General features: G+C 65.6%; 33 protein-coding genes, 2 tRNA genes, 3 rRNA genes and 1 pseudogene (1 of these 39 cut by a window edge). 10 read left to right on the forward strand and 29 right to left on the reverse strand.

Annotation, left to right across the window (positions count from 1 at the left end; all coding sequences use genetic code 11):
- The 8 genes from AB3K92_RS05605 to AB3K92_RS05640 all read right to left on the reverse strand — a co-directional run.
- On the reverse strand, nucleotides 1-670 hold the 5' end (the start) of the coding sequence (locus AB3K92_RS05605; protein ID WP_021157755.1) for a bifunctional 3-(3-hydroxy-phenyl)propionate/3-hydroxycinnamic acid hydroxylase. The gene continues 959 nt to the left of window position 1, outside the view; the window shows 670 of its 1,629 coding nt (coding positions 1-670); it begins with the start codon at nucleotides 668-670; the stop codon falls past the left edge of the window.
- Nucleotides 667-1,548, reverse strand: a complete 882-nt coding sequence (locus tag AB3K92_RS05610; protein WP_042973696.1) for an alpha/beta fold hydrolase — start codon at nucleotides 1,546-1,548, stop codon at nucleotides 667-669. The genes AB3K92_RS05605 and AB3K92_RS05610 overlap by 4 nt, the downstream gene beginning before the upstream one ends.
- A 26-nt stretch (nucleotides 1,549-1,574) precedes the next feature.
- A complete protein-coding gene (locus AB3K92_RS05615; protein ID WP_021157757.1) occupies nucleotides 1,575-2,180 on the reverse strand; it encodes an amino acid synthesis family protein in 606 nt (201 codons plus the stop codon).
- Nucleotides 2,181-2,230: 50 nt separating this feature from the next.
- The gene (locus AB3K92_RS05620) at nucleotides 2,231-2,746 is read right to left on the reverse strand and encodes a VOC family protein (protein ID WP_021157758.1); all 516 of its coding nucleotides are present in this window, start codon (nucleotides 2,744-2,746) and stop codon (nucleotides 2,231-2,233) included.
- 12 nt (nucleotides 2,747-2,758) lie between these two features.
- The gene (locus tag AB3K92_RS05625) at nucleotides 2,759-3,796 is read right to left on the reverse strand and encodes a sialidase family protein (protein ID WP_021157759.1); all 1,038 of its coding nucleotides are present in this window, start codon (nucleotides 3,794-3,796) and stop codon (nucleotides 2,759-2,761) included.
- A 15-nt stretch (nucleotides 3,797-3,811) separates the two neighbouring features.
- Nucleotides 3,812-4,624 (reverse strand): SDR family NAD(P)-dependent oxidoreductase, encoded by an 813-nt coding sequence (locus AB3K92_RS05630; protein ID WP_021157760.1) that lies wholly within the window; start codon nucleotides 4,622-4,624, stop codon nucleotides 3,812-3,814.
- A 49-nt stretch (nucleotides 4,625-4,673) separates the two neighbouring features.
- Nucleotides 4,674-6,254 carry an acetolactate synthase large subunit gene (locus tag AB3K92_RS05635; protein WP_060089436.1) on the reverse strand — a complete coding sequence of 527 codons (1,581 nt, stop codon included), beginning with the start codon at nucleotides 6,252-6,254 and terminating at the stop codon, nucleotides 4,674-4,676.
- A 454-nt stretch (nucleotides 6,255-6,708) separates the two neighbouring features.
- Nucleotides 6,709-6,984, reverse strand: a complete 276-nt coding sequence (locus AB3K92_RS05640) for a DUF1016 N-terminal domain-containing protein (RefSeq protein WP_306415649.1) — start codon at nucleotides 6,982-6,984, stop codon at nucleotides 6,709-6,711.
- An 852-nt stretch (nucleotides 6,985-7,836) separates the two neighbouring features.
- Here AB3K92_RS05640 and msrB point away from each other — a divergent pair.
- The 4 genes from msrB to AB3K92_RS05660 all read left to right on the forward strand — a co-directional run bounded on the left by msrB (nucleotide 7,837) and on the right by AB3K92_RS05660 (nucleotide 12,509).
- Nucleotides 7,837-8,367, forward strand: a complete 531-nt coding sequence (gene msrB / locus AB3K92_RS05645) for a peptide-methionine (R)-S-oxide reductase MsrB (RefSeq protein ID WP_021156789.1) — start codon at nucleotides 7,837-7,839, stop codon at nucleotides 8,365-8,367.
- Between the two features lie 35 nt (nucleotides 8,368-8,402).
- Nucleotides 8,403-10,298 carry a cytochrome c biogenesis protein DipZ gene (locus AB3K92_RS05650; RefSeq protein WP_369464611.1) on the forward strand — a complete coding sequence of 632 codons (1,896 nt, stop codon included), beginning with the start codon at nucleotides 8,403-8,405 and terminating at the stop codon, nucleotides 10,296-10,298.
- Between the two features lie 120 nt (nucleotides 10,299-10,418).
- A complete protein-coding gene (msrA, locus tag AB3K92_RS05655; RefSeq protein WP_051392132.1) occupies nucleotides 10,419-11,114 on the forward strand; it encodes a peptide-methionine (S)-S-oxide reductase MsrA in 696 nt (231 codons plus the stop codon).
- Nucleotides 11,115-11,393: 279 nt separating this feature from the next.
- The gene (locus tag AB3K92_RS05660) at nucleotides 11,394-12,509 is read left to right on the forward strand and encodes an aromatic ring-hydroxylating dioxygenase subunit alpha (protein WP_059623613.1); all 1,116 of its coding nucleotides are present in this window, start codon (nucleotides 11,394-11,396) and stop codon (nucleotides 12,507-12,509) included.
- 32 nt (nucleotides 12,510-12,541) lie between these two features.
- Here the strand turns inward: AB3K92_RS05660 and AB3K92_RS05665 are convergent, their stop codons facing one another.
- The 8 genes from AB3K92_RS05665 to AB3K92_RS05700 form a co-directional block, all read right to left on the reverse strand.
- Nucleotides 12,542-12,931, reverse strand: coding sequence for a cytidine deaminase (locus tag AB3K92_RS05665; RefSeq protein ID WP_048029016.1), 390 nt, complete (start codon nucleotides 12,929-12,931; stop codon nucleotides 12,542-12,544).
- A 111-nt stretch (nucleotides 12,932-13,042) separates the two neighbouring features.
- On the reverse strand, nucleotides 13,043-14,359 hold the full coding sequence (gene deoA, locus AB3K92_RS05670) for a thymidine phosphorylase (protein WP_059706274.1): 1,317 nt from the start codon (nucleotides 14,357-14,359) through the stop codon (nucleotides 13,043-13,045).
- 38 nt (nucleotides 14,360-14,397) lie between these two features.
- A complete protein-coding gene (locus AB3K92_RS05675) occupies nucleotides 14,398-15,672 on the reverse strand; it encodes a NupC/NupG family nucleoside CNT transporter (RefSeq protein WP_369464612.1) in 1,275 nt (424 codons plus the stop codon).
- 349 nt (nucleotides 15,673-16,021) lie between these two features.
- Entirely contained in the window at nucleotides 16,022-17,479 is a 1,458-nt protein-coding gene (gene hydA / locus AB3K92_RS05680; protein WP_369464613.1) for a dihydropyrimidinase, read from the reverse strand.
- Between the two features lie 70 nt (nucleotides 17,480-17,549).
- On the reverse strand, nucleotides 17,550-19,058 hold the full coding sequence (locus tag AB3K92_RS05685; protein WP_369464614.1) for an NCS1 family nucleobase:cation symporter-1: 1,509 nt from the start codon (nucleotides 19,056-19,058) through the stop codon (nucleotides 17,550-17,552).
- A 102-nt stretch (nucleotides 19,059-19,160) separates the two neighbouring features.
- A complete protein-coding gene (gene preA / locus AB3K92_RS05690; protein WP_060322436.1) occupies nucleotides 19,161-20,480 on the reverse strand; it encodes an NAD-dependent dihydropyrimidine dehydrogenase subunit PreA in 1,320 nt (439 codons plus the stop codon).
- A 70-nt stretch (nucleotides 20,481-20,550) separates the two neighbouring features.
- Complete coding sequence (locus AB3K92_RS05695) at nucleotides 20,551-21,888, reverse strand: NAD(P)-dependent oxidoreductase (protein ID WP_369464615.1); 1,338 nt, start codon at nucleotides 21,886-21,888, stop codon at nucleotides 20,551-20,553.
- A gap of 130 nt (nucleotides 21,889-22,018) precedes the next feature.
- Complete coding sequence (locus AB3K92_RS05700; protein WP_321899305.1) at nucleotides 22,019-23,299, reverse strand: Zn-dependent hydrolase; 1,281 nt, start codon at nucleotides 23,297-23,299, stop codon at nucleotides 22,019-22,021.
- A 356-nt stretch (nucleotides 23,300-23,655) separates the two neighbouring features.
- Here AB3K92_RS05700 and AB3K92_RS05705 point away from each other — a divergent pair, with 356 nt between their 5' ends.
- A complete protein-coding gene (locus AB3K92_RS05705; RefSeq protein WP_059484387.1) occupies nucleotides 23,656-24,348 on the forward strand; it encodes a TetR/AcrR family transcriptional regulator in 693 nt (230 codons plus the stop codon).
- Between the two features lie 142 nt (nucleotides 24,349-24,490).
- On the opposite strand, the gene AB3K92_RS05710 is transcribed toward AB3K92_RS05705, so the two are convergent.
- Genes AB3K92_RS05710 through AB3K92_RS05720 form a run of 3 tightly spaced genes read right to left on the reverse strand, consistent with a single transcriptional unit; the run spans nucleotide 24,491 to nucleotide 28,157 of the window.
- Complete coding sequence (locus AB3K92_RS05710; RefSeq protein WP_021156774.1) at nucleotides 24,491-25,681, reverse strand: acetyl-CoA C-acetyltransferase; 1,191 nt, start codon at nucleotides 25,679-25,681, stop codon at nucleotides 24,491-24,493.
- A gap of 18 nt (nucleotides 25,682-25,699) precedes the next feature.
- Nucleotides 25,700-26,467: a 3-hydroxyacyl-CoA dehydrogenase gene (locus AB3K92_RS05715; protein WP_048029023.1), complete on the reverse strand. Its 768-nt coding sequence runs from the start codon at nucleotides 26,465-26,467 to the stop codon at nucleotides 25,700-25,702.
- Nucleotides 26,468-26,489: 22 nt separating this feature from the next.
- Nucleotides 26,490-28,157, reverse strand: a complete 1,668-nt coding sequence (locus AB3K92_RS05720) for an acyl-CoA synthetase (RefSeq protein ID WP_369464616.1) — start codon at nucleotides 28,155-28,157, stop codon at nucleotides 26,490-26,492.
- A 144-nt stretch (nucleotides 28,158-28,301) separates the two neighbouring features.
- Here AB3K92_RS05720 and AB3K92_RS05725 point away from each other — a divergent pair, with 144 nt between their 5' ends.
- Both AB3K92_RS05725 and AB3K92_RS05730 read left to right on the forward strand, forming a co-directional pair.
- Nucleotides 28,302-29,321 carry an AraC family transcriptional regulator gene (locus tag AB3K92_RS05725; protein WP_042972887.1) on the forward strand — a complete coding sequence of 340 codons (1,020 nt, stop codon included), beginning with the start codon at nucleotides 28,302-28,304 and terminating at the stop codon, nucleotides 29,319-29,321.
- A 151-nt stretch (nucleotides 29,322-29,472) separates the two neighbouring features.
- On the forward strand, nucleotides 29,473-30,726 hold the full coding sequence (locus AB3K92_RS05730) for an SMI1/KNR4 family protein (RefSeq protein WP_369464617.1): 1,254 nt from the start codon (nucleotides 29,473-29,475) through the stop codon (nucleotides 30,724-30,726).
- 12 nt (nucleotides 30,727-30,738) lie between these two features.
- Here the strand turns inward: AB3K92_RS05730 and AB3K92_RS05735 are convergent, their stop codons facing one another.
- The 5 genes and pseudogenes from AB3K92_RS05735 to AB3K92_RS05755 form a co-directional block, all read right to left on the reverse strand.
- Nucleotides 30,739-31,494 carry a cytosine permease gene (locus AB3K92_RS05735; protein ID WP_369464619.1) on the reverse strand — a complete coding sequence of 252 codons (756 nt, stop codon included), beginning with the start codon at nucleotides 31,492-31,494 and terminating at the stop codon, nucleotides 30,739-30,741.
- Between the two features lie 166 nt (nucleotides 31,495-31,660).
- A pseudogene (locus AB3K92_RS05740) lies at nucleotides 31,661-32,143 on the reverse strand (cytosine permease); the annotation flags it as partial.
- 299 nt (nucleotides 32,144-32,442) lie between these two features.
- Nucleotides 32,443-33,834, reverse strand: coding sequence for an aspartate aminotransferase family protein (locus AB3K92_RS05745; protein ID WP_369464620.1), 1,392 nt, complete (start codon nucleotides 33,832-33,834; stop codon nucleotides 32,443-32,445).
- An 80-nt stretch (nucleotides 33,835-33,914) separates the two neighbouring features.
- Nucleotides 33,915-35,420, reverse strand: a complete 1,506-nt coding sequence (locus AB3K92_RS05750) for an aldehyde dehydrogenase (protein ID WP_369464621.1) — start codon at nucleotides 35,418-35,420, stop codon at nucleotides 33,915-33,917.
- The gene (locus tag AB3K92_RS05755) at nucleotides 35,417-35,794 is read right to left on the reverse strand and encodes a hypothetical protein (protein WP_369464623.1); all 378 of its coding nucleotides are present in this window, start codon (nucleotides 35,792-35,794) and stop codon (nucleotides 35,417-35,419) included. The genes AB3K92_RS05750 and AB3K92_RS05755 overlap by 4 nt, the downstream gene beginning before the upstream one ends.
- A gap of 11 nt (nucleotides 35,795-35,805) precedes the next feature.
- On the opposite strand from AB3K92_RS05755, the gene AB3K92_RS05760 reads away from it, so the two are divergent.
- The 3 genes from AB3K92_RS05760 (at nucleotide 35,806) to AB3K92_RS05770 (ending at nucleotide 37,443) form a co-directional block, all read left to right on the forward strand.
- A complete protein-coding gene (locus AB3K92_RS05760; RefSeq protein WP_059623754.1) occupies nucleotides 35,806-36,405 on the forward strand; it encodes a hypothetical protein in 600 nt (199 codons plus the stop codon).
- An 89-nt stretch (nucleotides 36,406-36,494) separates the two neighbouring features.
- On the forward strand, nucleotides 36,495-36,866 hold the full coding sequence (locus AB3K92_RS05765; RefSeq protein ID WP_059484378.1) for a nuclear transport factor 2 family protein: 372 nt from the start codon (nucleotides 36,495-36,497) through the stop codon (nucleotides 36,864-36,866).
- A 112-nt stretch (nucleotides 36,867-36,978) separates the two neighbouring features.
- The gene (locus tag AB3K92_RS05770) at nucleotides 36,979-37,443 is read left to right on the forward strand and encodes a GNAT family N-acetyltransferase (protein WP_369464624.1); all 465 of its coding nucleotides are present in this window, start codon (nucleotides 36,979-36,981) and stop codon (nucleotides 37,441-37,443) included.
- 255 nt (nucleotides 37,444-37,698) lie between these two features.
- On the opposite strand, the gene rrf is transcribed toward AB3K92_RS05770, so the two are convergent.
- From rrf to AB3K92_RS05795, 5 genes are all read right to left on the reverse strand, one after another.
- Nucleotides 37,699-37,811 (reverse strand): 5S ribosomal RNA (rrf, locus tag AB3K92_RS05775).
- Nucleotides 37,812-37,964: 153 nt separating this feature from the next.
- Nucleotides 37,965-40,845 (reverse strand): 23S ribosomal RNA (locus tag AB3K92_RS05780).
- Nucleotides 40,846-41,123: 278 nt separating this feature from the next.
- Nucleotides 41,124-41,199, reverse strand: a tRNA-Ala gene (locus AB3K92_RS05785).
- 40 nt (nucleotides 41,200-41,239) lie between these two features.
- Nucleotides 41,240-41,316, reverse strand: a tRNA-Ile gene (locus AB3K92_RS05790).
- Between the two features lie 63 nt (nucleotides 41,317-41,379).
- Nucleotides 41,380-42,912: ribosomal RNA gene (locus AB3K92_RS05795) — 16S ribosomal RNA — on the reverse strand.
- Together the 16S, 23S and 5S rRNA genes with 2 tRNA genes alongside form the textbook arrangement of a ribosomal RNA operon.
- Between the last annotated feature and the right edge of the window lie 418 nt (nucleotides 42,913-43,330).

The following is a 43,330-nucleotide window of genomic DNA, read 5'->3' on the forward strand; positions in this document are numbered from 1 at the left end:
AATCGAACGGCAGATAGATGCAGACGTTCGGGCGGCGCGGGTCGCAGTTCAGGGCCGTGCAAGGCTGGTCGAGGCCGGCGTTCTTCACATCGACCACGACCCACTTGATCGGATGCGTCGTGCCGGCGAGCGTGACGCCGAGCAGCTCGCGCATCGGGCTGCGTCCGCCGTCGGCCGCGACCACGTAGTCGGCCTGGAGCGCATACTGCCGGCCGTCCGCGCGGCGCACCTGCAACGTGACGCCTCCATCGTCCTGTTCCACATCCACCACTTCCTCGCTGGTTCGCAGCGACACGTGCGGATAGCGGGCCAGCCCGGCACGCAGCGTTCGTTCGGCCAGTTGCTGCATGAAGATGTTGCGCCGCCACCAGCCGAATTCGCGGATCGACGGGCGGATATCGGCAAAGCATTCACCGTTCGCCTTGAACATGCGCAGCGGCACGTTCTGGATGATGTCGCGGCTCAGTTCGTCGGCGAGCCCCGCTGTCTGAAACATCCGCAACGCTTCGTCGTCGATGCCGACCGCGCGCGGAAATTCGACGACGTCCGCCGCCTTCTCGACGATCACCGTCGCGATGCCGTAGAGGCCGAGCAGATTCGCCATCGCCACGCCGTTCGGCCCGGCGCCGACGATCGCGACCGATGTCCGCTCCGGATTGTTCGCCTTCATGCGTCGGCTCCCGTCCGCCATGCCGGATCGTCGAGACGATCGAGCCAGGTGCGCAATGCGTGGTTGAACGCGGCGGGCTGATCGTCATGCACGTAGTGCGTCGCGCCCGGAATATCGAGCCAGTCGATGCCGGCGCTGGCCGCCATTTCGGCCGCCACTTCCGCGGCCAGGAAATCCGAATCGCCGCCGCGCAACAGCAGCGTCGGCACCTGCAGGTTGAGAACCAGCGGCCACAGATGGACGAGCTGCTCCGGCGTCGCGGCCAGCCGGGCCGCCGCGATCCCGGCGGCGTCGTGCCGCCACACGATCCGTCCGTGTGCGTCCTCCTTCAGCGAGTGCGCGACGCGCGAATCGAGCGCGGATTCCGCGATGTTCGGCCGCTGATGCCGCCAGAATGCGCGCGCGTCGTCCCACGACGCGAACGCGTCCGGCGTTTCCTTCAGCTCGCGCTTGATGCGCTCGGAACCTTGCGAGCCGGCCGACGCGCCCGGGCCCATGTCCTCGATCACGAGACCGGCAAGCCGGTCCGGATTCGATGCCGCGTAGACGAACGCATTGGCGCCGCCCATCGAATGCCCGGCCAGCACGAATCGTCGCAGGTCGAGCGCGCGTACCAGCGCATCGAGATCGCGAACGTAGGCCGCCGCGTAATAGTCCCGCCGCGGATCCCAGTCGCTCAGCCCGCGCCCGCGCTGATCGAGCGCGACGACCCGGTAGCGGTCGGCCAGCGCGTCGGCAACGGGCTCCCACGTCCGCGCGTAGCTGCGCAAGCCGTGCAGCATCACCACGGCCGGCGCATCGTCGCGACCCCAGCTCACGTAGTGCAGCCGCAACCCGTCGCTCTCGACCCATCCATCCTTGACGGACACCGTATTCATCATTCGCTCTCCGGCAGCCCCTGCTTTCACACCAGGCCGTCGCGGCCGACGATCTCGCTCGCCTTCAGCCCGCCGAGCCGCGCATGCAGGCGGCCGCGCGTCGCGAACGCGAAGATCACCAGCACTTCGTCGTCGTTGGGCGCGTCGGGAAACAGGCACGTCACCGTGTCGTAGTGCGAGCGCACGTAGAGCGCATCCTTGTGCGCGAGCGGCACGTCGATCACCGTGTTGATCGGGCCGCGCTTGCCGCTCGACGGCACCCACGATTTGCCGCCGCCCAATGCCGCACGGATCGGCTCCGCGAAGATCGACGTGAGGAACGCGTTGCCGTGTTCGTATTCGCCGGCCGAGCCGACCAGGCACGCCTTGCCGTAGCTCTCGATCGCGCGGCCCGCCGCGAGCGACTCGATGCGTCGCGCGAATTCCTGCCCGAGCGCCGGCGACGGGCGTACGAGATCGTCAAGATTTTCGCTGTACCGCCCCGCATACGGGTTGTGCACGGCCGCGGCGATCACGATCTTGCGCAGCGGCTCGCCGTCCGCGAGCTGGCCGGTCTCGTTCGCGAGCGAATCCTCGATCTGCGTATACCACTTGCGGATATGAAAGCCCTCGAAATTGGCGATCTTGCTCATCAGTAATCCTCTATAAAGTATCGATGGTGTCGGAATGGATGGCGGGCACGTCAGTCGAACAGCGGCTCGAGCTGAAAGGGATCGCTGGGCGCGTTGTACCGGTGCAGCACGCGCTTGCCTTCCTCGTCGTCCGTGACGGTTTCGCAAAAGAATTCGAGCCGGTTGCCGTCCGGGTCCGAAAAATACACGCCGATTCCGACCTTGTGATCGGTGATCTTCACGATCGGCACGTCGCGACGGATCAGCATCCCGTACAGCCGGCGCAGCTCGGTCAGGCCGCCCGCGATTTCGAGGCCGTAGTGCTGCAGGCCGATCGTGCCGAGTTCCGCATCGGACGCCGCGCGAATCAGCGCGATGTCATGGTGTTTCTGGCCGAACGACATGAACACCCACTGCTCGCCGCGAGCGGTTTCCGTCATGCCGAGCACGTCGGCATACCAGATGCTCGAGCGCACCGGATCGCGCACGAACAGCGACAGGTGCGTGCGCTGCACACGCGGTACCGGCAGCGGCAGCCCGCTTTCGTTCGCGTGCGCCGCCCGTTGCAGGAGGTCAGGCTGGGTCATCGCTCGCTCCGCTCAATGCGTCGACTGCGCGTGGGCGACGAGCGGCGCTTCGAACGGCGTCCACGCCACGGCCGTGATCTCGCTGAATTCGCGCCATTCCTTGGTCCAGCTCCGGCCGCCGTCGTGCGAACGGAACAGGTGCCCGTACTTGGTCCCCGCATAGACGAGCCCGGGCCGCGCCGCATGGACGCCGAATGCCCAGAACGTCGAATTCGGCGGCGTGTGCAGATCCGTCTCGTGCCATGCACGGCCGCGATCGGGCGAGCGGTAGATACGGCTGCGCGTGCCCGGCGTGCCGTCGCCGATCGCCATCAGCAGGTCGCCGCCGGGTGCCGCCAGCGGGACGACCGTGCGCGTGTAGTACAGCCCGTCGAAGCGGTCGCGCGACAGCTTGCCGTCCCAGGTCAGGCCGTCGTCGTCGCTCACGTGCACCGCGTTCACCGTCAGCAACACCGTCGTCTTCGGCTGGTGCGGCCCGGCAGGCAGCACGGCGATCGCATGAATGTCGCTGTTGCGGATCGCCGTGCCGGGGCCGTCCACGCGCGTCCAGGTCGCACCGGCGTCGCGGCTGCGCCATGCGCCGCCTTCCTCCACGCCGTACCACACGTTGCGGCTGTCTTCCGGGTCCACGCAGATCGTCAGCAGCCGCGGACGATTGACGCCTGAACAGAACTCCGGAAACTCGGGAGCCGTTCGCGCCCAGGTCAGCCCCGCGTCGCTCGACTTGTAAAGCGCGGCACGCGACGGCGCGCCGGTGCCCGCATACAGCACGGCCGGATTCGCCGGATCGATCGCGATGGACCAGACTGCCTGCCCGTTCAGCAGGTTCTCGGGGCGAAACCAGTGCGCGCCGCCATCCTCGCTGATGCACAGCCCCGAATCGGCGCCGGCATACACGCGCGACGGCGTAGCGGGATCCACCGCGAGCGCGCGCACGATGCCGTCGAACTCGATGGGCTCGTCCAGCCCGAGGCGATGCCAGGTCTTGCCGTCGTCGTTCGAGCGCAGGATGCCTTGTCCCGCGGTGGCGACCAGTACGGTTGCGGTCATGCGATGCTCCTTGTGTCAGAGAAAAATGCCGCGCGTGAGCCCACCGTCGCAGCCGATCGACTCGCCGGTGATCGAGCCGGACTTCGGTGACGCGAGAAACGCCACGATCCATCCCATTTCTTCCGGCTGCAGCACGCGCCGGATCGGCGTGACCTTCACGTAGTTGGCCTCGACCTCCGCGGCCGTCAGCCCCTGCTTCTGCGCTTCCTTCTCGTAGAGCTCGTGAATGTGCGGCGTCTCGACGACGCCCGGGTGAATCGTGTTGACCGTGATGCCGAACGGGCCGAGCTGGTCGGACAGCGTCTTGGTCAGGTGCACGATCGCGACGTTGCGCATGCCGGACAACTGCTTGCTGCCGCGGCCGGTGAGCCCGCCGATATTGACGATCCGGCCGAAACCATGGCGCCGCATGTAGGGCGCGGCCGCCTTCGCGCAACGCAGGTAGCCGACGACCTTGATGTCGATGTCCTGGAGCAGCCCCTGCGGATCCGCGTGCTCCAGCTCCGCGCGCACGAGGCCGCCCGGATGCGCAGCGCCGTTCAGCAGGATGTCGAGCCGGCCGAAACGTTCGACGCTCGCCGCCATCGCTGCTTCGATGGACGCCATGTCGGTCGTGTCGAGCGTGACGGGCAGGATCGCGCCGGCCGCGTCGCCCAGCGGCGCGAGCGTCGCGCGAATCTCGGCGGCGGCGGCCTCGAGGTGTTCGAGGCGTCGCGCGGCAATGGCGACGTTGACGCCTTCGCGGGCCAGTTCGAGCGCGACCGCCTTGCCGATGCCCATGCTGCCGCCGGTGATGAATGCGGCTTTTCCGTGGAGTTGCAGGTCCATAACGATGAAAGATCAGAGTCGGGATTGAAGAAGTCAGCGGGTAGCGCGATCAGGGCAGGCACATTTCGATGAGCCGCGGCCCGTCGGAGTGCGCGAGCGCGACGTCGAGCGCCTGGGACAGCGCCTGCACGGTATTCGCGCGCTCGGCCGGTACGCCGTAGCCGCGCGACAGCGCGAGCCAGTCGATCGGCGGATCGTCGAGCAGGGTCAGGCGGCTCGCGTGCGGCGTGTCGGCCGGCAGGCCGCCGCGTGCGAGCTCGGTCTGCAGGATGCCGTAGCGCCGGTTCGAGGCGATCAGCATGACGATCGGCAGACGCTCGCGCGCCATCGTCCACAATGACTGGATCGTGTACTGCGCGCTGCCGTCGGACTGCAGCGCGAACACGCGGCGCTCAGGGCACGCGACGGCGGCGCCGAGCGCCACCGGCAAGCCCTGGCCGATCGCGCCGCCCGTGTTCGTGAGGATCGTGTGACGGCGCGCGCGCGCCGACGCGGTCACGAACGGATAACCGCACGTGCCGCCCTCGATCGACACGATCGCGTCGTCGGGCAGCGCATTCGCCAGCACGCGGCCGACGGTCTGCGGCGTCAGCGGCCCGTCCTCCACGCGCCAGCGTTCGATAGGCACCCCATCGTCGTTCGTTGCCGCGCCGATGCGATCGGCCAGCGCCTCCAGCGCGTCGTCCGCCGCATCGCCTGGTGTTGCCAGCGTCACGATGTCCTCGGGCCGCGCGAGTTCGCCCGGAATGCCCTCGTAGCCGAAGTAAGTGACGGGCGCGAGCGCGCCGGCGAGCACCACGCGCCGACCGGCCAGCGCGGCGAGCGCCGGTTCGGGGAAATAAGGCAGGCGGTCGATGTCCGGCAGACCGCCGCCGCGCTCCGCCCGCGCAGGAAAAGTCTCGCTGAAGCAGGTCGCACCGGTGGCCGCCGCGATGCGCGCCGCCGCACGCTGCCCACGCGCCGACAGCGCGCGGGCGCCCATCAGCAGGACAGCGCGATGACCGCTGAGCAGCAGGTCGGCCACCTGTTCGACCCGAGCGGCATCGAACGTCACCGCAGCCGGGCGCACGATGGCGGGCCACGCCGCACTGCGCACCCGGGCCGATTGGAGATCGACTGGAAGCACGAGCGTCGCGACGCCACGCCGCGTGCCCATCGCGGCGGAAATCGCGTCGGCCGTATCCGTCGCGAGATCGGCGTCGCGCGCCACGCTGCGATACCACACCGACACCGGACGGGCGAGCGATTCGATGTCCGACGTCAGCGGTGCGTCGTACTTCAGATGCTCGCGCGTGTGATCGCCGACGATGTTCAGGATCGGCGTGCGGGCGCGGCGCGCATTGTGCAGGTTCGCAATGCCGTTCGCGTGGCCGGGGCCGAGATGCAGCAGCGTCATCGCGGGCTTGCCGGTCATGCGGCCATAGCCGTCCGCGGCGCCCGTGCACACGCCCTCGAACAGCCCAAGGATCGAGCGCAAGCCCGCCACGGTGTCGAGCGCACCGACGAACGGCATCTCGGTCGTGCCTGGATTGGCAAAACAGACGTCGACACCGGCGTCGCGCGCCGTGGTGAGCACGACGCTCGCCCCGCTTCTTGCTTCGGTATCGCTGCCCAACTGTGGGATGTTCATGCGGCTGCTCGACGGGTTTGGCTAAGGTGTTTTTACTGTAATCCCTAATTACGGGATTTGTCAAACACAACCGCACCCTTCCTCGTCAGAAGAAGAACGGGAAATTCCCGAAAATTTCCGGATTTCGTGGGGATACGCCCTACTGAAAAGACAACGCAGTATTTTGCATTTACCACAATTCGGGATTTGACCAAAAATGGAGGGGGATATGCAGCAAGTCGGCGCCCGTGCCGCGCACCGCGACAAACCTGCTCGAGAGCGCCGACGGTCATGGCCAGTACGCGCTGGACTCGCTCGGGTTCGGCACGAATTCGAAAGCGCTCGGGGGCTGTCCAGGGATCGCTTTTGTCAGCCGGTCAAGAATCGCCTGAAGGGCGTGACGACGAGCCGGCTGCAGGCGGCGCTGAGCCCGCGACTCTGGATCGTGTACCGCGTGAACCGCGGCGCACTCGATTCAGACAATGGACCCGGCTGCGAAGCCGGTGTGAAATGGACCGGCACGCGGTAGATCGCGACCGTGGCGACAGATGCCACCGACCGTCGTGCCGACCAGCCGGTTGGTGCGCAGGCCGGCCGCATAACGGGAGTTCATCCGCTCCTGCAACTGCCGCGACGACCAGCGCTCCAGGCGACAGAGTTCGATGTAGAAGTCGCGCTTGAGCGGGTCGTCGACGTACATCAACATCCTCAGATGGGTCCAGCTCAATTCTCTCCGCAGGGCGGAGAGAATTCAGCCACCGGCCCGCCGAGGCCCTCGCCTGTCACCGCGCCAAATGTGCGCGCGCAATTGAGCTTCGGCACCGCCAGAGACAAAGCCGCCCCTCCAGTCGCCCCGCCCAGATCGAAGAACCTCCAGGCCCGCGTGCGACGCAATGCCCAATGAACCCGCCCACCGACACGTCGTCGTCCGCGCCAGAATTACAGGGGCGCCGAGACGGTGGCGGCAGCGTTTTTCGATCGCCACGGCGGGGGCGCTCAATGCCCTTCGGACACGATGCCTCGCACGCGGAGGCTCCGCCTAAGTCCCGAAATGAAGGAGAACCTGGCCCTTACTATGTTCCCCTTCATTCCGCCGGATCCTGCCTCGAAATGGACCACTTCGGCGGAGCGCATCGCGCCCGTCTTTCACTGCACAACCGCGCACGTCCTAGCTCGCCCCCTGAAGTTTCTACGAAAAAAACTGTCAAACTTCCGCGTCCACACGCGCACCACACGTCGGTCGCGCTGGCTTGCAAACTCAGCCGTCTATCAACGCGCATCACACGCTCGGCGTGATGCATGACCGCAGTCAAACAACGCTCGTGTCCCTGTCCGATTCGACCGGCAAGCCAAACTCCGGATTCGCCGCACCTCTCGACGAACACTAAAAAGACACTAAAAATCGCGGCGCGAACAGACGCCCGGTAAACATTGGCTGCTCCCCCGCTCGAAGGCCCTTGCCAGCCGGGGCTTCGACAGATTCCAGCCCCCCCAACCCAACACCCCAGACTTCACGATTCATTTAACTTTCCGTGAGGACTTCGACACCGACCGCTGACTACGATGGGCGCATGTTTTCAGGACCTGCTGCCAGGAGCCCATCATGCCCACCCGCAGACATCTGCTGTTCGCCGGCGCCACCGGCCTCGCCGCGCTCGCGACCCTGTCGTCCGTCGGCCGCCGCGCGCTGGTCGGCCGCGCGTTCGCCGCGCCGCCGGCCACCCCGCAGACGGCCGCGCCTTTCGAAGTCACCCTCAGCGACGCCGAATGGCATCGCCGGCTCACGCCCGCCCAGTACACGGTCCTGCGCGAAGCCGGCACCGAGCGCCCGTACACCAGCCCGCTGAACGACGAGCACCGGCACGGCACGTTCGCGTGCGCCGGCTGCGACCTCGCGCTGTTCTCGTCGGCCGCCAAGTTCGACAGCCATACAGGCTGGCCGAGCTTCTGGAAGCCGCTCGACCACGCGGTCGCCACCCACACCGACGCGTCGTTCGGGATGATCCGCACCGAAGTGCACTGCCGCCGCTGCGGCGGCCATCTCGGCCACGTGTTCGACGACGGCCCGCCGCCGACCGGCCTGCGCTACTGCATGAACGGCCTCGCCCTCGCCTTCCACCCCGCCACCGCCTGATCCGGCCCCACGCCCGATCGACTGGAGAACGCACCATGCTGCTCATCGTCCTTGCCTATCTCGGCGGCGTGCTCACGATCCTGAGCCCGTGCATCCTGCCCGTGCTGCCGTTCGTGTTCGCGCGCGCCGACCAGCCGTTCGTGCGCACCGGCCTGCCGCTGCTGGCCGGCATGGCCCTCACGTTCGCCGTCGTCGCGACGCTCGCGGCCGTCGGCGGCGGCTGGGTCGCGCAAGCCAACCAGGCCGGCCGCTGGGTCGCCATCGTGCTGCTCGCGGTGTTCGGCCTGACGCTGCTGATGCCGCGTCTCGCGGAGCACCTGACGCGACCGCTCGTCGCCGCCGGCAACCGCCTCACCGGCTTCGCGCAACGCGACGGCCGCCCGGCCGGCCCCGCGTCGTCGCTGCTGCTCGGCGTCGCGACCGGCCTGCTGTGGGCGCCGTGCGCGGGCCCGATCCTCGGGCTCGTGCTGACCGGCGCCGCGCTGCGCGGCGCCAGCGTCGGCACGACGCTGCTGCTGGTCGCGTATGCGGCCGGCGCGGCGACGTCGCTCGGCGTCGCGCTGGTGATCGGCGGCAAGGTGTTCGCCGCGATGAAGCGCTCGCTCGGCGCCGGCGAATGGATCAAGCGCGGAATCGGCGCGGCGCTGCTGGCCGGCGTCGGCGCGATCGCGCTCGGCCTCGATACGGGCGCGCTCGCACAACTGTCGACCGTCACGACGGGTGGGCTCGAAACGAAGCTCGTCGACCGGCTCGGCGGGCGTGCCAACGGCACGCCGGCGGCAATGGCACCGGCCGGCGGTTCGGCGGAAAACGTGGCAGAACACGCGGCGGACGGCTCGGCCAACGGTGTCGCGAACGGTGCCGGCGGCGCGATGATGGCCGCGACGGCCGATGCCGCACAGGCCGGCGGCGCGATGATGCGCGTGGTGGACGCGACGCATGCGCCGGCCGCGCTGCCCGTCGAAGGCACACTGCCGTCGCTCGACGGCGCGGTGCAGTGGCTGAACTCGCCGCCGCTGACGGCGGCCGGCCTGCGCGGCAAGGTGGTGCTGGTCGATTTCTGGACGTATTCGTGCATCAACTGCCTGCGCACGCTGCCTTACACGACCGCGTGGGCGCGCAAGTACGCGCCGTACGGGCTCGTCGTGATCGGTGTGCACGCACCCGAATTCGCGTTCGAACGCGACATCGGCAACGTGAAGAAGGCCGTGCACGACCTCGGCATCGACTTCCCGGTCGCGATCGACAACCACTTCGCGATCTGGCGCGCATTCAACAACGAATACTGGCCCGCGCACTACTTCGTCGACGCGCAGGGTCGCGTGCGCCGGCACCACTTCGGCGAAGGCGAGTACGCGGAGTCGGAGCGCGCGATCCAGTCGCTGCTCGCCGAGGCAGGCCATCCGGAAGCGCTGAACGTGCCGCTCGGGCTCGCCGGCGCGCCCGCGAAGGGCGCGCTCGCGGCGGCCGACAGCGCGGACGTCCGCTCGCCCGAGACCTACGTCGGCTACGCACGCGCCGAGGATTTCGTGTCGCCCGGCGGCGTGGTGCGGGATGCGGCGTATCACTATGCCGAGCCGGCCCGTCCCGATCTGAACGACTGGGGCCTCGCCGGCATGTGGCGGGTCGGCGCCGAACGCGCGACGCTCGCGGCACCCGCCGGCCGCATCGTCTACCGCTTCCATGCGCGCGACTTGCACCTGGTGCTCGGCCCCGGCGAGGACGGCAAGCCGGTGCGCTTTCGCGTGACGCTTGACGGCGCGGCCCCCGGCGCCGCGCACGGCAGCGACGTCGATGCGCAAGGCTACGGCACCGTGACCGGGCAACGCCTGTACCAGTTGGTCCGGCAACCCGGCGCGATCGCCGATCGCACGTTCTCGATCGAGTTTCTCGATCCCGGCGTGAATGCCTATGCGTTCACGTTCGGCTGATCCCGGCCGGGGCGGCGCACCGGCGCCGCGTCCGGGCCACGCTTTCCATTCCGCCTTCCGAAGGAGCACACCGTGAACACCATCTCCCCCCGCGGTTCCGCGCCGCAACGGCGCACGGCGATGCTGCGCCGCATCGGCGCCATCGCCGTCGCGGCGCTCGCCGTGTTCGGCTACCAGCGCATCGTCAACTCCGCCGAGCCGATGCGCACCGTCCCCGCGCCCACGCTCGACGAAACGCCCGGCGCATCGCACGACGAGACGGCCGTGCTCGCCGGCGGCTGCTTCTGGGGCGTGCAAGGCGTATTCGAGCACGTGAAGGGCGTGAAGCAGGTCACGGCCGGCTATGCGGGCGGTGCGTCCGAAACCGCGCACTATGCGCTCGTCGGCTCGGGGCTGACCGGGCATGCGGAATCGGTTCGCATCGTCTACGACCCGACCCAGATCACGTACGGCCGGCTTCTGCAGGTGTTCTTCTCGGTCGCGCACGATCCGACCGAGCTCAACCGGCAGGGCCCCGACGAAGGGTCGCAATACCGGTCGGCGATCTTCCCGACCACCGCGCAGCAACGCGCGGTCGCGAGCGCGTACATCGCGCAGCTCGGCACCGCGCACGTGTTTCCGGCGCCGGTCGTCACGCGTGTCGAGGACTACAAGGGGTTCTACCCGGCCGAGGCCTACCACCAGAACTACCTCGAGCTGCACCCGGACGCGCCGTACATCGCGTACAACGACATGCCGAAGATCGCCGGGTTGAAGCAGTACTTCCCGGCGCTGTACCGCACCGACGCGGTGCTGTGGCGCGATGCACGCTCGTGACCGCCGCTCGGTCACGCGGTCACGTGGTCACGCCGCCGCATGACGGGGTGACGGGTTGACCGGGTAACACCTGCCGCGCAGCCGAAGCCCGTGCGGCCACGCACAGCCGGCGCGAGCCGCCCGCGATCCGGTTTGCGCTGCATCAACGAAACGGCGGCCGCCGTGCCGGGGCAAACCCGCATCGCGTCCGCCGCGACCGGCAACTTCGCGTAGACTTCTCCAGATCCCCGCCGCAACTTGCGGCGCCCGGAATTCCAGTCCAGCCCGGAGGCGTCACGCATGCGAGCAGTGCCCTTCCCTGACAGCGGCACCCTTGGAGAACCCTCTTCCGGCGCGGCCGTGCGCGACTTGCGCCGCGTGCCGATTCATCCCGATCACTGGTACCCGCTCGCGTGGTCGCGCGAGCTGAAACGCGGCAAGACGCTCGGCGTGCGCTTCGCCGGCGATCCGATCGTGCTCGTGCGCACCGAATCCGGCGCCGTGTACGCGCTCGAGGATCGTTGCGCGCACCGCCAGGTGCCGCTGCACGCGGGCGTCGTGAGCGGCGAGACGCTGCGCTGCTGCTATCACGGCTGGACCTACGCGTGCGACAGCGGCCGCTGCGTCGACGTGCCGTACCTCGGCCGCGAGCGCCTGCCCAACGGCGTGCGCGCGTATCCGTGCCGCGAAGCGCACGGGCTGATCTTCGTGTTCCCGGGCGACGCGACGCTCGCCGACTCGCGGCCGTTCCCCGCGCTCGAATCGGCGGACGACCGCGCGTTCAAGACGCGTCGCTTCGGCCGCGAGGTCAAGTGCCACTACTCGTTCATGCACGAGAACCTGATGGACATGAACCATCAGTTCCTGCATCGCAAGCAGATGGGGCAGATGCGTGCGCGCTCGGTCGGCCGGCGCCGCGGCGACGACTGGGTCGAGGTGGACTACACGTTCGCGCGGATGGAAGGCAAGCAGCCGGTGGGCGAGGCGCTCGTGTTCGGCGCGAGCAAGAAGCCGGGCGAGCAGGCGAACAAGAGCGTGATGACGGTGCGCACCGGTTATCCGTACCAGACACTGCAGATCCGCTCGAGCGAAGGCACGCTCGTGATGGACCTGTGGATCGTCTACGTCCCGCTCGACGCGGAGCAGCGGACCAACCGCACGTTCGGACTGCTGTCGATCCACAAGCCCGGCATACCGTTCGCGCTCGATCTCGCGTGGCCGCTGCTCGTCTGGTTCACCGAGCGCATCTTCCGCGAGGATCGCTGGATCGTCGAGCGCGAGCAGGAAGCGCATGACCGGCAGGGCGCCGACTGGAACCACGAGGTGTTTCCGGTCATCAACGAGCTGCGCGACCTGCTGCGCCAGTGCGGCGCGCGCACGGTGATCCCGATCCGCGAAGCGCGCGACGGCGCGTGACGTGAGCGGCGCGCCGTCGCGCGCGCCGTTCGTTACAAGCGGAACGCGCCGGGCAGCAATGCGTCGGCCGTCGTGACGCTGACGGCCCCGTGCAGGTTGGCCAGGATCACTTCGATGTCCGGCGTGCCGATCTCGATGATCACCTGGCGGCAGGCGCCGCACGGCGCGATCGGGCCGTCCGTGTCGCCCACGACCGCGAGCCGCGTGAAATCCCCCGGACGATAACCGGCGGCGATGGCCGCAAACATCGCCGTGCGTTCCGCGCAGTTGCAGAGTCCGTAAGACGCGTTCTCGACATTGCAGCCGTGAAAAACCGTCCCGTCGCGCGCCAGCAGCGCGGCGCCAACCTTGAAGCGGGAATACGGCGCATACGCGCGTTCGCGCGCCGCCTTCGCCGCTTCGATCAGTTCGTGTCGTTCCATCTCGTCGTGCCTCCGATTGTGTGCCGGGGGCGCATCGGCGCGGCCGCAACCCGGCCGCCACGATACGCCCGTGGCGTGCAGCGATCGCCGGTATCCGCACCGTGCGACCGGTCAGCCGATCCGCTGATAGAGGGTCGGCGGCGCGTCGCCCGTGTCGCCCAGCACGTAGCTGCGCTGGATCGCCTCCACCGCGTGCGCCGCGGCGGCTGCGTCGCGGGCATGCACATGGCCGAGCGGCTGGCCGGCTTCGACATGCTGCCCGATCTCCGCGAGCGCCGTCAGGCCGACACGGTAGTCGATCGCGTCCGCCGCGCGCGTACGGCCGCCGCCGAGCGCGACGACCGCGAGCCCGAGCGCGCGGCAATCGATCCGCTGCACGACGCCGCTCACGCGCGACGGAACCGGTACGATCACCTCCGCCCGCGCGAGATGACGCGCGGGGGCGTCGATCAGGTCCGCGGGGCCGCCGAGCGCCGTGACCATCTTCGCGAAGCGTTCCGCCGCCGCCCCCGAATCGAGCGCGTGCTGCAACTTCACGCGCGCCGCCTCGACGTCGCGCGCCAGCCCGCCGGTGACGAGCAACTCCGCCGACAGCGCCATCGTGACGTCATGCAGGCGCGCCGGGCGCGACTTGCCCGTCAGGTAGTCGATCGCGCACGCCACTTCGAGCGCATTGCCCGCGCACGGCGCGAGCGACTGGTTCATGTCGGTGAGGATCGCGGTCGTCTTCATGCCGGCGCCGTTGCCGACGTCGACGATGCTGCGCGCCAGCTCCGCCGATTTCTCCGCCGTCGGCATGAACGCGCCGGAGCCGACCTTCACGTCCATCACGAGCCCGTCGAGCCCGGCCGCGAGTTTCTTCGACAGGATCGACGCGGTGATCATCGCGATCGACTCGACGGTCGCCGTCACGTCGCGAATCGCATAGATGCGCTTGTCGGCCGGCGCGAGCCGCGCCGTCTGCCCGATGATCGCGACGCCGACCTCGCGCACCGTGCGACGAAACACGTCCGTATCGGGCGTCACGTCGTAGCCGGGAATCGCGCTCAGCTTGTCGAGCGTGCCGCCGGTATGGCCGAGCCCGCGCCCCGAGATCATCGGCACGTAGCCGCCGCACGCGGCGACCATCGGCCCGAGCATCAGCGACACGACATCGCCGACGCCGCCGGTCGAATGCTTGTCGATCACCGGCCCGCCGAGATCGAGCGCGCGCCAGTCGAGCACGTCGCCCGAGTCGCGCTGCGCGAGCGTCAGCGCGACGCGCTCGTCGGTGCTCAGGTCGTTGAAAAACACGGCCATCGCGAACGCGGCCACCTGGCCCTCGGTCACGCTGCCGTCGGTCACGCCGCGCACGAACGCGGCAATCGCGTCACGGTCGAGCGGCTGCCCGTCGCGCTTCCGGCGAATGAATTCCTGCGGTAAAAACATCGTTGCCTCTCCTCGATCGTTCAGGTTCAGGCGCAAGTTCAATGAAGCGAAAAGAACAGGCCCGCAATCGCCGCGCTCATCAGGTTCGACAGCGTCGCGGCCGTCAGTGCGCGCAGGCCGTGTCGCGCGACTTCCGAGCGGCGCTCGGGCGCGACCGCGCTGAAGCCGCCCGCGAGGATCGCGATCGACGAGAAGTTCGCGAAGCCGCACAGCGCGAACGACACGATCGCGAGCGTCTTCGGGTCGAGCACCTGCAGGCCGGCCGCCGCGACGTGCTCGCCGCTCTTCAGGTACGGCGACAGGTCGCCATACGCGACGAACTCGTTGAAGATCAGCTTCTCGCCGATGAAGTTGCCGGCCAGTGCCGCGTCGTGCCACGGCACGCCGATGATCCACGCGAGCGGCGCGAACAGGTGGCCGATGATACCCACGAGCGTGATCTGCGGAAAGCCCGCGAACGCCGCCACGCCGCTGACGATGAGGTTCATCAGCGCGATGAGCCCGACGAACGCGATCAGCATCGCGCCGACGTTGATCGCGATCCGCAGCCCGACCGACGCGCCCGACGCCGCCGCCTCGATCACGTTGGCGGCGCGCTTGTCGTCGAAATCGAGCCCGTCGACCACGACGCGGCTCGGCTCGACCGTCGGAAACAGCAGCTTGCCGAACAGCAGGCCGCCGGGCACCGCCATGAACGACGCGGCGAGCAGGTATTCCATCTTCACGCCGAGGCCCGCATAGCCGACCAGCACCGAGCCGGCGACCGACGCCATGCCGCTCGCCATCACCGTGAAGATCTCGGCGCTCGTCATGTTCCGCACGAACGGCTTCACGAGCGCGGGCATCTCGCTCTGCCCGAGAAAGATCGTCGCGACGGCCGAGCACGCCTCGATGCGGCTCACGCCGAGCACTTTCGCCAGTGCGGCGCCGAGGATCGCGACGACCCATTTCATCACGCCGATGTAGTACAGCACCGCGATCAGTGCGGTCACGAAGATGATCATCGGCAGCACGCGCAGGCCGAACACGAACCCGCCGTCGCCGAACAGCTGGAACATCTTGCTGTCGACGAGCCCGCCGAACACGAACGCGATGCCGTGATTGCCCATGTCGAGCACGCGATTGACGCCGTTCGCGGCCGCCGCCAGCGCCGTGCGGCCGGACGGCACGAACAGCACCAGCGCGCCGATCGCCAGTTGCGTGCACAGCGCGGCGATCATGGTCCGGCCGCTCACCGCGCGCCGGTTGTTCGACAGCAGGTAGGCCACCAGCAGCAGGAACAGCATACCCAGGAGACTGCGCAGAATATCCACCTCGTACTCCTTGCTCTCAATGTTGTTGGACTGTTCGGCGGGCAGGCCCGGCATACCTGCGAAAACGCCGTCGGTGGATATTACTCGCCGGCATGCAAGCCGACAACGCAAACAAAATGGCCGCGTTCGAGCAACGTCGCGTGCTTCGTCGACTTGCTCAGTTCTTCTACATACCGGGAGATCGGCAAGACGGGATCACGCCACGATCCGTCCCAAATACTGAGAGAACTGGCGGGATGGTGTGCAGCGGGCAGAAGCAGTGCCGGCATGCACGGGAAGACAAGAGGAAGCATGCGGGGCGTGCCGCTCGACCCGACACGCCCCGCACGTTACACACGTTACGCACCGTTCAGCCGGCGCGCTCGACCGGATGCGGTTCGCGCAGCCGGTTCGCGATCCGCGCGGCCTCGTAGTAGCCAGCGGCCGGCGGGCGCTTCAGGTAGCGGCCCGCGCCTCGCACCGCGCGCAATTCGCCGTCGGCCCACGCGAGTGCGCCGCGCGTGAGCGTATGCGTCGCGACGCCCTGCACCGTCATCCCTTCGAACACGTTGAAGTCGACCTGCTGGTGATGGGTCTTCACCGAGATCGTCTTCGTCGCGGCAGGGTCCCACACGACGAGATCGGCATCGGCGCCCACCTGCACGGCGCCCTTGCGCGGATACAGGTTGAAGATCTGCGCGGCATTCGTCGACGTGATCCGCACGAACTCGTTCGGCGTGATACGGCCGTGATTCACGCCGTGATGCCACAGCACCGACATGCGATCCTCGACCCCGCCGCAGCCGTTCGGGATCTTCGTGAAATCGTCGCGGCCCATCGCCTTCTGCGACGCGCAGAACACGCAGTGGTCGGTCGCCGTCGTATGCAGTTGCCCCGCCTGCAGCCCGCGCCACAGCGCCTCGCGATGCTCGGCCGAGCGGAACGGCGGGCTCATCACGTGCGCGGCCGCGCGCGTCCAGTCCGGATCGCGATAAACGGCCTCGTCGATCACCAGATGGCCCGGCAGCACCTCGCCGAACACGCGCAGCCCCTCGCTGCGTGCGCGCGTGATCGCATCCACCGCGTCCTTCGCGGAGACGTGCACGATGTACACGGGCACGCCGAGCACCTGCGCGATGCGGATCGCGCGGTTCGCGGCCTCGCCCTCGACCTCCGGCGGCCGCGACAGCGGATGCGCCTCCGGCCCCGTCATCCCGCGCGCGAGCAGCGCCTTCTGCAGCTGGAACACGAGCTCGCCGTTCTCGGCGTGCACGGTCGGCAGCGCGCCGAGTTCGAGCGAACGCGAGAAGCTGTTCACGAGCACCTCGTCGTCGGCCATGATCGCGTTCTTGTACGCCATGAAGTGCTTGAAGCTCGACACGCCGTGCTCGCGCACGAGCGTACCCATGTCGCGATGCACGCTCTCGTCCCACCACGTCACGGCCACGTGGAAGCCGTAGTCGGCTGCCGCCTTCTCGGCCCAGCCGCGCCATTCGCGGAACGCGTCCATCAGCGGCTGCTCCGGGCTCGGGATCACGAAGTCGATGATGCTCGTCGTGCCGCCGGCGAGCCCGGCGGCCGTGCCCGAGTAGAAATCGTCGCTCGCGGTCGTGCCCATGAACGGCAGTTCCATGTGCGTATGCGGATCGATGCCGCCCGGCATCACGTACTGGTCGTGCGCGTCGACGACGCTCGCGCCGGCCGGCGCGTCGATCTGCTCGGCGATCTGGAGGATCGTGCCGCCGTCTTCAGGGTCCGCGCACAGAACGTCGGCGCGATAGGAGCGGTCCGCATCGACCACGGTGCCGCCGCGAATCAGGATTGCCATGGGGTTGCCTCCTCGTTGACTGTCGGGTGCCGCATCGCACGCATCAAGCGCATCAAGCGCATCGCGCGTGTCATGCGCTCGCGATCTGCGCGCGCTGTCCGGCGCGCCACTTCATCCAGGTTCCGTACACGCCCGACGCCAGCACGAGGCCGACGAACCACGCGTACGTATAAAGCGTGTTGAAGAACGCCGGCACGTTCGGGAACGACGCCGGAAATGCCGTGTGCAGGAAGCCGGGCAGGTTCGGCAGCACGCCGACCGCGAGCGCGGCCAGCGCGGCCGGGTTCCAGCCGCGCGCGTAGCTGAAGCCGCCGCGTTCGTCGAACAGCGCGCGCGTGTCGAGCCGCGTGCCGCGAATCAGGAAGTAGTCGACCATCATGATCCCCGCCACGGGCCCGAGCAGCGCCGAATAACCGACGAGCCAGGTGAAGATGTAGCCGTCCGTCGTCGCGAGGATCTTCCACGGCATCATCACGATCGCGATGGTCGCGGTGATCATCCCGCCGGTGCGGTACGAGATCGCCTTCGGCCACAGGCTCGAGAAATCGTAGGCCGGGCCGACGAGATTCGCGGCGAGGTTGCAGCACATCGTGTCGAGCGTGAGGATCACGAGCGCGATGCCCACGCCGATGCCCGTCATCCGGCTCGTCAGGTCGATCGGATCCCAGATCGCGTTGCCGTAGATCACGACGGTCGCGGACGTCACGACGACCGACACCACCGACAGCAGTGCCATCGGCAACGGCAGCCCGATCGACTGGCCGATCACCTGGTCGCGCTGCGAATGCGCGAAGCGCGTGAAATCGGGGATGTTCAGCGCGAGCGTCGCCCAGAAGCCGACCATCGCGGTCAGGCCCGGCCAGAAGGTCGCCCAGAACAGCCCGGCCTTCTTGCCGCCCGCCGCGAACTGCGACGGCGCCGACAGCATCGTGCCGAAGCCGCCCGCCTTCGACGTCGCCCACCACACGAGCGCCACGCACATCACGACCTTGATCGGCGCGGACCAGCTCTCGAGCCAGCGGATCGAATCGGTGCCGTGCCAGATGAAGTAGAGCTGCAGCGCCCAGAACACGAGAAAGCACGCGAGCTGCCCGAACCCGATGCCGACGACCGGCAGCGCGGCGCCGTGCAGCGCGTTGCCGGTCAGGATGTTCAGCAGCGTATAGATCGCACTGCCGCCGAGCCAGGTCTGGATCCCGTACCAGCCGCATGCGACGATCGCGCGCAACAGCGCCGGTAGCTTCGCGCCCTGCGTGCCGAACGACGCGCGCACGAGCACCGCGTACGGAATCCCGTGCTTCGCGCCCGCATGACCGATCAGCAGCATCGGCACGAGCACGATCAGGTTGCCGAGCAACACCGTCGTCACGGCCTGCCACGGCGACATGCCTTCCTGGATCAGCCCCGCCGCAAGCATGTACGACGCAATGTTCATCACCATCCCGACCCAGAGCGCCGCGAAGTGATACCACTTCCACGTGCGCTGCGCCGGCGTCGTCGGCGCGAGGTCGTCGTTGTACAGGCTGCCGCCCTGCGCCGGGGCGCCATCGGGATCGGCGGGATTCGCTGCGTGATTCATCGAACGCACTCCACGAAAACGTCGGCGCCGGCACCATGCGATGCAGGCCCGGGTGGAACGAAAAGCGGCGGTGCGGGGCTCGCCCGCGCCGCCGGACGCCGGTCAGGCAGCCTTCTTCGCGTGCTTCTCGGGTGCCGCCGCCGCACCTGTACTCGCCCCCGCGTCCGCGCTCGCCGGATTGTTCGGATGCGTGGTCCAGTTCGCGTAGTCGCCCGAATCGACGCGCTCCATCGTGATGCATTGCTCGACCGGACACACATGCATGCAAAGATTGCACCCGACGCATTCCGAGTCCACCACTTCGAAGTGACGCACGCCGTCCTTCGTCGCCGTGATCGCCTGGTGAGACGTATCCTCGCACGCGATATGGCACAGCCCGCACTGGATGCAGCGATCCTGGTCGATGCGCGCCTTGATGTCGTACTTCAGGTTCAGGTATTTCCAGTCGGTCACGTTCGGCACCGCACGGCCGCGGATATCGTCGAGCGTCGCGTAGCCCTTCTCGTCCATCCAGTTCGACAGGCCGTCGGCGAGGTCCGACACGATCCGGAATCCATAATGCATCGCCGCGGTGCACACCTGCACGCTGCCGGCGCCGAGCACCATGAACTCGGCTGCGTCGCGCCACGACGAGATGCCGCCGATGCCGGAGATCGGCAGGTTCGGCGTTTCCGGATCGCGCGCGATCTCCGCGACCATGTTCAACGCGATCGGCTTGACCGCCGGGCCGCAATAGCCGCCGTGCGTGCCCTTGCCGTCCACGGTCGGCATCGGCGCCATGTGGTCGAGATCGACCGCGACGATCGAGTTGATCGTGTTGATCAGCGACACGCCGTCCGCGCCGCCCTTGTATGCGGCGCGCGACCCCATCCGGATATCGCTGATGTTCGGCGTGAGCTTCACGAGGCACGGCAGCTTCGTGCCTTCCTTCACCCAGCGCGTGACCATCTCCACGTATTCGGGCACCTGCCCGACCGCCGCGCCCATCCCGCGCTCGCTCATCCCGTGCGGACAGCCGAAGTTCAGCTCGACCGCGTCGGCGCCCGTATCCTCGACGAGCGGCAAGATCCATTTCCAGTCCCGCTCGTTGCACGGCACCATCAGCGACACGATCAGCGCGCGTTCCGGCCAGTCGCGCTTCACCTGCGCGATCTCTCTCAGGTTCACGTCGAGCGGACGGTCGGTGATCAGCTCGATGTTGTTCAGCCCCGCGATGCGCTGGCCGTTCCACTGCACGGCGCCGTAGCGCGAACTGACGTTGACGACGTGCGGATCGAGCCCGAGCGTCTTCCACACGACGCCGCCCCAGCCCGCCTCGAACGCGCGGTTCACGTTGTAGGCCTTGTCGGTCGGCGGCGCGGACGCCAGCCAGAAGGGATTCGGCGAAGTGATGCCCGCGATGGTGCAGCGAAGGTCGGCCATGTTCGGCTCCGTGAGAATGGGGTCGTGTTCGTTGTGCTCGTGGTGGTGGTATGCGACGCGCGCGGTGCGCTCACGCGGCCTTCGCGTCGCGTTGCGCGAGCGCCGCGTCGATCGACGCTGCCGCGCGCTTGCCGTCCTGCACGGCCTGCACCGTGAGGTCGATGCCGCCCGTCGCCGCGCAGTCGCCGCCGGCCCACACGTCGGGCCATGCGGTGCGCCCGTCCGCATCCACCGCGATACGCGTGGCGTCCGCGGTCAGCAGCGCGGCTGCGATACCGTCCGGCACCAGCGTCTGGCCGATCGCCTTCAGCACCATGTCCGCGTCGACGGTGAAACGCTCGCCCGATGCCGCCTCGAACTCGACGCCCGTCACCTGCCCGTTCGCGCCCGCCATGCGCACGGGCTTCGCGTGCGTGACGAGCGTGACGCCGCTCTTCTGCGCGAATTCGCGCTCGGCCCACGTCGCGCTCATCGCGTCCACGCCACGCCGGTACACCATCGTCACGCGATCGGCGCCGAGCTTGCGGCTTTGCACCGCCGCATCGATGGCCGTGTTGCCGCCGCCGATCACGACCACGCGCCGCCCGACCGGCACGTTCTCCAGCGCGTCGGCCTGCCGTACCTGCTCGATGAAGTCGACTGCGTTCATCACGCCGTCCAGTTGTTCGCCGTCGATCGCGAGCGCGCGCACGCCGGCGAGGCCCATCGCGAGAAACACCGCATCGTGCTGCTCGCGCAGCGCGTCCAGCGTGATGTCGCGGCCAAGCGCGACGCCGGTCTGCAGCGTGATGCCGCCCACCGACAGCAGCCACTCGACTTCACGTTGCGCGAAATCGTCGACGGTCTTGTACGCGGCGATTCCGTATTCGTTGAGACCGCCGGCCTTCGGGCGTGCGTCGAACAGCGTAACGCGATGCCCGGCGATCGCGAGCCGGTGCGCACACGCGAGCCCGGCCGGCCCCGCACCGACCACCGCGACGTGGCGGCCCGTGTCGGGCGCGCGCGTGAAGCGCACCGCGCCGGTCGCCATCGCCCAGTCGGTCGCATGCCGCTGCAGCGCGCCGATCGCAACGGGCTGCGCATCCTGATGATTGCGCACGCATGCGCCTTCGCACAGGATCTCGGTCGGGCACACGCGTGCGCACATCCCGCCGAGCGGATTCGCCGACAGGATGTCGGTCGCGGCGCCCTTCAGGTTGCCGTTGCCGATCTTGCGGATGAAGCTCGGGATGTCGATCTGCGTCGGACACGCCTGCACGCACGGCGCGTCGTAGCAGTAGTGGCAGCGGCTGGCGGCGGCCGCTGCCGCAGTCGGATCGAGCAGCGGCGCGATATCGGCGAATTCGCACGAGAGTTGCGTGGACGACAGGCGATGCGCGGCGATATCGCCGGTTGGCTTGGTGGTCATACGCGTTCCTTCGACTGGGTGGAGACAAAACCGTCCCCGCCGGCTGCGAATGCACAGTCGGGGCGGTCATCATTATCAGGAATGCTACGGTCAGGCGGTACGCAGCCTGCCGGCTGCTACGGCCCTTGCGTCATGAAGCCGGCTCGCATGCGCGCGACAGCATCGCGTGCAGCAGCACGTTCGCGCCGGCCTCGATCCATGCGGGCGTCGCGTCCTCGATCTCGTTGTGGCTGATCCCGTCGACACACGGCACGAACACCATCGACGTCGGCGCGACCTGGGCGAGATAGCACGCATCGTGCCCCGCGCCAGACACGATGTCGCGATGCGAGTAGCCGAAGCGATCGGCCGCACTGCGCACCGCTTCCACGCAGGCGGAATCGAACGCGACCGGCTTGTAATAGAAAATCTGCTCGAGCTGGGTCTCGAGCCCGATGTCGGCCGCGATGCGCGCCACACCGTCGCGCAATGCAGCATCCATCTTCGCGAGCACCGCGTCGTCCGGATGACGGAAATCGACGGTGAAGAACACGCGTCCGGGAATCACGTTGCGCGAGTTCGGGTAGACCTGCATCATGCCGACCGTCGCGCAGCCGAACGGCGCATGATCGAGGCCGATCCGGTTCACCAGATCGACCACGCGCGACGCACCGAGCAACGCATCGCGCCGGCGCGGCATCGGCGTCGGCCCCGCATGCGCTTCCTGGCCGGTGAACGTGATCTCGTACCAGCGCTGCCCCTGCGCGTCGGTGACGACGCCGATCGTCTTGCACTCCGCCTCGAGTATCGGCCCCTGCTCGATATGCAGCTCGAACGCCGCGTGCAGCTTGCGCCCGCCGCACGGCACGTCGCCCGCGTAGCCGATGCGCGCCAGTTCCTCGCCGATCGTCTTGCCGTCCACGTCCTTGCGCGACAGCCCGTATTCGAGCGGGAAGACGCCCGCGAATACGCCGGATGCGACCATCGCGGGCGCGAAGCGCGAGCCTTCCTCGTTGGTCCAGATCACGACCTCGACCGGATGCTCGGTCTCGATGCCGTGATCGTTGAGACTGCGAATGACCTCGAGGCCGCCGAGCACGCCGTAGATGCCGTCGAAGCGGCCGCCCGTCGGCTGCGAATCCGCGTGCGAGCCGGTAACGACCGGCGCCGCATCGGCCACGCGGCCCGCGCGGCGCATGAACACGTTGCCCATCGTATCGACCGTCACCGTGCAGCCGGCGGCCTTCGCCCAGCCGACGATCAGGTCGCGGCCGGCCTTGTCCAGATCGGTCAGCGCGAGCCGGCACACGCCGCCCTTCGGCGTCGCGCCGATCTTCGCGACTTCCATCAGGCTGTCCCACAACCGCTTGCCGTCGACCTTGATCGACGTGTCGAAAGCTGCCCGCTTCACTGTTTCCGATACCGCGTTCATTCGTATCGCTCCTGTGGGGTCGGTGATGTCGTCAGCCCGGTCTGTGCCGGTGCGTGCAATACCTGTTTCGGGGCAATCCCGCCCATGCGCGGTGCATGTCCCGGTCGTGTGCGAAGTTCGTCCGACGAATCGCCGGAACTGCCTTCCGCCGCTCGTCAAATCCTGTCCGATTGGACAGGTTTTAGACGATCAAAATGACCAAAGCAACGTCTTTCTTTCGTGGATCGATAGAGCGAGAAACGTGCCATCGCAACGCAGCATCGCTGTGGATGCGCCGTTTCCGCATGCGTGCGTTCGACGCGGATCAGCGGCTAGAATGAAGCCCAACGCGGCATGCCCGCCGCGCGAGGGTAACGATGAGACATGACGAGGCGGCAGCCGAAGCGACCGACAGCGACGAAACGTCCGCGCCTTTGCGGCGACGCAAGGCACACATCCGCGAGTCCAACGAAGCGCATCTGCTCGCATGTGCAGAGGCCGTGTTCGCGGAACGCGGGCTCGACGGCGCGAGCACCGCGATGATCGCGGAGCGCGCGGGCCTGCCGAAAGCCAACCTGCATTACTACTTCCCGACGAAGCTCGCGCTGTACCGCCGCGTGCTCGACGACCTGTTCGAGGACTGGCACCGCGCGGCCGGCACGTTCGAGGCCGGCGACGATCCAGTGGAAGCGATCGGCGGCTACGTGCGCGCGAAGATGGATCTGTCGCGACGGCGCCCGCTCGGCTCGAAGGTCTGGGCCAACGAGATCATCCACGGTGCCGCGCACATGCAGGACATCTTGTCGGAACGCGTGAAGCCCTGGTTCGACACGCGCGTGAAGGTGATCGAAGGCTGGATCGCGCGCGGGCTGCTCGCGCCGATCGATGCGAATGCGTTGATGTACCTGATCTGGGCGACCACGCAGCACTATGCGGATTTCGATGCGCAGATCCGCGCGCTGAGCGGCAAGCGTGCGTTCACGCAGAAGGCATTCGCCGAGACGACCGAGCAGGTCGTGCAGCTCGTGATTCGCGCATGCGGCGCGGTGTCGCCGCACGCGAAGGCATAGCGCAACGCGAATCGCCATTCACTGAAAACGAAGCGGCCGAAGGTCAACGCGCAGAGACGGCCTGCGCGATGCCCTTCGCCCGTAGCGCGATACGGTCAGCGTGCCGTATCGCGCGTGTGCGTCGTTACGTGCGTGCTACGCGTCAAGCGACCCGCTCGATCGCGATGGCCGTCGCCTCGCCGCCGCCGATGCACAGCGATGCGATGCCGCGCTTCAGGCCATGCGTCTCGAGCGCGGCCAGCAGCGTCACCATCACGCGCGCACCCGACGCACCGATCGGATGGCCGAGCGCACACGCGCCGCCGTGCACGTTGACCTTCTCGTGCGGCAGGTCGAGATCGCGCATCGCGGCCATCGGTACCACCGCGAACGCTTCGTTGATCTCGAACAGGTCGACGTCGCGCAGGTTCCAGCCGGTTTTCTCCGACAGCTTGCGCAGTGCGCCGATCGGCGCGGTCGCAAACAGGCCCGGCTTGTCCGCGTAGGTCGAATGCCCGACGATCACGGCCTTCGGCGTGAGGCCCAGGCGCTCGGCTTCCGAGCGGCGCATCATCACGAGCGCGGCAGCGCCGTCCGAGATCGACGACGCATTGGCGGCCGTCACCGTGCCGCCTTCGCGGAACGCCGGCTTCAGCGTCGGGATCTTGTCGAGTTTCGCCTTGCCCGGCTGTTCGTCGATCGACACGACGGTTTCGGACTTGCCGGCCTTCACGGTCACCGGCGCGATCTCCGACACGAAATGCCCTTCGGCGATCGCGCGTTGCGCGCGCGTCAGCGACGCGATCGCGAACGCATCCTGTGCGTCGCGCGTGAACTGGTACGCCTGCGCACAGTCCTCCGCGAACGTGCCCATCAGGCGGCCCTTCTCGTACGCGTCCTCGAGCCCGTCGAGGAACATGTGATCGAGCACCTGCCCGTGGCCCATCCGCATCCCCGCGCGCGCCTTCGGCAGCAGGTACGGCGCGTTCGTCATGCTCTCCATCCCGCCCGCGACGGCGACACCCGCCGAACCCGCCAGCAACAGGTCGTGCGCGAACATCGCGGCCTTCATTCCCGAGCCGCACATCTTGTTGACCGTGGTCGCGCCTGCCCCGAGCGGCAGTCCGGCCTTCAGCGCGGCCTGCCGCGCCGGTGCCTGGCCCTGGCCCGCCGGCAGCACGCAGCCGAACACGATTTCATCGATACGCTCGGCCGGCACGTTCGCGCGCTCGAGCGCCGCGCGAATCGCCACCGCACCGAGGTCGCTCGCGCTGGCTGCCGCCAGATCGCCCTGAAAACCACCCATCGGCGTACGCGCCGTGCCAACGATTACGATCGGATCCTGAGTCGTCATGATTCGCTTCCTCCAGTGTCAGCGCGGTGCCATGCGCAACGCGCCATCGAGACGGATGACTTCGCCGTTCAGCATCGTGTTTTCGGCGATGTGGCGCACCAGCGCCGCAAATTCTTCCGGGCGGCCGAGCCGCGGCGGGAACGGCACGCTCTTGCCGAGCGCGTCCTGCACGTCCTGCGGCATGCCGGCCATCATCGGCGTCGCGAAGATGCCCGGCGCGACCGTCACCACGCGAATGCCGAACCGCGCGAGCTCGCGCGCGATCGGCAGCGTCATGCCCACGACACCGCTCTTCGATGCCGCATACGCAGCCTGCCCGATCTGCCCGTCGAACGCCGCGACCGATGCGGTGTTGACGATCACGCCGCGCTCGCCTTCCGCATCGGCGTCCTGCTTCGACATCGCTTCGGCGGCCAGCCGGATCATGTTGAACGTTCCGACCAGATTGATCGACACCGCGCGCGCGAAGCGGTCGAGCGAATGCGGGCCCTCGCGGCCCACCACCTTCTCGCCCGGCGCGACGCCCGCGCAGTTGACGAGCGCGTCGATGCGGCCGAACGCGTCACGCGCGGCGGCAACGGCCGCCTGGCCGTCGGCTTCGCTCGTCACGTCGGTCTTCACGAAGCGTGCAGCCTCGCCGAGCGCGTGCGCGAGGCCCGCACCGGCCTCTTCGTTGACGTCCAGCAGCACGGCCTTGCCGCCTTCCGCGACCACCATGCGCGCCACCGCGGCGCCGAGGCCCGACCCGGCGCCCGTGATCAGAAAAACGCGATCCTTGATATTCATTCGCAATCCGTACAGTGTGTGTTCAGGGTTGAGCGATCTTGTCGGCTTCCATCTTGCGCAACACGAAGCGCTGGATCTTGCCGCTCGGGGTTTTGGGCAGCGCATCGACGAAGTCGATCGCGCGGGGATAGGCGTGAGCGGACAGCCGCCGCTTCACGTGCTGGCTCAGTTCCTCGGCCAGTGCCGGCGTGCTGTCGAAGTCGTTCGACAGCACGACGAACGCCTTGACGATCTCCGTGCGCTCCGCATCGGGTACGCCGATGACGGCGGCCTCGCTTACGGCCGGATGCTCGATCAGCGCGCTTTCCACGTCGAACGGGCCGATCCGGTAGCCGGACGACGTGATCACGTCGTCCGCACGGCCGATGAAGCTCACGGTGCCGTCCGGCTCGAGCTCGACGTTGTCGCCGGTCCGGTAATAGCCGCCCGCGATCGCCGGCGTGTCCTGCTGCCAGTAGCCGTGGAACCACAGCAGCGGCGAGCGCGCGATGTCGATTGCGAGGTTGCCGGGCTCGCCGGGGCCGAGTTCGCGGCTCGCTTCGTCGAGCACCGCGACGCGGTAGCCGGGCATCGCGAAGCCGGCCGAACCGGCGTGGACGGCATGCGCGAGGCCGTGGTGGTTGTTCACGACCATCCCGAGTTCAGTCTGGCCGTAGTGATCGTAGATCGGCACGCCGAGCGCCGCGTCGAACCAGCGCACGACTTCCGGATTCAACGGCTCCCCCGCACTGCTGACCACGCGCAGCTTGCCCTTCAGCCGCGCCGCCGCTTCCGTCCCGGCCGCCATCAGCATTCGGAACGCAGTCGGCGAGCCGGCGAGGCTCGTGATCCCGAGCCGTTCGATCACGTCGTACGTGCTGTCGACCGTGAAGCTGCCCTCGTAGAGCGTCGTCGCGTGGCCGAGCATCAGCGGGCCCGTGATCGCGTAATAGAGCCCGTATGCCCAGCCCGGATCGGCGATGTTCCAGAACCGGTCGCCCGCACGTAGGTCGACCGCTTCGCGCATGTACGCGCTGAACGCGAGCAGCGCGCGCAGCGGCACCGGCACGCCCTTCGGCAAACCCGTCGTGCCCGACGTCGACATCATCATGAACAGGTCCGACCCCTTGCGCAGCACCGGTTCGAACGAGTCGGACCGCGCATCGAGCGCCGCACGGAAATCGATGTCGTTTTCCGGCAGCGTCTCGCCCGGCTCGCGTACCGTCGCAACGGCCGGGCAAGCGGCGATCTCGTCGAACTTCGCGCGATTCGCGACGTTGGTCACGACCAGGCGCGCGTCGCTCATGCGCAGCCGGTGCTCGATCGCCTTCGGGCCGAACGCGGTGAACAGCGGCTGGTAGACGGCGCCCGCGCGCCACGTGCCGAGGATCGTCGCGACGAGTTCGGGCGTGCGCGGCAACAGGCCCGCCACCACGTCGCCCGGCTTCACGCCCTGCGCAACCAGCAGGTTCGCAACGCGTGCCGACAGCGCCTTCATCTGCGCAAACGTGTAGCGGCGGTGCTGCCCGCCGGCGTCGATCCAGTCGAGCGCGATCGCGTCCGCGGACGCGTGCCGGTCGCAGCATTCCACGCACGCGTTCAGGCCGCGCTCCAGGTCGCCGTGCAATTGCTGCGCGGCGGTCTCGATACTGAATCGGGCCACGGCGTCGGCGTAGGCCGGCACCGCCCGGGCGGTAGCTCCATCAGGCATGCGTGTCTCCTGTGCGTTATGGCCCCCGGCGAGCCAGGGGCGCGACGGGGATAGCTCGATAGTAGACAGCCCGCACATTGCAATCAATGACAAACAGAATCTAGAATCGTGATCGCTTTTGCCATGTCGGGAGGATGCAGGAAAATGGGGCCGCAGATGATTTCGCCGGATTTCGTCGACGACGCGCTCGCGTGCCTGCGCCGGCAACGCATCGCGACGGCGCCCGTGCTGCGCGCCGCCGGCCTGCCGGCCGCCGTGCGCGAGCCCGTCACGCCGCAGCAGTACGGCAGGCTGTGGCTTGCGATCGCCGGCACCCTCGACGACGAATTCTTCGGGCTCGCCGCGCGCCCGATGCGGCACGGCAGCTTCACGCTGCTGTGCCACGCGGTGCTGCACGCCGGCACGCTCGACAAGGCGCTGCGGCGCGCGCTGCAGTTCCTGCGCGTGGTGCTGGACGAGCCGCACGGCGAGCTCGTCGTGGCCGACGGGCAGGCGCAGATCGTGCTGACGCAGACGGGCGCGCCCTACCCGGCGTTCGCGTACCGGACGTTCTGGTTGATCCTCCTGGGCGTCGCATGCTGGCTGATCGGCCGGCGCATCCCGCTGCAACGCATCGACTTCGCGTGCCCGAGCCCCGACCAGCGCAGCGACTATCACCAGTTCTTCGGTGTACCCGTGCATTTCGACCGGCCCGACAGCCGGCTCGCATTCAACGCCGCCTACCTCGCACTGCCGACGATCCGCTCCGAGCAGGCGCTGAGGACCTTCCTGCGCGGCGCGCCCGGCAACCTGCTCGTGCGCTACCGGCACGATACGGGCTGGGTCGCGAAAACGCGCGCGCAGCTGAAGATGCTGCCGGCCGCCGAGTGGCCCGACTTCGATACGCTGGCCGTGCGCGTCGGCACGACGCCCGCGACGCTGCGGCGGCGTCTGCGCAGCGAAGGACAAAGCTTCGCGGCAATCAAGGACGAGTTGCGCGGCGCGCTCGCCCAGTCGCTGCTGCGCGGGCACACGCTCAGCGTCGCGGAGATCGCGGTCGAGCTCGGCTTCACCGAGCCGAGCGCATTTCATCGCGCGTTCCGGAAATGGACGGGCACGAGCCCCGGCGCGTTCCGTCGGGACGTGCATGCGGCCGAGGCGGAACCGGGAAGTGCGAGCGGATGATGCGGCAGGCGGCCGTTGACAGGCGTGCAGGGCCGACATGGAAACACTCACTCGACGCTGATACGATGCTGCCAGCCGGCTGCCGTTCGTTGTCGATGGTTGTCGGCAAGCGACGGCGAAGACACGACCCACCACTACCGCTCCCGCTCCGATGCAAGCCACCGACTTTTCCGACACTGAACTGGCCGACCTGCGCGCGCACGGCATCGTGCTGTTTGCCGACCGCGTGATCTTCGACGCTCAGCCGCCGATGCCGGCCGACCAGATCGCGGCCGTGCAGGCCCGCTGTCACGGCGACCTTCCGCCCGCCCTGCTCGAGCTGTGGCGCACGACGGCCGGCGGCAGCCTCGACTACGACCTGACGCTGGAGATGAACGGACACATCGAAGCCATCAGCTGGGGGGAGCTGTTCTACAACGGCAGCAACGGCTACCGCGACCTGGTAGGCTGGATCGACCACGAACTCGAACTGGCCGAGGAAGCCGCCGACGAGCATTCACGCCCGTGGAGCGGCAGGCTCGACGTGTTGCCGTTCGGCGGATTCGAGTACTGCGACCGCATCTACGTCGTGACGGACCCCGATGCGAAGGATCGCGGCCACGTGCTCGCGTGGAAACAGGGGCTGCCGCCCGCGTGGCGCGGCGCGATGCACGAGGACGGCCTCGCGACGGTCGCGCCGGACCTGTACGCGGCATTCGGCGCCCTGCAGCTCAATGCGGACCCGCTGGAGCCCGGCGGCGAAAATGGCACCGGCGCGACATTGCTCGACTATATCGACGAACGCCAGACCGAGCATGGCCTGTCGGCATCGCTGGGAGACAAGGTGATCGCGTTCTATCGCCGGGCCGTGATCGACTGGCGCACACCGTTCGCCGACGGCACGCTCGCCGCCCAACCGGCGCTCGCGCGCCACGCGTTGCGACATGCGATCGACCACGACGACGCCGCGCTCACCGTGCAACTCGTACCGCTCATCGCGAATCTCGGCGCGGCACTCGCCGGCAGCTCGAACCCGACCGACTATGCGCTGCGGCGAAAGAAATTTGTCGCTGCGAGCGCATTGCTCGAATCCGGCGCACCGGTCGCGCCGGATTCGCTGGCGTCCGTGTCCGGCACGGTGCCGCCCGCGCTGATTCGCGCGCTGCTCGACGCAGGCGTGCAGCCGGATGCCGACGCGATGGCGCGCTGCGTCGCCGCCGGCAGCACTGACAGCGCGCGCCTGATCGGCGCCGCACTGTCGGCCCGAGGCGTCGATGCGGCGTCTGCCTGCCGTTCGGCGATCGCGATGCTGCTGCACGAACTCGAGACCGACATCGCCCGGGTCCGCGCCGGCAAGCTCCGCCACCATCTCGGCCTCGACGGGCTCGAAGCCCACGCCAAGCGCCTCCGGACATTCAGGCCGTGACGTGACGCGCACTCAGCGGGAAACGCCGTCGACGCTGGCGATATCCCGCAGCGGCCGCGAGAACAGCTTGCAGCCTGCGTAGTAGACGAGCGACGTCAATGACAAACCGACGATCCACGACACGTCCGCACCGCCGAGCCGGCTCGCCAGTTCGCCGGTATAGAGATCGGTCGCCATGAACGGTGCCTGCGCGACGATGCCGATGAAATACGAGCCGACGGCGATCGTGTTGAAGCGTCCGTAGATACCGCCGTCCTGCCGGAAGAACGAATCGACGTCGTACTCGCCGTGACAGACGAGGTAGTAGTCGACGAGGTTGATCGCGGTCCACGGCACGAGCACGTAAAGCAGCAGCAGGATGAAGTTCGTGTAGCCGGCGAGGAAATTGTCCTGCCCGAACAACGCGATCGCGAGCGCAATCGCGCACAGGACGATCGCGGTGATCGCCCGCGCACGCGCCTTGCCCGACCACGACGGAAAGAGCGTCTGCAGCACTGTGATGGCCGACAGCGCGCCGCAATACAGCTCCATCGCATTACTGGCCGCGATGCCGAACGACAGCACGACGATCACGAGTACGCTGATCCCTTGCGTGAGGCCCGTGAGGCCGCTCACGACATTGCCGTCGGGCGTCGCAAGGCCCACCAGGCAGCCGAGCAGCATCGGGAAGAACGAGCCGAGCACGCAGCCCCAGTAACTCGACCAGAACGCCGTGCGCGGCCCGGTGTCGGGCGGCAGGTAGCGCGAATAGTCCAACGGAAGGCGCATAAGCGATCTGCCACAGCGCGGCGACCGACATCGCGCCGAGGAAGCCGGACAGGTTCAGCGAATGCTTCGAGAAGGTATCGGCGGGCAATCCGTGCACGAAAATGATCCATGCGAACGCCAGCACGAGTACGCTGCCCGAACACCAGCTCAGCAGCCGCGCATACGCGTGGATCAGCTTGTAGCCGTAGATCGACCCGAGCAGGCTGATCAGGCCGATCGCCACGACGCCCGCATCGAGCGGAATGCCGGCGCCGAGGCTGTGCAGCGCCTGCCCGCCGAACACGCAGTTCGATGCGAAGAAGCCGACGTACATCACGACGACCAGCCCGACCACGAGCAGCGCGCCGAACGACCCGAACTGCCCGCGAGTCTGGATCATCTGCGGCACGCCAAGCTGCGGCCCCTGCGCGGAATGCAGCGCCATGAAGACCGCGCCGATCAGGCTGCCGACGAGCGTGGCGAGCGCCGCCCACCAGAACGGCTGCTTGAACACCGTGGTCGCGAGCGACCCCGTGACGATCGTCAGCATCATGATGTTCGATCCGAACCAGATCGTGAACAGGTCCTTCGCGCTGCCGTGGCGCTCGGTCAGCGGAATCGGCTGGATGGTGCTTTCCTCGAGATGAGCAATGGACTCGCCCTGACTCATTTCGTCTCCTTGTTTATGTTGTGGTGTTCGCGGGTTCGGCGGCTGGAGGGTGACCCGGAATGCCTGGCGCACGTGAAGCGCGGGTCCTGCAATGAACCCTTTATTCTCATTTGCATTCCTGATCAATAGGTGGTCGATAACGCATCGCTTTACATGACTGCCGCCTGCGTCACTCCACTCTCAACGTGTCGGCCAGCCGCTCCTGTGGATGAGCGAATCCGGCCGGCCTCCGACGCGGAGCCCGTGGTTCGGTGCGCTTCCGCCCGTCTGTTGCCCGACGGAAGCGCGTCGCTCGACGGTCAGCAGTCGATCCCGAGCACTTCCCGCGCGGTGGCATCCACGGCCTTGCGCATCGTGTCGACCAGTTCATCGATTTGCGCGTGATCGATCACCAGCGGCGGCGCAACGATCAGGCGGCCATTCGTCGAACGCACGATCGCGCCGAGTTCGAACCCGACCGTCCGGCTGTGCCAGGTCAGGTCCGCCTCGTTCGCAAAGCGCTCGCGCGTCGCCTTGTCCTTCGCGAACTGGATCGCGCCGACCGCGCCCACGCCCTGGATCTCGCCGACGAGCGGATGGCCGTCGAATGCCTCGCGCAGCGCCTTCTGCAGATACGGCCCCGTGTCCGTCTTCGTCCGTTCGACGAGGCCTTCGCGCTCGAGCACGTCGAGGTTGGCCAGCGCGACGGCGGCCGCGACCGGGTGCCCCGAATAGGTCAGCCCGTGCGCATAGACGCCGCCCTTGTCGACCAGCGCATCGCCCACGCGCCGGCTCATGATCAGCCCACCCATCGGCACGTAACCCGAGGTCAGCCCCTTCGCCACGCAGATCAGGTCAGGTTCGAAGCCGAAATGGCGATGCGCGAACCACTCGCCGGTACGGCCGAAGCCGCCGATCACTTCGTCCGCGCAGAGCAGCACGTCGTATTGACGGCAGATGCGCTCGATCTTCTGCCAGTAGCCGTCCGGCGGAAAGATCATCCCGCCCGCCCCCTGGAACGGCTCCGCGACGAACGCGGCGACACGGTCCGCGCCGATCTCGAGAATCTTGCGCTCGAGCGACAGCGCCGCCTGTTTGCCGAATGCCTCGGGGCTCAGGTCGCCGCCATTCGCGTACCAGTACGGTTCGTCAACGTGCGTGATGTTCGGAATCGGCAGGTCGCCCATTTCGTGCATGAATGCCATGCCGCCCAGCGACGCGCTGCCCACCGTCGAGCCGTGATAGCCGTTCACGCGGCCGATCAGCACCTTCTTCGCGGGCTTGCCCATCACGTCCCAGAACCGCCGTACGGTGCGAATCAGCGCCTCATTCGATTCGGATCCCGAATTGGTATACACCACGTGACTGAAGCGATCGCCGAGCAGCGCGAACAGACGCTCCGACAGTTCGATCACCGATGGGTGCGTGGTGTGAAAGAACATGTTGTAGTAGGACAGTTCCTTCATCTGCCGCGCGGCGGCGTCGATCAGCTCCGGCCGACCATAGCCGACGTTGGTGCACCAGAGCCCGGACATGCCGTCCAGGTAGCGGTTGCCGTCGTTATCCCATAGATGGACACCTTCGCCGCGTACCATCACGCGCGCGCCTTCCTCGTTCAGCGCCTTCTGGTCGACGAACGCATGCAGGTGATGCGCGGCGTCACTGCGTTGATAGTCCTGCGTCGTACGATGCGGAAAGTTGGGCGCATTCATGGGCGAGTCTCCGGTTCGTTGTGTGGATAAAGGCGTTGTCGTGTTGCGTGGCGCGGCCGCTCGCGGCCCGCCGCGTCGAATCAGTAACTGATCCAGGTCGTCTTGAGGCCCGTGTACTTGTCGATCGCATGCAGCGAAAGATCGCGGCCGAAGCCGGACTGGCGGAACCCGCCGAACGGCGTCTGCGCGCTCAGCGCATCGACCGTGTTGACGGACACCGTGCCGGCGCGCAGCCGGCCCGACACACGGTGTGCGCGTGACAGGCTGCCGGTCCAGACCGACGCGGCAAGGCCATAGATCGAGTCGTTCGCGAGCCGGATGGCCTCGTCCTCGGTGTCGAATGCCATCACCGACAACACCGGCCCGAAGATCTCCTCGCGCGCGATGGCGTCGTCAGGCTTCACGTCGATGAAGATCGTCGGCTCGATGAAGTAACCCTTGCCGTTGACGCGCGGCGCGCCTCCGCCGATCGCGAGCGTCGCGCTGTCGCGGCCGCGTGCGATCCACTCGCGCACGCGCCGATGCTGCTGCTCGTCGACGATGGCCCCCATGCCGCTCGCCGGATCGAGCGGATCGCCCGGCATGAACGCGGCGGCATGCGCAATCAGGCGGTCGACGAACGCATCGTGAATCGAACGCTGGACCAGCAGCCGCGAGTTCGCGGAACACACCTCGCCCTGGTTGAAGAAGATGCCGAAGCACGCCTTGCGCGCGGCAAGATCGAGATCGTCCGTATCGTCGAAGACCAGGTTCGGGCTCTTGCCGCCGCACTCGAGCCACACCTGCTTCATGTTCGACTGTGCGGCGTACTCGAGGAATTTCTTGCCGACGGCCGTCGAGCCCGTGAATGCGAGCACGTCGACGTCGGGATGCAGCCCGAGCGCCCGCCCCGCGGTTTCGCCATAGCCCGGCACGACGTTCAGCACACCCGGCGGCAGGCCGGCCTCGAGCGCCAGCTCGGCGAGACGCAATGCGGACAGCGGCGATTGTTCCGCCGGCTTCAGCACGACGCTGTTGCCGGCCGCCAGCGCCGGCGCCACTTTCCACGCGACCATGTCGAGCGGGAAATTCCACGGCACCACCGCGCCGACAACGCCGAGCGGTTCGCGCGTGACGACCGCGAGGTTGCCGGGGTCGGTCGACGCAACTTCGCCGTGCAACTTGTCGACGGCTTCGCCGTACCAGCTGAACAGCCCTCCTGCGGCCGGCACGTCGATGCTGAACGCGTCCGCCACGCGCTTGCCCATGTTGAGCGAGTCGAGCAGCGCGAGCTCCGCACCGTACGATGCAATGAGCTCGCCGAGCCGGCAGAGCACACGCTTGCGCTCCGCCGGTGCGCAGCGCGACCAGACGCCGGATTCGAACGCGTGACGCGCGGCCCGCACCGCATCGTCGACGTCCGCGGTATCGCACGACGCAACTGCCGCGATGACGGCCTCGGTAGCCGGATTGATTGCGGCAAACGTCCGGCCGCTTCGGGCCGGCACGCTGCGGCCGCCGATATGCGCGAGCGTTCTCGGCTCGACTTGCGCCGCGAGACGTCTCCAGTCCGCGTGCTGATGGTTTTCTGCTGAAGTTGGGTTCATTCAAGACTCCGTTTTGACGACCAGGCGTTTGTGCGTTGTTCTCCGCCTGAACTCGACCCGACGAACGACGCCAGCGGGCGCAACCGATGCTCATGACCGCCGTGAATCGCTGCAGTCGTCCGGTCGACAAACTGTCGATCATCAAAAAGCGATTTGAAAGAACAGTTTTTCTTCTCATTGAAGAGGTTATTTCTATTCATCCTGCGCGCGTGCAGTGGGTTTTCCTGCCACGGCACGATCCCGGTGCCGTTTGTTTGCGCGCGATCTCGTCGGCTTTCCGGTGCGATGCAACGTGACACCCGGTGCGACGCCGGGCCGGCACGACATTGCGCCAGGGCCCGTCCGACCACATACTGGCCGGACGGTGCGAACAAGGATGCATTCGATGGGGAATGTCGATCAGGGTGCCGCTTCGATCTTTGGCGTCATCGGAACGGCCGTGTCGTTGCTGGCGGCGATTCCGTACGCGCTCGCGATCTACCGGCGCACCGTTCGTCCGCATCTGTTCACATGGCTCGTGTGGTCGGTCGTCACGGCGATCGCGGCTGCCGGCCAGTTCGTCGCGGGGGCCGGGCCGTCCGCATGGTGCACGGCGGCGATTGCGGTGACATGCTTTCTGACGCTGGTCGCGAGCATGTTTCGCGGCGAACGCGGCTGGACGCGCGTCGACTGGTTTTTCCTGGTCGCGGCCCTGTCGGCCATTCCGCTTTGGATGCTGACTGACGATCCGACGATTTCCGTCTGTCTGGTGACGCTGATCGAGCTTGCCGGCCTCGGCCCCACCGTCCGCAAGACGATCCGCGATCCGTGGAGCGAGAGCCTCGCGTATTTCGCGCTGTGCGTGCTCAAGTACGCGTTGGCACTGCTGGCATTGAGCACGTGGAGTATCGCGGTCGCGTTCTATCCGGCCGTCAACGTCGTTGCGTCGATCGGCATCTGCGTGGTGATGCTGGTCCGGCGTCAATCGTTGTCGGCCACGCGGTAAGCGGCATCAGTCAGTGCGGTATGTTGCCTGCTGTCGTGGCTCGTTATGCACGGAACCACAAACCTTCAGAGACGATGCGAGGCCCGGAAATGGATGCAATCCGTACAGTCATCGAACCCAGCGAAGCCGCGCTTCGCGCCGCGATGCTGGCCAACGATGTCGAAGCACTCGAAGCGTTGCTCGACGACGACCTGGTGTTCACCGTTCCGACCGGCCAGGTCATCTCGAAGGAAGACGACCTGGCCGCGCATCGCGAGAATCTGCTGCGTCTCGACACGCTCGAGGTGCAAGAAACGCGCGCCTGCGCGATCGGCGAGATGATCCTGACCACAACGAAAGCGACGCTCGCCGGCCATTTCGACGGCACGGCATTCGACGGCGTGTTTGCCTATACTCGGCTGTGGCGTCGATCGGATACCGGCTGGCGCGTCGTCGCCGGACACGCATCGCAGGTCATGTAGTCGCGTCGAGTTCGCCTCCCTTCGAGTCGGCAAGCTGCGAATCCGGAGTTGTTTGAGTCGATGCGAGCCGGACGATACCTCGACGAAGGTGTCGACCATGACAGGAGACGAAATGCACAAACCATTTACCGTACGTGCTGCCCGTACCGCGGACGCGGACGAACTCACGCGTCTGGCTCGCATTTCGAAGGCACACTGGGGCTATCCGAAGGACTGGCTCGACTTGTGGCAGGGCGATCTCACGATTGCACCGGAAACGATCGACGGGTCGATTGGTTACGTCGCGGAATCCGCGGAGGCAATCATCGGGTTCTGGGTCAGGGCGTCATCGGAATCGGATCGCCCGACACCCGGATGGCTGTTCGTCCATCCCGACCACATGGGCCGGGGTGTCGCCCGTGCGCTGTGGGAAGCGGTCCGCAAGGAAAGCGCTGTGAGAGGGATCAGGAGCTTTGTGATCGAAGCCGATCCCAATGCGGTTCCGTTCTATCTGACGATCGGGGCTGAAAAAATCGGCGAAAAGGAATCGAGCGTCGTCCCGGGCAGGTTCTTTCCGATCTTGCGGATCACGATCTGACTCGTGAGGCAGAAGGAAGCCGGTATGACCCACCGTGCCGCACTTGGGGAAGAGGTTCCAAGGGACATGGAGTGAAATGGGGAACGCGTCGGGAGCGTTCGGTGGCGCAGAACGACCGATCGCTCGAGAACGGATGGCGCCTGAACGCATTCTGCGCCCGGTTGCCGCCATGCCACCGACCCCGATCACTCACGCATTTCCATCGCCGAAATGCAAAAACCCCCGCCTTTCGGGCGGGGGTTTCTGGCTTAGGGAGCCTGACGATTACCTACTTTCACACGGGAATCCGCACTATCATCGGCGTAGAGTCGTTTCACGGTCCTGTTCGGGATGGGAAGGGGTGGGACCGACTCGCTATGGTCATCAGGCAAAGAGGGTTGTTGCGCTGCTTCGCAGCACAACCAATCTTGGAAGAAGCAGTAATTTTGAGTTGTGTGTATCACACACGAGAATCCAACTTGTCGCTTTGGATCGCGGCCAGTGTTTTCACACGGCGCCGATCTACAAGGCAGACTTGTTATAGGATCAAGCCTTACGGGCAATTAGTATCAGTTAGCTGAACGCATTACTGCGCTTACACACCTGACCTATCAACGTCCTGGTCTCGAACGACCCTTCAAGGGGATCTAGTCCCCAGGGATATCTCATCTTAAGGCGAGTTTCCCGCTTAGATGCTTTCAGCGGTTATCTCTTCCGAACATAGCTACCCGGCGATGCCACTGGCGTGACAACCGGTACACCAGAGGTTCGTCCACTCCGGTCCTCTCGTACTAGGAGCAGCCCCCTTCAAATATCCAACGCCCACGGCAGATAGGGACCAAACTGTCTCACGACGTTTTAAACCCAGCTCACGTACCTCTTTAAATGGCGAACAGCCATACCCTTGGGACCGGCTACAGCCCCAGGATGAGATGAGCCGACATCGAGGTGCCAAACACCGCCGTCGATATGAACTCTTGGGCGGTATCAGCCTGTTATCCCCAGAGTACCTTTTATCCGTTGAGCGATGGCCCTTCCATACAGAACCACCGGATCACTATGACCTGCTTTCGCACCTGCTCGACTTGTCGGTCTCGCAGTTAAGCACGCTTATGCCATTGCACTATCAGCACGATTTCCGACCGTACCTAGCGTACCTTCGTACTCCTCCGTTACGCTTTGGGAGGAGACCGCCCCAGTCAAACTGCCTACCATGCACTGTCCCCGACCCGGATCACGGGCCAAGGTTAGAACCTCAAACAAACCAGGGTGGTATTTCAAGGACGGCTCCACCGAAACTAGCGTTCCGGTTTCATAGCCTCCCACCTATCCTACACAGATCGGTTCAAAGTCCAATGCAAAGCTACAGTAAAGGTTCATGGGGTCTTTCCGTCTAGCCGCGGGTAGATTGCATCATCACAAACACTTCAACTTCGCTGAGTCTCGGGAGGAGACAGTGTGGCCATCGTTACGCCATTCGTGCAGGTCGGAACTTACCCGACAAGGAATTTCGCTACCTTAGGACCGTTATAGTTACGGCCGCCGTTTACCGGGACTTCAATCAAGAGCTTGCACCCCATCATTTAATCTTCCGGCACCGGGCAGGCGTCACACCCTATACGTCCACTTTCGTGTTTGCAGAGTGCTGTGTTTTTATTAAACAGTCGCAGCCACCAGTTTATTGCAACCCCTTCACCCTCCTGGCGCAGGCCAGTCAAGCTACAAGGGCGTACCTTATCCCGAAGTTACGGTACCAATTTGCCGAGTTCCTTCTCCCGAGTTCTCTCAAGCGCCTTAGAATACTCATCTCGCCCACCTGTGTCGGTTTGCGGTACGGTCATCGTTAGACTGAAGCTTAGAGGCTTTTCTTGGAACCACTTCCAATTGCTTCGCTCCCGAAGGAGCTCGCGCCACACCCTTGAATTCCGCGCCCGGATTTGCCTAAGCGCCTTCTCCAATGCAGCGACCGGGACTTCCAACACCCGGACAACCTTCCGCGATCCGTCCCCCCATCGCATCTAACAATGGTGCAGGAATATTGACCTGCTTCCCATCAGCTACGCATTTCTGCCTCGCCTTAGGGGCCGACTCACCCTACGCCGATGAACGTTGCGTAGGAAACCTTGGGCTTACGGCGAGGGGGCCTTTCACCCCCTTTATCGCTACTCATGTCAGCATTCGCACTTCCGATACCTCCAGCACCCTTTACAAGGCACCTTCGCAGGCTTACGGAACGCTCTCCTACCATGCGTGCAAGCACGCATCCGCAGCTTCGGTATATAGCTTAGCCCCGTTACATCTTCCGCGCAGGACGACTCGATCAGTGAGCTATTACGCTTTCTTTAAAGGGTGGCTGCTTCTAAGCCAACCTCCTGACTGTTTTAGCCTTCCCACTTCGTTTCCCACTTAGCTATATTTGGGGACCTTAGCTGGCGGTCTGGGTTGTTTCCCTCTTGACACCGGACGTTAGCACCCGATGTCTGTCTCCCGTGATTGCACTCTTCGGTATTCGGAGTTTGCTATGGCGGGGTAATCTGCAATAGACCCCCCAACCATGACAGTGCTCTACCCCCGAAGGTGAGACACGAGGCACTACCTAAATAGTTTTCGGAGAGAACCAGCTATTTCCAGGTTTGTTTAGCCTTTCACCCCTATCCACAGCTCATCCCCTAACTTTTCAACGTTAGTGGGTTCGGACCTCCAGTACGTGTTACCGCACCTTCATCCTGGCCATGGATAGATCACCTGGTTTCGGGTCTACGCCCAGCAACTGAACGCCCTATTCGGACTCGCTTTCGCTACGCCTGCCCTATACGGTTAAGCTTGCTACTGAACGTAAGTCGCTGACCCATTATACAAAAGGTACGCCGTCACCCCTTACGAGGCTCCGACTGTTTGTATGCATGCGGTTTCAGGATCTATTTCACTCCCCTCCCGGGGTTCTTTTCGCCTTTCCCTCACGGTACTGGTTCACTATCGGTCGATCACGAGTATTTAGCCTTGGAGGATGGTCCCCCCATCTTCAGACAGGATTTCACGTGTCCCGCCCTACTTGTCGCACACCTAGTTCTTTCATACTGTTTTCGCCTACAGGGCTATCACCTGCTATGGCCGCACTTTCCAGAGCGTTCGGCTAACAATACAAATAAAGAGTGCAAGGCTCATCCCATTTCGCTCGCCACTACTTTGGGAATCTCGGTTGATTTCTTTTCCTGCGGTTACTTAGATGTTTCAGTTCACCGCGTTCGCTTCGCATGGCCTATGTATTCAGCCATGGATACTCCAAAAGGAGTGGGTTTCCCCATTCGGACATCTACGGATCAAAGCTTGTTTGCCAGCTCCCCGTAGCTTTTCGCAGGCTACCGCGTCCTTCATCGCCTGTGATCGCCAAGGCATCCACCACATGCACTTGTTCGCTTGACCCTATAACGAGTCTGTCTCGTTACAGGTTGAGTTCTCGCGTTGTGCCGTATTCCAATTGAGTCAAACATAGAGTTCGAATCATCTTGAGATACATCGATACAATCACAACCCGGATAACTTCCACGTCCATCTCAAGACGCTTCCGCTATCCAAATTACTTACTTCTTCCAGATTGTTAAAGAACGACAGCCGATACGTACTACGTATCACTCTGACTGGCTCAATCGCCAATGACAAAGACTCGAACAATCGTCATTCGAATGTTTGTCATTGAGGATTGGTGGAGGCAGACGGGATCGAACCGACGACCCCCTGCTTGCAAAGCAGGTGCTCTCCCAGCTGAGCTATGCCCCCATGTACAGAATTCCTCAGGTGTGTACCGCCCACAAGACGGTGGTGGGTCTGGTTGGATTCGAACCAACGACCCCCGCCTTATCAAGACGGTGCTCTAACCGACTGAGCTACAGACCCCTGAGTCTGTCTTTAATTTACAGCCGATAAGCGTGAGCGCTCAACTTCGCGAGATAGCTCTGGAAAGGAGGTGATCCAGCCGCACCTTCCGATACGGCTACCTTGTTACGACTTCACCCCAGTCATGAATCCTACCGTGGTGACCGTCCTCCTTGCGGTTAGACTAGCCACTTCTGGTAAAACCCACTCCCATGGTGTGACGGGCGGTGTGTACAAGACCCGGGAACGTATTCACCGCGGCATGCTGATCCGCGATTACTAGCGATTCCAGCTTCATGCACTCGAGTTGCAGAGTGCAATCCGGACTACGATCGGGTTTCTGGGATTAGCTCCCCCTCGCGGGTTGGCAACCCTCTGTTCCGACCATTGTATGACGTGTGAAGCCCTACCCATAAGGGCCATGAGGACTTGACGTCATCCCCACCTTCCTCCGGTTTGTCACCGGCAGTCTCCTTAGAGTGCTCTTGCGTAGCAACTAAGGACAAGGGTTGCGCTCGTTGCGGGACTTAACCCAACATCTCACGACACGAGCTGACGACAGCCATGCAGCACCTGTGCGCCGGTTCTCTTTCGAGCACTCCCACCTCTCAGCAGGATTCCGACCATGTCAAGGGTAGGTAAGGTTTTTCGCGTTGCATCGAATTAATCCACATCATCCACCGCTTGTGCGGGTCCCCGTCAATTCCTTTGAGTTTTAATCTTGCGACCGTACTCCCCAGGCGGTCAACTTCACGCGTTAGCTACGTTACTAAGGAAATGAATCCCCAACAACTAGTTGACATCGTTTAGGGCGTGGACTACCAGGGTATCTAATCCTGTTTGCTCCCCACGCTTTCGTGCATGAGCGTCAGTATTGGCCCAGGGGGCTGCCTTCGCCATCGGTATTCCTCCACATCTCTACGCATTTCACTGCTACACGTGGAATTCTACCCCCCTCTGCCATACTCTAGCCTGCCAGTCACCAATGCAGTTCCCAGGTTGAGCCCGGGGATTTCACATCGGTCTTAGCAAACCGCCTGCGCACGCTTTACGCCCAGTAATTCCGATTAACGCTTGCACCCTACGTATTACCGCGGCTGCTGGCACGTAGTTAGCCGGTGCTTATTCTTCCGGTACCGTCATCCCCCGACTGTATTAGAGCCAAGGATTTCTTTCCGGACAAAAGTGCTTTACAACCCGAAGGCCTTCTTCACACACGCGGCATTGCTGGATCAGGCTTTCGCCCATTGTCCAAAATTCCCCACTGCTGCCTCCCGTAGGAGTCTGGGCCGTGTCTCAGTCCCAGTGTGGCTGGTCGTCCTCTCAGACCAGCTACTGATCGTCGCCTTGGTAGGCCTTTACCCCACCAACTAGCTAATCAGCCATCGGCCAACCCTATAGCGCGAGGCCCGAAGGTCCCCCGCTTTCATCCGTAGATCGTATGCGGTATTAATCCGGCTTTCGCCGGGCTATCCCCCACTACAGGACATGTTCCGATGTATTACTCACCCGTTCGCCACTCGCCACCAGGTGCAAGCACCCGTGCTGCCGTTCGACTTGCATGTGTAAGGCATGCCGCCAGCGTTCAATCTGAGCCAGGATCAAACTCTTCAGTTTAAACCTGTTACTGTTTTCGGTTCAGTTAAGAACCGGTCGCTCACTCAAAGCTGACAGGAATATGAATCACTTCATAAACCTGACTTACTTTAGTGTGAGACTCTTGATACTTTTGCTATCTGATCCGAGGATCAGCTCGCTTTCATCAAGCGCCCACACTTATCGGCTGTTAATTTTTAAAGAGCAATCTGCGAGGAACTTCGTGTTTCCCAGCAGCGCTGCGTTTTCAGCAGCAGAGAAGCGAGATTATGAACCGTGTTTCGCAGTTCGTCAACAATTTTTTACACTACATCGTTGCGACTGCGGGGTTCAACTTCCAGGCCAGCCGCGCGCCCAAGACTGCAGCACACCGCCAGCTTTGCTTCCCCCTTCCGCGCAGCGTTTCCGTTAGCGCGAAAGAGGCGTGATTCTAAGCACC

Origin of the sequence: Burkholderia sp. Bmkn7 (assembly GCF_041103175.1) — a bacterium.
GTDB lineage: Bacteria > Pseudomonadota > Gammaproteobacteria > Burkholderiales > Burkholderiaceae > Burkholderia > Burkholderia cepacia.

Bases quoted from the DNA above. Each gene is read 5' to 3' on its own strand.
- AB3K92_RS05765 (WP_059484378.1), top strand. From the start codon at position 36,495: ATGGATGCAATCCGTACAGTCATCGAACCCAGCGAAGCCGCGCTTCGC.
- AB3K92_RS05610 (WP_042973696.1), bottom strand. From the start codon at position 1,548: ATGAATACGGTGTCCGTCAAGGATGGATGGGTCGAGAGCGACGGGTTG.
- AB3K92_RS05735 (WP_369464619.1), bottom strand. From the start codon at position 31,494: ATGCGCCTTCCGTTGGACTATTCGCGCTACCTGCCGCCCGACACCGGG.
- AB3K92_RS05725 (WP_042972887.1), top strand. From the start codon at position 28,302: ATGGGGCCGCAGATGATTTCGCCGGATTTCGTCGACGACGCGCTCGCG.
- AB3K92_RS05700 (WP_321899305.1), bottom strand. From the start codon at position 23,299: ATGAACGCGGTATCGGAAACAGTGAAGCGGGCAGCTTTCGACACGTCG.
- AB3K92_RS05720 (WP_369464616.1), bottom strand. From the start codon at position 28,157: ATGCCTGATGGAGCTACCGCCCGGGCGGTGCCGGCCTACGCCGACGCC.
- hydA (WP_369464613.1), bottom strand. From the start codon at position 17,479: ATGGCAATCCTGATTCGCGGCGGCACCGTGGTCGATGCGGACCGCTCC.
- AB3K92_RS05615 (WP_021157757.1), bottom strand. From the start codon at position 2,180: ATGAGCAAGATCGCCAATTTCGAGGGCTTTCATATCCGCAAGTGGTAT.
- AB3K92_RS05685 (WP_369464614.1), bottom strand. From the start codon at position 19,058: ATGAATCACGCAGCGAATCCCGCCGATCCCGATGGCGCCCCGGCGCAG.
- AB3K92_RS05770 (WP_369464624.1), top strand. From the start codon at position 36,979: ATGCACAAACCATTTACCGTACGTGCTGCCCGTACCGCGGACGCGGAC.
- AB3K92_RS05750 (WP_369464621.1), bottom strand. From the start codon at position 35,420: ATGAACCCAACTTCAGCAGAAAACCATCAGCACGCGGACTGGAGACGT.
- AB3K92_RS05710 (WP_021156774.1), bottom strand. From the start codon at position 25,681: ATGACGACTCAGGATCCGATCGTAATCGTTGGCACGGCGCGTACGCCG.
- AB3K92_RS05745 (WP_369464620.1), bottom strand. From the start codon at position 33,834: ATGAATGCGCCCAACTTTCCGCATCGTACGACGCAGGACTATCAACGC.
- AB3K92_RS05695 (WP_369464615.1), bottom strand. From the start codon at position 21,888: ATGACCACCAAGCCAACCGGCGATATCGCCGCGCATCGCCTGTCGTCC.
- AB3K92_RS05660 (WP_059623613.1), top strand. From the start codon at position 11,394: ATGCGAGCAGTGCCCTTCCCTGACAGCGGCACCCTTGGAGAACCCTCT.
- AB3K92_RS05665 (WP_048029016.1), bottom strand. From the start codon at position 12,931: ATGGAACGACACGAACTGATCGAAGCGGCGAAGGCGGCGCGCGAACGC.
- deoA (WP_059706274.1), bottom strand. From the start codon at position 14,359: ATGTTTTTACCGCAGGAATTCATTCGCCGGAAGCGCGACGGGCAGCCG.
- AB3K92_RS05620 (WP_021157758.1), bottom strand. From the start codon at position 2,746: ATGACCCAGCCTGACCTCCTGCAACGGGCGGCGCACGCGAACGAAAGC.
- msrB (WP_021156789.1), top strand. From the start codon at position 7,837: ATGCCCACCCGCAGACATCTGCTGTTCGCCGGCGCCACCGGCCTCGCC.
- AB3K92_RS05715 (WP_048029023.1), bottom strand. From the start codon at position 26,467: ATGAATATCAAGGATCGCGTTTTTCTGATCACGGGCGCCGGGTCGGGC.
- AB3K92_RS05635 (WP_060089436.1), bottom strand. From the start codon at position 6,254: ATGAACATCCCACAGTTGGGCAGCGATACCGAAGCAAGAAGCGGGGCG.
- AB3K92_RS05625 (WP_021157759.1), bottom strand. From the start codon at position 3,796: ATGACCGCAACCGTACTGGTCGCCACCGCGGGACAAGGCATCCTGCGC.
- AB3K92_RS05760 (WP_059623754.1), top strand. From the start codon at position 35,806: ATGGGGAATGTCGATCAGGGTGCCGCTTCGATCTTTGGCGTCATCGGA.
- preA (WP_060322436.1), bottom strand. From the start codon at position 20,480: ATGGCCGACCTTCGCTGCACCATCGCGGGCATCACTTCGCCGAATCCC.
- msrA (WP_051392132.1), top strand. From the start codon at position 10,419: ATGCTGCGCCGCATCGGCGCCATCGCCGTCGCGGCGCTCGCCGTGTTC.
- AB3K92_RS05730 (WP_369464617.1), top strand. From the start codon at position 29,473: ATGCAAGCCACCGACTTTTCCGACACTGAACTGGCCGACCTGCGCGCG.
- AB3K92_RS05705 (WP_059484387.1), top strand. From the start codon at position 23,656: ATGAGACATGACGAGGCGGCAGCCGAAGCGACCGACAGCGACGAAACG.
- AB3K92_RS05630 (WP_021157760.1), bottom strand. From the start codon at position 4,624: ATGGACCTGCAACTCCACGGAAAAGCCGCATTCATCACCGGCGGCAGC.
- AB3K92_RS05650 (WP_369464611.1), top strand. From the start codon at position 8,403: ATGCTGCTCATCGTCCTTGCCTATCTCGGCGGCGTGCTCACGATCCTG.